Consider the following 57,671-nt stretch of genomic DNA (forward strand, 5'->3'; position numbering starts at 1 on the left):
TGTGTGTGGAGTTCGGCCCTCCTGCGCACCTCAACTCCACACGTGAGGTTGCGCGCGTTGCGTGTGGAGTTCGGCGCTCCTGCGCACCTCAACTCGACACGTGAGGTTGCGCGCGTTGTGTGTGGAGTTCGGCCCTCCTGCGCACCTCAACTCCACACGTGAGGTTGCGCGCGTTGCGTGTGGAGTTCGGCGCTCCTGCGCACCTCAACTCCACACGCAAGGGGTGGGGTTAGACGGCTCGGGAGGCGTCGGTGATGGGGACTACGCCGGCGTGGCGTTCTGGTAGCGGGGAGAGGTGGCCTGAGGCGCGTTCCAGGGCGGCTCGGAGGCGGGACTCCTCGCCCTCGCGGTCCCGGTACCAGGCGATGGCCCAGATGCGGTGGAGGTTCCAGCCCAGGCCCAGGAGGACCTGTTCGCTCAGGCGGTCGCGGTCCCGGGCCGCCGCGCACTCGCCGTAGGCCGCGCCGTCGCAGCGGATGCCGAGGGCGTAGCCGGCGGAGGGGTCGTTCGGGAGGCGGACGCCCAGGTCGACGCGGCCGCTCGCCCAGCCCAGGGCGGGGTAGGCGGGATAGCCCCAGGAACGGACCGTCGCCAGCACAGATTCTTGGAACGGGCCCTCCGGTTCGCCGGCCGCGCGCTCCGGGAGGGACGTCTCCAGGGCCGCCGGGCCGCGTTCGGCGTAGTCGAGGTAGGAGGCCAGGAGTCGTACGCCCTCGTTGTCGGTCTCGGGGACGTCGCGGGCGGTGATCGAGGTGACGATCTCGACGCGGTAGCGGGCGCGGGTGATCGCCACGTTGAGGCGGCGCCAGCCGTTGGGGCGGTTCAGGGCGCCGAAGTTGGAGCTGATCTTGCCGGTCTCGTCGAAGCCGTAGCCGATGGAGAAGATCATGACGTCGCGTTCGTCGCCCTGTACGGCCTCCAGGCTCTTCACGAAGAAGCCGTGGAGGCGGTCGTCGTCGAGGATCCGTTCGAGCTCCGGACGGCCGGCGGCGACGCGTTCGACGGCTCGCTCGATCGCCTCGGCCTGGACCATCGAGAACGTCACGACGCCCAGGGAGAGGCCGGGGCGGGAGGTGAAGTGGTGGACGATGCGCTCGGCCACCCGTTCCGCCTCGACCGGGTTGTCGCGGGAGCTGCTGCGACGGTAGACGCCACCCGCCGGGATCAGCGCCACGCCGGTGTCCGGGCCGCCCGCGTTCGCGCTCGGGAACACGCTCAGCCGCCCCTGGTAGAAGGAGTGGTTGGAGAACGCGATGAGCGCCTCGTGCCGGCTGCGGTAGTGCCAGTTCAGGCCGAGGCTGGCGAACGCCCCGCAGCCCTTGGCGAGCTCCAGCACCGACTCGAAGTCGAGGACCGGCAGCTCGTGCTCGGGTTCCTCGACGCCGCCGATCGCCCGGTCGAAGAACGACGTGGGCGGCAGCTGGCGGTCGTCGCCGGCGGTGATCAGCGCCGTGCCGCGGTAGATGCAGTTGATCGCGTCGGCCGGGGTGACCTGGGACGCCTCGTCGAAGATGACCACGTCGAAGCGGATGTCCGGCGGCAGCGACTGGCTCACCGTCAGCGGCGACATCAGAAAGCAGGGCCGCAGGCCGAGCACCAGGTCGCGGGCGCGACCGATCAGCTCGCGGACCGGCAGGTGCCGGCTCGCCTTCATGGCCTCGCGGCGCAGCAGGTCGGCGGCCCGGCCGTCGTCGGCGGGGCGCCGCTTGGCGACGGCCTCGGCGATGTCGCCGGCCGCGGTTCCGGCCAGTCTGCTGTCGAGGCCGCGGAACTCGGACACGAGCCGGTCCCGGTCGGCCGCCCGCCAGGGGCGCAGCCGCTGGTCGGACTGGATGACGGCGTCGGCCCAGGCGCGGTAGAGGGCCCGCTCGACGGCCGGGCGGACCTGCTCGGCGGTGAGCTTGCGGTCGGCGCAGAACTCGACGACGCCGTCCAGGCCGTAACCGCTGAGCACGGCGCGGGCGTCCTGAGCCGCGAACCACTCCTCCTGACCTCCGGCGTCGGAGCGGATCCGCTGCAGGAAGGCGCGGGCCTGGTCGGGGTCGCCGAGCTCCTTGGCGAGTTCGGCGCGGCGTGCGGGTGCGAACGCCTGCAGCACGGCCTGCCGGGCCGACGACCACTGGTCGGCGAGTTTGGCCAGCCCGGCCACGGGACGGAGGTCGCGCAACGCGGCGGCCTGCGGCTTGGTGAGGGGCGCATCCGCGCCAACGAGCAGCGTACGAGCCCCCGCCGCCCACTCCAGCGCGGACGTCAGCGCCGCCTCCTCGGTGTCCGCCCCCCGGTACCCGTCCCCGAACACCCCGGTGAACTCCGTCGCGTGCGCGCTCAGCGCCTCCTCCGCGTCCGCGACCTCCTGGCGCAGCCGCCCGAGCAGACTCACCTCCGCGAAGTCGAGGCTCCGCCCGGTGGCCACGTCGTACGCGTGCACCACCGCAGCCACCGCCGCGAGTGCCGTGGCGTGCGCCCGCAGCCAGGCGACCGCCGCGTCGATCGGCCCCGAGACCAGGTCAGCCCGGTCCGCCGTGTACGGGCCGGGCTTCCCGCCGAGGACAGCGTCCCGTGCGGCGGTGGCCAGGCGAACCGTCTCCGGGTCGGGTGTGGACGAGCAGACGTACGCGGCAACCGCCTGCACCGCCGCCGGAGGCGCCGACCGCAGTCCCTTCTCGACGACGTGCAGCGCCTCGTCGACCGACGTGAAGTCGGTGCCCGGTCCCTGCCAGTAGCGGCCGAGCGCGGGCCCGTACGTCTGCTCTGCCGCATTGAGGTCCTGCCGCGCACGCTGCCAGGCCACCGCGGTCTCCAGACGCGGCAGCGCGTCGCGCACCGCGGCCGTGGGAAGCACGAACGCCGCGACGATCCGCCGGTCCCGCCGGTAGGCACCGAGCAGTTTGCGCAGGCCGCGGTGCACCCGGGTGAAGCGGTCGGCGAGTTCCTCGACCGGCTGGGTGAGTATCGCCTCGGAGAAGAACGGCCGGGCGCGCACCTCGGCACCGACCAGGTTCTCCAGCGCGCGGCGCAGCGCCTGCGAGCCGGTGGAGACGGTCGCCGCGGCGCCCGGCCCGAACCAGAACGGCTCCGGCTTGTGCTTGCTCGTGCCGAGTTCTGCCAGTTCGGCCACCCGTCCGATGTCGGCGACGGTCACCGCCTTGGGCAGGCCGAGCTTCGTGGTGACCTTGTCCACCGCGGCCCGGTGCCGCTCCAGCTCGTCGGCGGCCTCGGTGCAGGCTTTCGCCTGGCGGTCCGCCTCGGCCGCGGTGAGCGGGCCGAGATCGACCGGTTCCGGCAGGAGGCCGGTCAGATCGGGTACGCCGGGCAGGTCCGCCGGTACCGGAAGCGCTGACCAGGACGCACCGGCGCGGCGGGTGGCCGACTCCCGAGCGGCGCGTACGGCGGTCAGCTCCCGGCCCAGCTTCTGCGCTGCCTTGCGGACCGGTTCCAGCGTGGGCGCCGTCAGCCAGTCGTCGCGGACGTGGTCGGGGCGGTGGCCGGCGTGTGCGGCGAGCCGGGCCAGGGTCGCGGCGTCGTCCGGGCTGCCCAGCCCGAACGCGGCGGCCGGCGCGCGGTCGCCGCGGACGGCCCGGGTGAGGCCGGCCAGCGCACGTTCGGCGCGGGACAGGACCGGGTCGAGCGGCTCACGTTTCACCACGTCGCGCCAGGGGACGTCGGGTTCGGCCGCGGTACGCCAGGCGGCCGCGAGCCGGTCGGCGGCCTCCCGGACGCGGCGGACGGACTCCGTCGTCATGGTGGCCGGCGGGATCACCGGCACGGGCGCGGCCGGTGCGCCGGCGAGCTGGGCGCAGAGGCCGAGGACGTCGTGCAGCGTACGGCCGAGGGGCTGGCGGATCTCGTTCATCGCCTCCGCGTAGACGGTCAATTGTTCGCGTCGTTCTCGCGTACCTCTGCGGTCTGCTCCTGCCGCGCCCCCGCGCGGAGCCGGACCGTCGTCCAAGGCCGCGGCCAATGCCGTCGCGACCTCCTTGCGCCCCGCCTTGTGCCCGTGCAGTTCCAGGACGTAGCGATCGAGGCCCGCTTCGACCAGCCGGTGATGCACGACGTCGAGGGCGGCTGCCTTCTCCGAGACGAACAGCACCCGCTTCCCGGCGTGCAGCAGGCAGCCGATCATGTTGGCGATGGTCTGCGACTTGCCGGTGCCGGGCGGGCCGTCCATGACGAAGCTGTGACCGGCCACCGCGGCGGCGATGCAGGCCCGCTGCGACGCGTCGGCGTCCAGAACCAGGGGTACGTGCTCGGGCGCGGCCACCCGGTCGATCTCCTCGGGCGGGATCGGGTGGAACCGGAACGCGTCGGTCTGCCGGCCGGTGCCGGTGGTCGCGAGCGCCTGGATCACCGGGTGCCCGAGGATGCGGTCCTCGTTGACCAGCAGGTCCCGGTAGATCGCCTCCTTGTGGAAGGTCAGGTTGGACAGGAACGTGGTGCGCTCGACGTGCCAGCCGCGCCGCCGGGCCACCGCGCTCTGCATCCCGGCCCACACCTTGGTCACGTCCAGGTCGGAGTCGGCCGTGGGCGGGTCCAGGCCCAGGCGGCGCAGCCGGAGCGAGAGTGCGGGGTTGAGCACCGCCTCGTCGTCGCGCAGGCGCAGCCGGGGCGGGTCGCCGGGGCCGCTCGTCACGAGGTCCACCGGCAGCAGGAGGACCGGGCTGGCGTACGGGTTGTCGTCCTCGTCGCGCCAGCGCAGCAGCCCGAGCACCAGGTGCAGCACCGAGACGCCCCGGTCCAGGTACTCCTGGCGGGCCTTGCGCAGCATCCGCCGCAGGGTGGCGTCCAGCGTGGTGTCCGGCAGCTCGGTACGCAGCACCTGGTCGGCGCCGCTGTGCCGCTCGGGGTCGGCGCCGGTGCCGACGAGGGCGCACTCGGTGCCCTGGTGCAGCGCGCCGACCACGGCCTCCGGGTCGGGCCCGACGATCTCGACGAGGTCGGGGTGGTCGGTCGGGAAGCTGATCAGGCGATTCGTGTCGCCGAGGTCGATGAGGCTGTCCCGCCAGGCGTGCAGCGCGGCGCGTACCTCGGAGCGGGCGGGTACCAGCGCGACGGGTGATTTACCTGAACGGTCTCTCATGTCCCGATTGCACCAAAGAGGCCGTCTTTTCGCTGGCGAATCGCTCGCGACGCCCGGAGTATCCACGGATGTCACGTCCTCGCCGTTCACGGCTGAGAATCTCTTCCCGTGGTGATGCCGCACTACGTCGATTCACTGGCGGCCGGCCGGTGGGTGCTGGTGATCGTGTTCACGGTTGCCCTGCTGGACGTGATCCTCCCGTTCATCCCGGCCGAGACCATCGTGGTGGCGGTGGGCGTCGTGGCCGCCGGAACCGGCCGTCCCGCTCCGGCCTGGGTGATCGTCGTGGCTGCCGCCGGAGTGTTCCTCGGCGATCAACTCGGGTATCTCATCGGCCACCGCAGCGGGCCCGCCGTGACCGCACGCCTGCGCCGCGGCCTCTGGGTCCTGGACATCGTCCGGCGGCACGGCGCGTTGCTGATCGTCTTCGGACGTTACGTGCCGGGCGTGCGCTCGGCGACCGCGTTCACCACCGGCGCCGTCGGGTATCCGCGCCGCCGGTTCGCGCTGTTCACCGTGATCGGGGCGGTGCTCTGGGCCGCCCAGGCCACGCTGCTCGGTTACCTGGGCGGCGCGGTCAGCGAGGATCCGCTGATCGGTTTCGCGCTCGGCTGGGGCGGCGCGATCGTGCTGACCGGCGCGGCGATGGGGGTGCAGCACGCCCTCAGGCGGCCGCGCCCCGCAGCACCGCGTCGACCAGTTTCTCGGCGAAGCCCTCGAGCGGAACGCCCGGACTCCACGGTAGGACCGAGCGCATCATCGAGGGGCCGTTGAGCATCAGCAGGGTCAGCTCGACGTCGAGGTCGGCGCGCAGCTCACCGGACTCGATGCCGCGCCGCAGCACCTGCCGCATCACGTCGCGGCGGGGCTCGATGACCGCCCGATACATCCGGCCGAGCTCCTCGTCGCGGGTGAGCTCCGGGAGCAGGCAGGCGGTGACCCGGCCGTACTTCTGCGCGCGCGGGCTGCGGTTGGCGGCCAGCAGGGTGATCAGATCCTCGCGTACCGACCGGCCGGCCAGCTCCGGCACCGGGCCCTTCATCGCGCCGATCGCCCCGGCCAGCAGGGCCTCCTTGCTCGGCCAGCGCCGGTAGATCGTCGCCTTGCCAACGCCGGCCTTGGCGGCCACAGCCTCCACCGAGATGGCGGCGGCGCTCTGGCCCTCGCTGAGCAGGGCCAGCACCGCCTCGAGGATGGCCTCGTCGGCCTGGGCGTTGCGGGGCCGGCCAGGAGCTTTGCGCTCCTGGCCGGTCTCGGTCGATGCGTCGGCCGTGGTCATGTCGTTCATTGTTACCGACAGGTTTACGCGTCGGCCAACGCGAGGTCTTGATCTTCAAACCTCGCCACCGCCGGCGCGGCCGTCCGGTTCTTTCCCGGCAGCCAGATCGCCGCGACCAGAGTGCCGAGCAGAGCGAACGCCACCGTGCCGACCGCCGCGTAGTGCATGCCGGTGATGAAGGCGCTGTTCGCCTGGTTCAGCAGCTCGGCACCGGCCGGGCCGGCCTGTGCGGCCACCGCGTAGGCGCCGGCCACCGACTCGCGAGCGGCCTCCTCGGCCGCCGGTGGCAGACCCGCGGCGGCGTCGCCGAGGTGCCCGCGGTACGCCGAGGACACGACCGCACCGAGAACCGCGACGCCGAGGGCACCGCCCAGCTGACGGATCGTGTTGCTGACCGCCGAGCCGACGCCCGCCTTCTCGCGGGGGAGTGCGGACATGATCGCCTCGGTGGCGGGCGGCATCACGTTGGCCATGCCGACGCCCATCACGAAGAACGCCACACCGACCACCCAGATCGGGGTCTCGGCGCCGATCAGCAGCCACGTGGAGAGGCCGGCCGAGACCAGCAGCAGGCCGGCCGTGCTGACCGCCTTCGGGCCGAACCGCTTGACCATGGAGGCGCTGAGCGGTGCGAAGACCATCTGGCCGACGGCGAACGGGACGAAGAGCGCGCCGGATGCCAGCGGGCCGTAGCCGCGGACCAGCTGCAGGTAGAACGCGCCGAAGAACATCGAGCCCATCGCCGCGAAGAAGATCAGGCCGAGGATGCCGATCGACGCGGAGAACTGGCGGATCTTGAAGAGGCGCACGTCCAGCGACGGGAACTCGATGCGGCTCTGGAAGATCACGAAGCCGACCAGGACCAGCAGGCCCACGGTGATCGTGCTCCACGCCGCGGTCTCGCCGAAGCCGTCCTCGCCACCCTTGATCACGCCGTAGGTGAGCAGGGTGAGACCGACGATCGAGAGCAGTACGCCGGGCACGTCGACGCGGTTCGGCTTCGGGTCCTTCGACTCCGGCACCAGCACCAGGACCAGCACGACGCCGGCCACCACGATCGGGACGTTGATCAGGAAGACCGAGCCCCACCAGAAGTTCTCCAGCAGCACGCCGCCGAGCACCGGGCCGACCGCGACGGCGAGACCCACGGCGCCGGCCCAGACGCCGATCGCGCGGGCGCGCTCACTCGGGTCGAAGACGTTGGCGATGATGGAGAGCGTGGCCGGCATGACGGCCGCGGCGCCGAGGCCCATTACGGCACGGGCCGCGATCAGCTGCTCCGGCGAGGAGGCGTAGGCGGAGAACAGCGACGCCGCTCCGAAGATCACCAGGCCGGTGATCAGCGTGTTCCGGCGGCCGAGACGGTCGGCCAGGATGCCGGCGGTGAAGAGCAGACCGGCAAAGACCAGGGTGTACGAGTTGATCGCCCACTCGAGCTCGCTCTGCGTGGCGCCGAGTCCGTGCTCCGGGTTCGCGATAGTGCTCATCGCGACGTTGAGAACGGTGTTGTCGAGCACCACGACGAGAAGGCTGACGACCAGGACTCCGAGAATCGCCCAGCGCCGGGGATGCCCGGTGCTCTGCGTGCTTTCCATGTGGGCCCCCATTTTTGATACGGAACCGTTCCGTATCCTTGAGAGACACTAGGCCCGCTCCCGAGAAAACGGAACGGTCTCGTATCGTATTGTGTCAGTCGTCACTTGACCTGGAGCGCGCTCCAGCTCATAGCGTCGAAAACATGGACACGACGGAACTCGGAAACACCGGAGTACGGGTCAGCGCGCTCGCGCTCGGCGCCATGCAGATGGGCAGCGCCACCGACGAGGCGGAGTCGGTGCGGATCCTGGACCGCTACCTCGAGGCCGGTGGCAGCTTCCTCGACACGGCGGACTGCTACGAGTGGTGGTCGCGGCCGGGCAGCCGCGGCGGCGAGAGCGAGGAACTGCTCGGCCGTTGGCTGCGCAACCGCCGGGACCAGGTCTTCCTGGCCACCAAGGGCAGCGCGCTGCCGCACCACTCGCCGGATCTCTGGGCCGCTGACGGGACCGCGAACTGGGACCTCGCCCGGCGCACCTTCGCCGGTGCCGGTGCGGACACCCTGCGGCACGCCCTCGACGGCAGCCTCCGCCGGCTCGGCACGGATCACGTGGATCTCTACTACGTGCACGTCGACGACCGGTCGACGCCGCTGGAGGAGACACTGGAGGCGCTGGCCGGGCTGGTTCAGGCGGGCAAGGTGCGCTATCTGGGCTGGTCCAACGTGCGGACGTGGCGCCTCGAACGGATCCGGCAGATCTGCGAGCGCAACGGCTGGCCGGCGCCGGTCGCGCTCCAGCAGCAGCACAGCTACCTGCACGCGCGCGGCGGCACGGACAGCACGTCGATCGTGGGCGACGAGCAGCTCGACTATCTCGCCACGCACCGGGACCTGACGCTGGTCGCGTACTCGCCGATCCTCAAGGGGATCTACGACGACCCGGGCAAGCGGTCCGGGCACTGGGCGATGGGACCGTACGCCGGTGCCGACGCGGACGGCCGCCTCGCGGTGCTCACGTCGGTCGCGGACGCCCTGCCCGCCCTCGACATAAAACTGACCCCCGACCTCCTGACCCGCCTAACCTGACCAGCGTGTGGATTTCGGGTTCGCAGGTGGGCCGAACTCCACACGTCGGGTTGGGGCGTTTGTTGTGTGTGGAGTTGGGGTGCGGGGGTGGGCCGAATTCCACACGTTGGGTTGGGGCGCGTGTTGTGTGGAGTTGGGGTGCGGAGGTGGGCCGAATTCCACACGTTGGGTTGGGGTGCGTTTGTGTGTGGAGTTGAGGTGTGGAGGAGGGCCGAACTTCACACGCGGGGGGTCATGGGACGGCGACCGGCAGGAGTTCGAGGATGCCGGTGGCGTCGACGGGGTGGGCCAGCAGGTAGCCCTGGGCGAACTCGCAGCCGAGCTCGCGCAGGGCCGCCAGGTCCGCCTCGTTGTCGACGCCCTCGGCGACCGACTCCATGCCGAGTGCGTGCGCCATGCCGATCATGGCGTTGGCGAGGGCGCGGCGGGCGGGATCGGCCGCGATGCCGTTGACGAACGTGTGATCGATCTTGACGATGTCCCAGCCGTGGTCGGCCACGCGGGCCATCGAGGAGTAGCCGGTGCCGAAGTCGTCGACGGCGAGCTGGACACCGGCGCGGCGCAGCGGCCCCAGGGCGGCCTCGACGGTCTCCGGCGTCGCCTGGCCGGTCTCGGTGAGCTCCAGGGTGAGCGCCGTCGCCGGGGTGCCCGCGCGCCCGAGGATCGCGAGGACGGTCTCGGCGGTCGTGCTGTCGAGCTGGCGCGGTGACAGGTTGACGGCGACCGGGATCCACCGGCCGGTGCGGTTGTACCAGGTGCGCTGCTCGTGCAGGGACTGCTCCAGGACCACCGCGAACAGCTGGGCGACGGTGCCGGTGGCCTCGGCGACCGGGACGAACGCGGCCGGCGGCAGGACGCCGTCGGCGGGGTGCTGCCAGCGGGCGAGCGCCTCGACCGAGCTGAGGCTGCCGTCGTCGACCCGGAAGACCGGCTGGTAGACGCAGAACAGCTCGCCGGGGTGGCCGAGCGCGCGGCGGAAGTCGGCGTCGCGGCGCAGGCGCCGGGCGGCCTCGGCGCGGCTCTCCAGGTCGAACCGGACCATCCGGCCGCGGCCGGTCGCCTTGGCCTGGTACATCGCGGTGTCGGCGTCCTGGAGCAGCTCGTCCGGGTCGGCGGCCTCGTCGCCGGTGGTGCGCAGCCCGACCGAGAGCGACGCGAAGAACTCGCTGCCGTCGGCGAGGTGCAGCGGGCGGCCCAGGTTCTGCGCCATCCGATCGGCGACCGTCTCGGCCTCGTCGTCGGTCACCGCTGGCATGAGTACGACGAACTCGTCACCGCCGAGCCGGCACACCACGTCGCCGGGGCGGACCGACGTTCGCAGCCGCTCGGCGATCGCCACCAGCAGCTGGTCGCCGGCGTCGTGGCCGAGGCTGTCGTTGACGGTCTTGAAGTGGTCCAGGTCGCAGAAGAGCAGGCCCACTCGCGTACGGCCGTCGGCGGGCAGGGAGCTGAGCGCGAGGGCGAGGCGGTCCATCAGCAGACTGCGGTTGACCAGGCCGGTGAGGGCGTCGTGGCCGGCGCGCTGGGCCAGTTCGTGGATCGGGGCGATCAGGCGTACGGCGACCAGGGCCATGGAGACCGAGGAGCCGACGATCAGGGCCAGGTCGAACTCCGGATTCCAGAACAGGTGCAGGGTGGGCAGGATCAGGGACGCGGCGAAGAGCGTCAGCGCCCGCTGCACGGTGAGCATCACCAGCATCGAGCGGCGGGGCGTGGTGGCCACCATCGACGGGTGCAGGCCGGCCGTGGCGATCAGGACGGGCATCGCCATCCAGCCGAGGTCGATCGCGCCGCCCTCGACGTACGTGCCGCTCAGGCCCTGGTGCGTGTAGAGCGCGTCGGAGACGAACCAGGCGATCAGGCCGATCAGCAGGGCGCGGACGCCGGGCGTACGCAGTTCCACGCCGAGCGCGAGGGCCAGCGCGCAGAAGACCACGAACAGCGTGCCGGCCGGAGCGGACACGGCCACGAACTGGGCGAGCGGGCTGCCGCCGACGGTCACGGTCGGCTGGACCACCAGGATCCAGGCGATGCTGGCCAGCGGCGCGAGGATCACCGCCGAGTCGATGAACGCGGTACGCCCGGCGCGTACGGCGAGCATGGCGGTGCCGGCCGCGATGCTGAGGTGGCCGAGCAGGTAGAGCGCGTCGGCGACGGACGGGAACGGCGGCTCCAGTCCCCGCGCGGTGTAGCTCGCGAAGATCACGTCACCGATGCCGGAGAGGGCGAGACCGGCCACGATGACCTGCCAGCCGGCGCGCTTCTGCGGTGCGTTGCGGACCAGGCCGTACCAGCACGCGAGCGGCGCGGTGCAGTTGACCAGTACGTACACCCAGCGGGTGGCCGGGGTCAGCGGCGCGATCACGTACGCCACCGCGGCCACGGAGGCGACTACCAGATAAACCCACCAGAGGTGGCGCATCAGCCCGGAGGGGCGGTCGGTCATGCAGGAGTTATCGGCGGCCGGGACCGCGGCCCAAGGAGTTGGGTGCTGTCACGCGTACACAAAATCGGTCTTAGGTCAGAGATTGCCATGCACCCACCAGGAACCGGCGGAACTCGGCTGCCTCGTCGGGGGTCAGCTTGCTGACCATGCGGGTCTCCAGGTCCCGCACCGGAGCCGCGACCGAGGCGAGCAGGTCGCGGCCCTCGTCGGTGAGGCGAATGAGCAGCTCGCGGCGGTTGCCGGTGTTGCGTTCGCGGCGGATCAGGCCACGCTTCTCAAGGGTCTGGACCATGTCGGCCATCGACTGGGCGGTCACGAAGGAGTCCCGAGCCAGCTGGGCGGCGGAGAGGCCGTCGTGACGTTCGAGAACGGTCAGGGCGGTGTACTGCAGTGCGGTGACGCCCGCCGCGCGGACCAGCTCGTCGAGGCGCGCGCGGACCGCGAGTTCGAGCTGTTTGACCAGGTAGAGCAGCGATGGCATGACGGAAGGCTACCCCATTGACAGGAATCCTGATCGTCAGGAAACCTGTGTTCAGACATCCATGAGAGGTTGACGTCTATGGATCTGAGCGGCAAGGTCGCCATCGTGACGGGGAGCGGGCGGGGGCTCGGGCTCGCCTATGCCGGTGCGCTCGCGGCGGCCGGCGCCTCGGTGGTGATCAACGACGTGGATCAGCCGGTGGTGGACGCGGCGGTCGGCGCGGTGCCCGGTTCGGTGGGTGTGGCGGCGGCGGTCGGCAGCGCGGAGACGGCCGATCGTCTCGTGGCGGCGGCGGTGGAGAACTTCGGGCGCCTGGACGTGCTGGTCACCAACGCGGGGATCCTGCGGGACCGGGTGCTGTGGAAGATGTCGGACGAGGACTTCGACGCGGTCGTCGACGTGCATCTGCGGGGGACGTTCACGTGTGCGCGGGCGGCGGCGATCCGGATGCGCGAGCAGGGTGACGGCGGGCGGCTGATTCTGATCTCGTCGCCGGCGGGGCAGCGGGGGAACTTCGGGCAGACCAACTACGCGGCGGCGAAGGCCGGGATCGCGGCCATGGCCCGGACCTGGGCGATGGAACTCGGGCGGGCCGGGATCACGGTCAACGCGGTGGTGCCGGTGGCGGCCACCGAGATGACGAAGACCATCCCGGCGTTCGCCCCGGTGATCGAGGAGGCGGAGCGGACCGGGCAGCCGTATCCGGCGTGGTTGCGGCGGGATGAGGGGTTCGGGACCGTCTCGGACGTCACCGGAGTGATCACCTTTCTGGCGTCGGACGCGTCGTCGGGGGTCACCGGGCAGGCCATCGGGATCGGCGGGGACCGGCTGGTCCTGTGGTCGCACCCGGCGGAGAAAGATGTTCTGCTTGCTGACGGTGGGTGGACTGCTGAGGCGGTCGCGGTGGCGTGGTCGTCGATCACTCCGGAGTCGTTCGGCATCCCGGCGCCCGGAGCTTCTTGATGGATATTTCCGGACTTGTCGCTATTGATGTGCATACGCATGCTGAGGTGAGCCGGGACGGGCATCCGTCGCTGGATCCGTCGCTGATGGACGCGTCCGCTGGCTACTTCAAGGCTCACGGCCGCCGCCAACCCACTATTTCCGAAATAGCGGCATATTATCGCTCGCGGTCGATGGCTGCCGTCGTCTTCACGGTCGACGCCGAGCACGCCACCGGACATCCGAGGATCTCCAACTTCGAGATCGCCGAGGACTGCCAGGCCTACCCGGACACGCTGATCCCGTTCGCGAGCATCGACCCGCACAAGGGGCGCGCCGGAGTCCGGGAGGCGCGGCGGCTCGTGTCCGAGTTCGGCATCCGGGGGTTCAAGTTCCACCCGAGCCTGCAGGGCTTCGCGCCGGACGACCGGATCGCGTACCCCCTCTATGCGGCCATCGAGGAGCTCGGCGCCGTCGCCCTCTTCCACACCGGGCAGACCGGGATCGGAGCCGGCGTGCGCGGTGGCGGCGGAATCCGCCTCAGGTACTCGAACCCGATGCTCGTCGACGACGTGGCCGTGGACTTCCCGGATCTGCGGATCATCCTGGCGCACCCGTCGTTCCCGTGGCAGGACGAGGCGCTCGCGGTCGCCACGCACAAGGAACACGTACACATAGATTTGTCTGGTTGGTCGCCGAAGTATTTCCCGCCGCAGCTGATCCGCTATGCGAACAGTCTGCTGCAGGACAAGGTGCTCTTCGGGTCGGACTATCCGGTGCTCACACCCGACCGGTGGCTCGCCGACTTCGCCGCTCTGGAGATCAAGGAGCCGGTCCGGCCCAAGATTCTGGTACGCAACGCCGCCCGTCTACTTTTTGGAGAACCGCAATGACCACAGTCGTGAACGGCCTCGACGGACTCAAGTCGCTCGTGGGCCAGGACCTGGGCTCGTCCGAGTGGCTGGAGATCACTCAGGAGCGGGTGAACACGTTCGCCGACGCCACCGGTGACCACCAGTGGATCCACGTCGACGTCGAGCGGGCCAAGGCCGGGCCGTTCGGTGGGCCGATCGCGCACGGATACCTGACGTTGTCGCTGGTCATCCCCCTCTTCTCGTCGCTGCTCAAGGTTGAGGGGATCAAGATGGGCGTCAATTACGGCCTGGAGAAGGTACGGTTCCCGAGCCCGGTTCGCGTCGGCGCGAAGATCCGCCTGAACGCGAAGGTGGTCAGCGTCGAGGACGTGGCCGGCAACGGCGTGCAGAGCACGTTCGACTTCACGATCGAGGTGGACGGGTCGTCGAAACCGGCGTGTGTGGCACGGCCGGTCTACCGGCACTATGCGTGACAACGGTCTCGGTTCGTGGCCGGCGCGCCGGGCGGCGATGTCGCCCGGCCGCACGGCTCTGATCTTCGAGGGGCGCCGGGTCTCGTACGGCACCCTCTACGAACGGATCTGCCGGCTCGCGTCCGCGCTCCGCGACGCCGGGGTCAAGCGTGGTGACCGGGTCGCCTATCTGGGCACCAATCACCCCGCGTTCGTGGAGACGATGTTCGCCACGTACGCGCTGGGCGCGGTGTTCGTGCCGCTCAACTTCCGGCTCACGGCGCCGGAGATCGAGTATCAGCTCCGGCACTCCGGGGCGGTGGCGCTGATCCACGCTCTGCCGGTGCCCGCCACGTCCACCCGGCTCGTCGTGCCGCTCGACTCCTATGAGGATCTGCTCTCGTCCGGGTCACCGGCGCCGTTCGACGAGCCGGTGGAACTGGACGACGTGGCGTGCGTCCTCTACACCTCGGGGACGACCGGGCATCCGAAAGGGGCGATGCTCACCCATGGAAATCTCGTCTGGAACGCCTACAACCTGCTGGTCTGCGTGGATGTGGCGTCGGATGAGGTGACGCTCGTCAGCGCGCCGCTGTTTCATGTGGCGGCGCTGAACCAGTGCCTGCTGCCGACGATCCTCAAGGGCGCCACCTCGGTGATCATGCCGGGGTGGGACGTGGACGCGTGCTTCGACATGATCGCCAAGTATCGGGTCACCTGGATGTTCGGTGTGTCGGCGATGTTCGCGGGGTTGGCGCAGTCGTCGCGGTGGGCGGGCGCTGATCTGTCGTCGGTGCGGTGCCTGATGACGGGCGGCGCGCCGGTCCCCGAGGGACTGATCCGGATTTATCAGGACAGAGGGTTGGCGTTCTGCCAGGGCTACGGGATGACGGAGACCGCTCCGGGCGCGACGTTCCTGGAGGCCCGGGAGAGCCGGTCGCATGTGGGGTCGGCCGGGTTGCCGGTCTTCTTCACCGACGTGCGGTGTGTCGGCCCGGACCTGAGCGACACGGCGCCGGGTGAGGTGGGCGAGATCCTGATCCGGGGGCCCAACGTCTCGCCCGGCTACTGGAACGACCCGGAGGCCACCGCCGCGGCCTTCGCGGACGGGTCGTGGTTCCGCTCCGGCGACCTGGCGGTGGTGGACGAGACCGGCCACTTCCGGATCGTCGACCGGACCAAGGACATGTACATCTCCGGCGGGGAGAACGTGTATCCGGCCGAGGTCGAGGCGGCGATGTTCGAGCATCCGGACATCGCGGAGGCGGCGGTGGTGGGCGTGCCGGACGAGAAGTGGGGCGAGGTCGGCCGGGCGTTCGTCGTGCCGGCCGGTGAGCGCGAGATCACACCGGCCGAGGTCGTCGGGTTCCTGACGGGGCGGTTGGCTCGCTACAAGATCCCGGTTTATGTGGACGTGGTGCCGGAGTTGCCGCGCACCGGGTCGGGCAAGGTGCGGAAAGGGCCGTTGAGGGGGCGGCCCTTGCCGGAGCGGCCCTCGTTTTAAGGGCCGGCCCGTCGCCCGGCGGCGTCCTCGGCGCCGGGCCCGTCGTCTGGGGCTTCAGCGCTGGGGCCGTCGTCTGGGGCTTCAGCGCTGGGGTCGTCGTCTGGCGGCTTTTCTCGCTGTCTCGCTTTTCTCAGTTTTTCTCAGCGCATGGTGGCTTTCTCAGTTTTTGACGGCTTTCTCAGGGCCAGGCGGCGGCGACCACGGCGGGCAGGACGGTCGCGGCGGCGCCGTGCAGGTTGACCCGGGCGATCGGGTCCAGTGGTGTCGGCTGCGGGTTCACCTGGATGACGGCGGCTCCGGAGCGGGCCGCCAGCCGTGGGATCTCGGCGGCCGGATAGACCAGGCCCGACGTGCCGACGGTCAGCAGCACATCGCAGCCCGCCGCGGCCCGGACGGCGTCCTCCAGGGCGGACTCGGGCAGGGCCTCGCCGAACCAGACCACGCCGGGGCGGACCGGGCCGGAGCATCGCGTGCAGGCCGGAGGGGGCAGGCGGCGGCCGTCGTCGGGCTCACCCTCGGAGGCGGGCAGGGGCGCCGGGAAACCGCAGAGGGAACAGCGAGGAGCAAAAAGGCTCCCATGCAAATGTACGGGCTGAGCCGAACCCGCACGCTCATGCAGGTCATCGACGTTCTGCGTGATGACGGCGGTGTGCGGGGCGTGCCGCTCGACGGCGGCGACAGCTTCGTGGCCGGGGTTCGGCCGGACGCTGGTGACCCGGTGACGGCGCCACTCGTACCACCCCCAGACCAGGTCGGGATCGTCCTGGAACGCCTGCGGTGTGGCCAGCGACTGGGCGTCGAAACGTTCCCACAAACCGGTGAGGGCGTCGCGGAACGTGGGCACGCCGCTCTCCGCCGAGATGCCGGCGCCGGTGAACACGACCACGCGCTGCGCCTGGGCCAGCAGTTTCGCGGCCTGCGCGAGGTGCTCCATGCGATTCCCCTCCGCTGTAGATCCGTACCCGGCACGCACGAGTGTGGCAGCGCCGTGGCCGGAACCGCATCACTGTTGCGCCCATGGGTCGTTGACCGGACGAGTGAGGCGGTGCGTGGAGGAGTCGTTGTATGTCCGGAGTGGACGGCAGGTGACGCGACCCTGGAAGGAACGGCTCCGTGAAGCCGGCGCGCGGATGCTCTCCGCGGTCGGCAATCTCGCCACGCCCGTCGAGCGCCCCGCGTGGTCGGAGTCGACCCTCAGCACACTTGTCGCCGGCGTGACCCTCGCGGCCGGCCTGATCTTCCTCCTGATCATGCTGGTCACCTGGCTCTCACGTTGACGCAATCAACCATGTTGACGTGTCGACGCCCGCCGCGCCTTGACGTGTGTTGACGTGTCGGCGGGCGGTCAAGTCTTGTCGTGGTTTGACCACGTGTTGACGCGTTGATGGGTGGTCAAGTCTTGTCATGGTTGACACGGGTTGACGTGTTGAGACGGGTTGACGTGTTGAACCGTGGGGCGTGGGGACTGGTCAGGTGTTGAGGAGCAGGAGTTCGGCGCAGCGGGTGGGGTTGTCGGCGAAGGGGAGGTGGCCGCAGCCGCGCAGTGGGATGTGCCGGGCGGTGGGCAGGACGGTTCGGGCTCGGCGGGCCTGGGTGCGGTAAGGCAGCACGGCGTCCCGCGTACCCCAGGCGATTGTCACCGGGATGCGGCTGAGTGCGCCGGTGTTCGTGTAGTTCCACGGTGCCAGCCGCCCGAACGCATTGCTCGCGGTCGTGAATCCACGGGCGCCGGCCAGGGCGCGGGCGGCGGCCAGGCAGTCACCGGCCGGCAGGTGGACCGGGTGGGCGTAGAAGAGCGAGCAGAACGCGGCCCGCCCCGCCCGGGTGTTCATGATCTGCGGCAGGGCCGGTGACAGCGTGACAGCGCCGGCGCGGGCGGCGCCGACGACGGCCTGGCACCAGCGGCGGCCCGCGGTGCGCCAGAAGCCGACCGGGGAGAACGCGGTGACGCCCCGAGCCAGCCCGCGACGGCCCAGTTCGAGCGCGATGCCGCCACCGAGCGAGCTGCCGGCCACCTCCGGGTTGCGGACATCGAGCTCGTCGAGGAACGCGGCGACCTGGTCGGCGAGGTGTGCCACCGAGCCCTCGGGTGCGGGGCCGGCGGGCTCCGGTCCGGCGCCGGGATAGGCCGGAGCGCTGTGCCGGGGCGGCGGGGCGGTGCCGGGGTCCGGCCAGTCCGGGGAGTCGCCGAATCCGGGCAGGTCCAGGGCTATGACGTCGCGGTGGCGGCTGACCGTGTCGAGGATCGGTGACCAGACCCGCCAGTGGCTGCCGAGGCCGTGGATCAGCACGAGCGGGGGACCGTACCCGCGCCGGGCGTAGGACAGCTCCGTCATCGCACCACCCTGCCATTCTCAACGGCCGATGACAGCCGATCGTACGGGCGAATCCGCGATCCGAGCCAAGACCGGAAACCCGTTGTTGACATGTTGCCAATAGCGGTGTGATGGTACGGCGATGTCGTACGACTACGACGTTCTCGTCATCGGCTCCGGCTTCGGCGGGAGCGTGTCAGCGTTGCGCCTGACCGAAAAGGGCTATCGGGTCGGCGTGTTGGAGGCCGGTCGCCGGTTCGCCGACGACCAGTTCGCGAAGACCTCCTGGCGCCTGCGCGACTACGTGTACGCACCCGCACTGGGCTGTTACGGCATCCTCCGGCTGACCCTGCTCAAGGACGTCCTGGTGCTGTCCGGTGCCGGGGTGGGCGGCGGCTCCCTGGGATACGCCAACACCCTGTACGAGCCACCTGACGCGTTCTTCGCCGACCCGCAGTGGTCCGCGATCACCGACTGGAAGTCCGAGCTGGCGCCCTACTACGACCAGGCGACCCGGATGCTCGGGGTCACCGTCAATCCCGTGGAGACCGCTGCCGACGAGGCGTTGCGCTCGGTCGCTGAGGACTTGGGGGTGACGGAGTCGTTTCGGCGTACACCTGTGGGGGTTTTGTTCGGGAACGAACCCGGCGCCGAAGTCCCGGACCCCTTTTTCGGCGGGGTTGGCCCCGCGCGGCGAAATTGCACGCTGTGCGGTTCCTGCATGACCGGATGCCGGTCGAATGCGAAGAACACGACGCTGAAAAATTACCTCTATCTCGCCGAACGGGCCGGCGCGGTGGTCCATCCGCTGACGACGGTACGCGATGTGACCCCGGTGCCGAACGGCGGTTATGCGGTGGACACCCGGCGCACCGGCGGTTTCCGCAGGCGCCGTTTCACCGCCGGCCAGGTCATCTTTTCCGCGGGCGCGCTAGGCACTCAGCGCCTGCTGCACCGTTTGCGCGACCGGGGTTCCCTGCCCCGCGTCTCACCGCGTCTCGGCGAGCTGAGCCGCACCAATTCCGAGTCGATTCTGGGTGCCCGAACACGGCGCCGCGACCGCGATTTCAGCCACGGCGTTGCGGTCACCTCATCGATCTACCCCGATCCGGTGACGCACGTCGAGCCGGTCCGGTACGGGCCGGGCAGCAACCTGCTCAGCCTGCTCGGCACCGTGCTGGTGGGCGAGACGAACGGCCGTTCCCGCTGGTCAGCGGCGGCTCGAACGCTGGTGCACGCGGGCCGCGACCTGCGCCTCTACCTCTCGCCACGGGACTGGTCCCGGCAGACGATCGTGCTGCTCGCGATGCAGCCCCTCGACAACTCGATCACCGTTTTCCGCAAACGCGGGCGCCTGACGAGCCGCCCCGGAATCGGCGAACCGAACCCCCTGTGGAATCCCGCCGCACACGACGTGGCGCGCCGCACGGCCGAGAAGATCGACGGCGTCCCACTGGGTTCCTACACCGAATTGGCGGGCCGCCCGATCACCGGCCACTTCATCGGCGGCTGCGCGATCGGCGCCGATTCCGACGGCGGCGTGGTCGACCCCTATCAACGGTTGTACGGCCATCCCGGCCTGCATGTGATCGACGGTTCCGTCGTCGCCGCCAATCTCGGCGTGAATCCGTCGCTGACCATCACCGCGCTGGCGGAACGCGCCATCGCACTGTGGCCGAACGCCGGAGAAACGGACCCGCGCCCGGCAGTCGGCGAGGGATATCGAGCCGTCGCCGCCGTTCCACCGCATCGGCCGGTGGTCCCGGCAACCGCTCCGGCCGCACTGCGCCTGACCCGGCAGGCCGTGCGAATCGAGGACCAGCCGTGACCCGCATCGCGATCATCGGCGCCGGCTTCGGTGGCGTCGCAGCCGCGGCGGAGCTGCTCAGACAGGGCTTCCGGGACATAGTTCTCCTGGAGAAGGCGGACCGTATCGGCGGCGTCTGGAGAGACAACATCTATCCGGGTTGCGCGTGTGACGTGCCGGCGCCGCTCTACTCGTACTCCTTCGCTCTGAACCCCGACTGGTCGCGCCGGTACCCGCCCCACCAGGAAATCCTGGCCTACCTGGACCGTTGCGCCCGCGACCTGGGCGTTCTCGACCTGATCCGCTTCGGCACCGAGGTGGCAGACGCCTCCTGGGACGGCACCGCCTGGACGATCACCACCACCGGCGGCGACGAACTGCACGCCGACGTCCTGATCCCCGCCGTAGGCCAGCTCTCCCGCCCGAGCATCCCCTCCCTCCCGGGAGCCGACACGTTCCAGGGACCGAAAATGCACACGGCCCAGTGGAACCCGTCGGTGCCGATCGAGAACCGGCGAATAGGCGTCATAGGCACCGGCGCCAGCGTCATCCAGCTAGTCCCCGAAATAGCCGACAAAGCCGCACATATAGCCGTCTTCCAGCGCACCGCCCCCTGGACGGTCCCGAAACCCGATCGCCGTTACGGCAGGTTCCGCCGAGCCGCCTACCGCCGCATGCCCGCACTGATGCGATTGTCCCGGGGCGCGACCTGGGCCCTGACCCTTGTCCAGGGCGCCGCTGTGGCAGGCAATCCCGTCGCCACCCGGGTGGTCCGCACGTACTCCAAAGCCCAGCGCCACATCCAGGTCCGCGACCCCCTCCTGCGTGCCAAGGTCACCCCCGACGAGCCCCTCGGCTGCAAACGTGTCCTCTTCACCAACGCCTGGCTCCCCGCGCTCACTCGCCCCGACGTAGACCTGATCACCGAGAAGATCGTCGAGATCACCCCCACCGGCGTCCGCACCGCAGACGGCCAGGACCACCCGTGCGACGTGCTGGTCTACGGCACAGGTTTCGCCGCCACAGAGTTCCTGGTCCCGATCAGAGTCACCGGCCGCAACGGCACCCCACTGAGCGAAGCCTGGAGCGAGGGCGCCCACGCCTACCTGGGAGTGACGGTCCCAGGCTTCCCGAACATGTTCCTGATCTACGGCCCCAACACCAACACGGGCAACACCTCGGTGATCTACTTTCACGAGTCCCAGGCTCGCTACATAGCCCAAGCCGTGCGTCTGATCGCCAAAGGCAACACCCCCTTGGAGGTACGCGAAGACCGCGCCACCACTTACGACACCGAAATCCAGAAGCGCCTGGCCCACACGGTCTGGACAGGCTGCCAGAGCTGGTACCGCACAGCCACCGGCCGCATCGTCACCAACTGGCCAGGCAAAGCCACCGAATACCGCCGCCGCACAGCACGACTGGACCCCACCGACTTCACCTCAGGCGCAACTTTGTCAGCGCTCGATCACCGGGAATGCTGAATGGTTTCAGGCGGCCCGGGAGAGCCGTGGCGAAGGGCGAATGAGTTCCGGTAAGGCGGCCGGGGGCTGGGGGCGGTTCAGGTGGAAGCCCTGGAGCAGGTCCACGCCGGCCTCGGCCAGATCGCGGGCCGTCGGTTCGTCCTCGACGCCCTCGGCTACGACGGTGAGGCCCAGTGAGCGGGCGATGGCGATCACCGAGTCGATGATGGTCGCGTGGACCGGGGAGTCGTGGACGCGGATGACGAAGGAGCGGTCGATCTTCAGTTCGTCGATGGGCAGGCGGGGGAGCAGGCCCAGGGACGTGTAGCCCGTGCCGAAGTCGTCGATGGCCACCCGGATGCCGGCCGCGCGCAGATCGGCCAGCTGGGCGGCGACCTGGTCGGGCTGTGTCAGCACCGCCGTCTCGGTGATCTCGACGGTGAGCAGGGACGCGGGCAGGCGTTCCAGCTCCAGCAGGGTCAGGATGGTGGTCACGGCGCGGTCCTGAGCCAGGTACGCCGCCGGCAGGTTGATCGAGACCGGCACGTCGTACCCCTTGGTGTGCCATGTCATGGCCTGATGCACCGCCTCAGCGATGACCCAGTCGGTGAGCTCGACGATGACGTCCGAGCGCTCCGCGTCCGGCAGGAAGATCCCCGGCGGCAGGAGGCCGCGTTGCGGATGCTGCCACCGCACCAGTGCCTCCACCCCGTGCACCAACCGGGTGTGCGCGTCGTGCAGAGGTTGATAGTGCAGCCGCAGGTGACCCGAGCGCAGGCCGGCCCGCAGCTCGGTGAGCTGGCGCAGGTCCACCCGCTGGTTGGTGTCCAGACCCGGCGCCCACTCCACGACGCCGGTCCGCTCGTGCTTGGCGCGGCGCATCGCGGACGCCGCCCGGCGCATCAGGACGGTGACGTCGTGGTGGTTGGCCTGGCTGATGCCGACGCTGGCCTCGACGCTGATCGGCAGCCCGTTCACGCGGTGCGGGCCGCGTAGCCCCGCCGCGAGCCGGCGGCCCACGTGCAGCGGTGACTGGCCCGGCCCCAGGTCCGAGACGAGCACCACGAACTGGTCGCCGTCGAGCCGCGCCGCCAGGTTGCCCGCGCCGCGAGCCTCGCCGAGCGCGGCGGCTACCAGGTGCAGCAGGGTGTCGGCGCCGTGGTGGCCGAGTACGTCGTTGGCGTCCTGGAAACGGTCCAGGCCCAGGTGGATCACGGCGACGAGGTCACCGGCGTCCAGGCGGCGCTGGCCCTCGGCCTGCACCATGGCGCGGTTGGGCAGCCCGGTGAGCGGGTCGGTACGCGACAACCGCGCGAACCGCCCCGCCATCGCGGCCAGCAACTCGATCATCGGCGCGATGCCGTACCGGCCGTCCGGCCAGTTGACCAGTACCGGCTCCTCCCGGTCCGCGCCCGGCCGCGCCAGGGCCGTCTCGGCCGCCACGTCGATCTCCGTGCCCGCCAGCAGTTCCAGGGCGTCCGCGCCGGGCAGGTCACCGGCCGTCGGCCCGTGCCCGCGGTGCATGCCACGCTCGATCGTCGACCGGCTGATCACGCGGTGCCCGGCACCGCACTCGATGATCACGCCCGGGGCGAGGCCGTCCTCCGCGAGGAATGCCTCGATCTCGCTGACCGGGGTGCTCGCCGGCAGCGGCGTCATCGGGATGGTGATCTCGCCCAGCTTGCGGGGCAGGCGCGGGCTGTTCCCGGGCGCCGTCACCGGGCACGCCCCAATGCGAAGCTGACGCGCGCCCTCACCGCGCCCGTCCCAGTGCGAAGCCGGCCACCCCGATCACCGTACGGCCGTTCTCGCGGCGGCAGCGCATCCGGATGTGCACCGGCCCGTCCGGCCCGGTACGCGCGGCGTCCACCCGCTCGCCCCGCACCGCCGCCTGCCACAGCTCGGCCAGCCCGGCGTGCTCGGACGGCACGACCAGCGCCTCCAGCGCCGCGACCGGGTCCGTCCCGCCGGCCGGTGCGATCGGGCCGTCCGGCCCGGGTACCGCGTCGAACGAGGCGACCGCCAGCCGGTCCACCAGGTTCTCCAGGTCGTCGCGGACCGAGGCCAGGTCCAGTTCGGTGTCGCGTTCCCGGGTGCGGTCCAGCAGCATGCCGTCCCAGACGATCGCGCCCCACGCGTCCAGGTGCGGCCGGGAGACGCCGTAGAGCCAGCGGCGGCTGCCGTCGGCCCGGATCGTGCTGCCGCGCCAGTCCCACGGTTCCATCGTCTGCGCGGACCGCACGACGCTGGCCACGAAGCTCTCCTGGTCCTCCGGTGCGATGGTGTCCAGCACGACCGCGGCGTCGGCGACGATCTGCTCCGGTTCGAGCTGGAAGATCTCCCGGCAGCCGTCGGAGACGAACGGGAACGTCGTCTCGCCGTTCGGCTCCATGCGGTACTGGTAGAGCATGCCGGGCGCGTTGTTGACCGTCGTCCAGAAGCGCTGCTCGCCCTCGGCGATCGTGGCCTCGTTGCGGCGGCGGGCGGTGTCGTCGATGGCGATCGTGCAGACGCCGTACACCGTGCCGTCCGGGTCGGTGAGCGGCACCCGGGTCACCACGTACTGGCGGATGTCGTCGCCGAACGGGATCTCCTCGAGGACGGTCTTGGCCGTTCCGGTCCCGGTGACCTCGACGTCGTGGGCCCGGCCGACCGCGGCCACCGAGGCGGCCAGTATCTCGGCCTCGTTGCGCCCGACCACGTCCGCGGCGGTGACCTGGAAGACCCGCTCGTACTCGCCGTTGACGAACAGGAAGCTGCCGTTCAGGTCCTTGGCGGAGATCATCGCGGTGGTGTGCTGCAGGATCGCGCTGATCAGCGTGTTGCTGCGCTGCAGTTCCTGCTGCGCCAGGTGGAAGTCGGTCTGGTCCGAGACGAACGCCGTGAACCCCTGGTCGCCGACCGCGTCGATCATCATGGAGATGCGCAGCTCGCGGCCGTCGCGGTGTGCGGCGGGCACCTCCACGCGGTGGCCCGTCCCGTCGCCCTCACCGGTCACCAGGCGCCGCGCGAACCCGGCGTTGTGCGCCGAGCGCAGGTACTGCGGGATGATCGTGTCGGCGACCGGGCGCCCGATCACCTCGGCACGGCTCCAGCCGAAGAGACGTTCCGCGGCCGGGTTCCAGTCCTGGATCAGCCCGGCCCGGTCGACGTGCAGGAAGGCCAGCGAGGTGACGTCCACCGCGCGGTCCCGTACCGGGGCCGCCGGCGGCAACGAGGAGCTCATCTGAGGGGCGGGGGCGGTGAACACCCCCGCTCTATCGTCGGCGCGGCGGCCCACCTGAGGAATGGGGGTCACGGCGGGGCGTGAGCGCGCCCCGCCGTGACCGGGTGGGTCAGCTGAGCCGGAACACCGAGGCCCGGTCGGAGACCGTGAGGCCGCCGGCCGTGTGCCGCAGGAACCTGCCCGGTGCGACCCGGATGGTCACCCCGTCGCGCGTGGCGACTCGCGTCACCGGGGTGCCGGTGGTGCTCAGGGAGACGGCCGAGCCGTTGACCGTGAGGAACTTCGTGGGCTGGTCCACCGACTGGACCGTCTCCGTGCCGTCGGCGGCCTTGATGAAGCGGAACTGGGTCTGCTCCAGCGCCCTCGGCTCCCGCTCCACCGCGAACGCGTCACCGGTGTGGCGCACGAAATAGTGCGACGAGGGGGAGAGGCGGACGATGGGGCCGCCGGTGCCGACCGGGATGCCGAACAGCGGTGTGCCGTCCTCGTGCCAGTACAGCTTCTGCACGCGGGTGTGCCGGTTCGGGTCGTACAGCGGGTCGCCGGTGATGTCGCGGTAGTCGCGGGCGTGGTAGACCAGCACGTCGGTCTTGCCGTCCTCGGCCACCGTGAACGAGTTGTGCCCGGGACCCCACCGGTTCGTCGCCTCGTTGGTGACGAAGATCGGATCCGGGGTCTTCACCCAGCTCTCCCGCTTGAGCAGGTCGTCGTGGGCGTCCGCGGTGAGCAGGCCCATGCAGTAGCGGGCGTCGGTGGCGCTAGCCGAGAAGGTCATGAAGACCTTCCCGTTGCGGATCAGCACCGCCGGGCCCTCGTTGACCCTGAAGCCCTGGATCTCCCAGCTCTTGGTGGGTGTGGTGATCCGGGTGGGCTTGCTCCCCAGCGTCCACGGGTTAGCCAGCTCGGCGATGTAGAGGCTGGTGTTGACCGCGATCTCCGGCTCGCTCTGCGCCCACGCCAGGTACTGCCGGCCGCGGTGGGCGAACGTGGTGGCGTCCAGCGTGAAGCCGTCCCACTCGGTGAGCAGCTGGCCCTTGAGCGTCCAGCCGGCCGGGTCGCGCGGGTCGTCGAGCGCGGACTCCATCACGTACCTGCGGATCCGGAACACGTTGCCGGCGTCACCGGCGGCGAAGTAGATGTACCACCTGCCGCCGATGCGGTGCAGCTCCGGTGCCCAGATGTGCCCGCCCATGGTGCCGCTCGTGGGGCGGCGCCAGATCACGGTCTCCTCGGCGTCGGCCAGCCCGGCGATGGTGCTCGCGCCGCGGACGACCAGGCGGTCGTACTCCGGCACCGAGCCGGTGAAGTAGTACGTGCCGCCGACCGGCTTGGTGATGAACGGGTCGGCGCGCTGGACGATCAGCGGATCCACGGTCGGCACGCCGTAGATCTCGGCGTCGTCGGGCAGGGTCGGCGCACCCTCGGCGCCACTGGCCGCCAGGATGCCGAGTGTTCCGGCCGCGGTCACCCCGAGGGAGCTCCGCAGAAGGGTTCGACGTCTCATGAGCTCCACCTATCGGGTCTTGATACGGAGGAAGGTGACCGAGTTCGCCGGGAACTCGCGGGTGAACGCCGAGTCGATACCGCTGACCGTCGAGGTGACCGGCAGGATCGGCTCGGCGGATCGGGTGTTCTGCTCACCCGGGTCGCCGGTGATCACGGTCATCCGCGCGCTGCGGGACACCTTGCGGCGGCCCAGGTCGACGCGGGTGACGGCCGCCTTGTCCTGGGCGTTGACCACCTTGACGATCAGCTCGCCGCTCCGCGCGTCCTCGGTGACGACCTGGGCGAACGGCTCGCTCACCTTGTTGTCGTCGAAGCCGCCCCACTCGACACCGTCGAGGAACAGCGTGACCTTCGTGCCGCGTACCTGGATCCTCAGGTCGTAGGTCTGCCCGGTCACGACCGAGTTCGGCTTGGTGAGCAGCTGCTCCTTGGCGGACGTGATGCCCTTCTCGATCGCGCCCTGGGTGTTGTTCCAGCCGCCCAGGTTCCACCAGTAGAACTGGCCGGTCTCCTGGATGCCGAACGCGACCAGGAAGCCCTCGTCGCCGGCGGTCTTGGTGGCCTTCAGCGTGTAGTCGTAGTCGGACTCGCCGATCGTGGCCGCCTTGACCATCGTGTCCTCGGTGTTCGTGGTGGTCTGGGCGTACGCGCCGTTGGTGACCGTCCACGTGCCGCGCGGCTGCACCGCGGTCCAGCCGTCGGCGTCGCCGTCGCTGAAGTCGTCGCTGAACAGCACCGTGCCGTCCGGGCGGGTCACCTTGACGTCGTCGTAGACCGCCGCGGTACGCCAGGTGGACAGGCCGATGGCGCCGGTGATCGGCTTCGGCTGGACCACGGCGCCGGTGACCGAGGTCGGCACCACCCGGTCGCCGACGTTGTTCATGAACAGCTTCTGCACCTGGTAGCTGGTCGAGCCCCACGACTCGTCGTTGTCGAACCAGATCATGTCCGGCCGCCACTGCACGTTGTCGATGTTGGCCAGCAGCGGCGCGTACGAGGCCATCTTCACGACATCCGCGTTGCGCTCCAGGCCGGTCATGTACGCCGCCTCGGCGAGCGAGTTGAACAGCTTGTTGTCCAGCGACGCGTACTCGCCGAGGAACACCTCCGGCCCGTTGCGGTCGTACGCGTCATAGCGAGCGTTGTTCTGCAGGAACCACGACGGGCTGTTGTAGTAGTGCTCGTCGACCATGTCGACGTTCGCGGCCCGGTTCTTGGCCCACAGGTTGTCGAACGTCGCACCGGTGTCGTCCGGCCCCGAGTTGCTGATCACCGTGATGTCCGGGTACTTCGCCTTGATGGCGTCCCGGAACTTCAGGAAGTTGGCGAAGAACTCGTTCGGCAGGTTCTCCTCGTTGCCGACGCCGACGTGGGTCAGCCCGAACGGCTTCGGGTGTCCCATGTCCGCGCGCAGCCTGCCCCACGTGGTGGTGACCGGCCCGTTCGCGAACTCGATCAGGTCCAGGGTGTCCTGGATGTGCTTCTGCAGCAGCGCCTCGTCGTTGGTGGCCCGGTTCTGCCCGCAGCCGGTCACCAGCGCCGGCACCACCGGCAGCGCCATGGCGCCGATGTCCTCGGAGAACTGGAAGTACTCGTAGTAGCCGAGCCCGTAGCTCTGGTTGTAGCCCCAGAAGTTCTTGTTGGTGGCCCGCGTCTCGACCGGCCCGACGGTGTCCTTCCACTGGTAGGCCCGGGCACGCGGGTAGTTGTTCGCCGCGTCGTACGGATACATGCTGCCGGTGTTGACCAGGCAGCCGCCGGGGAAGCGCACGAAGCCCGGCTCGAGCGCCGCGATCTTCTCGGCCAGATCCTTGCGCAGGCCGTTCTTGCGTCCCTTGTAGGTGTCGCGCGGGAACAGCGACACCTCGTCGAGGCGCAGCGTGGCGGTGCCGCCGCCGGACACGTTCAGCCGCGCGACGTCGGAGGTGGCGGTGGCGCGCAGCGTGCCGGTGTACTTCTTCCACGTGTCACCGGCGACCGGGACCGTGATCGGGTCGGCGAGCGCGGTGCCGTCCGAGGTCTGCAGAGCGACCTTCAGGGGTACGCCCGCGTCGGCGCGCGCCCAGACCGAGAAGTCGTACCGCGCCCCCTTCGCCACGGCGAGGCCGGTGTTGTATCCGGCGTTGGTCAGGCCGTACGACGGGCCGGTCAGGGAGAGCCGCAGGTAGTTGCGGTTGCGCTCGTTGAGCCGCTGGTCGTCGTTGACGACTGTGGCGGTCCCTCCGGTGCCGGTGGCCGTCCAGGCGGTGAGCCCGTTGTAGCCGCTCGCGTCGGTGCTGTTGAACTCGAAGGAGCGGTTGCGGACGAGTTCGGCGTACAGGCCGCCGTCGGCGGCGTAGTTGATGTCCTCGAAGAAGACGCCGTACATGGACTTCGGAATGGCGGCGCCGGTCGCGCCCGGGTTCACGGTGATCGTGTAGTCGGGCTCCACGGCGGACGCGGCCACCGGCGGCGAGACCGCGAGCGGCAGCGAGACCAGGACGGCGGCCGCGCCTGCCAGGCGGTACGGGATTCTGGGCATGAGGAGTCCTCCGGTGCGGGTGCAACGGGTTACGGGATTGTTTCCGGTGGACGAAGCTCAGCAATGTGTACGCAAACATCGATGCATCTGTCAAGAGCTAGGCGTCGATGTAGCAGCAGGAAAGAACCCTTTGTTAACGTTAACCAGCCACGTCGCCTGCAGCGCTGCAATTCTCGGCAGCTATTGTTGTGGAGAGGTCTCCGCAAACGAGGAGGGGCATGGTCCGCTCGGATGCCCGCGAGAATCGGGCACGCATCCTGGCCGCCGCGCGCCAGGCGTTCGCCACCGACGACGACATATCGATGAACCGGATCGCGCAGCTGGCCGGTGTCGGCCCCGGCACGCTGTACCGCAACTACCCCTCGCGCGAGGCGCTCATCCTGGACATCTACCAGGAGGAGATCGGCCGGCTGGGCGGCGCGGTGACCGGGCTGCTCGCCGGGATGTCCCCGGTGGAGGCGCTGCGGAGCTGGACGACCGCTCTGGTGGAGGCGATGCGCCAGAAGCACGCCCTCGGTGCCGCCCTCAGCCCGGACGCGCACCGGACGATCGCGGAGCGGAGTTACCAGCCGGTGATCGCCGCGATCACCGAGCTGCTCGACGCCGGCAAGCGTGACGGCAGCATCCGCGCCGATGCCGAGCCCGTCGACTTCCTGCAGCTCACCGGTGCTCTCTGGCGCGCCGCCCCGGATCGGACGCAGCCCATGCTGGCGCTGATCCTCGACGGTCTCGGTGTGCGGCCGGCCACTTAAGCGGAGACTTCTCCATTTCCCGTTGACCAAGTGGAGACCTCTCCGTTAACGTCGAGTCATGACTGACGTACTGGTGACCGGCGGATCGGGATACATCGCCGGATGGTGCACGCTGGCGCTGCTCGGCGCCGGGCACACGGTCCGCACCACCGTGCGCGACCTGGCCAAGGAGCCGAGGGTCCGCGCGATGCTGCGCAGCGGCGGCGCCGACCCCGGCGCGAGCCTGCGCGTGATGCGCGCCGACCTCGGCAGCGACCAGGGCTGGCACGAGGCGGCGGCCGACTGTGACTACGTGCTGCACGTCGCGTCGCCCACCCTGACCCGGCCGCCGCGCGACGACGACGAGATGGTCCGCCCGGCGGTCGACGGCACGCTGCGGGTGCTGCGCGCGGCTCGCGACGCGGGCGTGCGGCGTGTCGTCATGACCTCCGCGATCGGGGCGATCGCGTACGGGCACCCGCCGCGCGACACCCCCTTCACCGAGCGGGACTGGACGAATGTGGACGCGGGCGTCCAGCCGTACCAGAGGTCCAAGACCCTGGCCGAGCGGGCCGCGTGGGACTTCGTGGCCGGCGAGGGCCGCGGGCTCGAACTGGCCACGGTCAACCCGACCGGTGTGCTCGGCCCGGTCCTCGGCCCCGACTACTCGCCGTCGCTCACCGCCATCGCCCGCATGCTCGACGGGTCGATGCCGGCGATGCTGAAGTTCGCCTCCGGCTACGTCGACGTGCGGGACGTGGCGTCGCTGCACCTGCTCGCGATGACCGAGCCGGCCGCCGCGGGGGAGCGATTCATCGCCACCGCCGGCCGCAGTCTGTGGCTGCGCGACATCGCCGCGGTCCTGCGCGAGCGGCTCGGCGAGCGGGCCGCCGAAGTGCCGCGCCGGGAGATGCCGCTGTGGGTCGCGCGTGGACTGGCCCGGGTCGATCCGCGGATCGGTGCCCTGCGCCTGCTGCTGGGCCGCGACCTCGCCGCGACGTCCGCGAAGGCCGAGCGGCTGCTCGGCTGGACGGCCCGCCCGATCGAGGACACCATCGCCGAGACGGCCGAGAGCCTGCTCGGGCTTGCGCATCGCCGGACGTTCATGTCTCGTTAAGGGGTGCGACACCTTCGGCGGGGGGTCGCCGTACACCTGGGCTTTTAGCGTCCGGTCAGCCCGTCATCGAGTGCGGTGACGTGAGACCGAGGAGATTTGATGTCCGACAAGATTCGCCGTCTGCTTCCGCTGCTGGGGCACAGTGGCGGCAGCCGTGACGCGATGACCTGTCTTTACCGCTGTGGCAACGCCTGCGACCACCCCGTGCCGAACGAGTCGGAGAACCCGTACCTGGGTGACGTCGTCAACGCCGAGATGAGCCGCCGCGGCGTCGTGCGCGCGGGTGCCGTCGGCGCGATGGTGCTCGGCTTCGGCGGTGCCGCGGCAGCGGCCGCGGGGCCCGCTGCCGCCGCGCCGGTCGCGACCGGCCTGCCGAGCCACGGCGGCCACCACCACCCGGACCCGCACCACGCGAAGGCCGGCAAGCTGACCTTCGAGAAGGTCGCCCCGAACACTCTGGACCAGGTCACCATCCCGGCCGGTTACCAGACCTCCGTCGTGCTGCGCTGGGGCGACGCGGTGGAGGCCGGCGCGCCGGCGTTCGACCTCGCCAACCAGACCGCCGCCTCCCAGTCGAAGCAGTTCGGGTACAACAACGACTTCGTCGGCGTGCTGCCGATCCCGGGCCGCAGCGACCGGGCGCTGCTCGTGGTCAACCACGAGTACACCAACGAGGAGCTCATGTTCCCGGGCTTCACCAGCCTGGACAACCTGACCGTGGAGCAGGTCAAGGTCGCCATCGCGGCGCACGGCCTCTCCGTCGTGGAGCTCGAGCGGGTCGGGCGCACCGGGCAGTGGAAGCCGGTCAAGAGCCGCCGCCTGCAGTACAACCGGCGGATCACCGCGCTGGAGACCGAGTTCAAGGTGACCGGCCCGGCGGCCGGTTCCGTGTACCTGCGCACCGCGGCGGACCCGTCCGGGCGCAAGGTCATCGGCACCCTGAACAACTGCGCCGGCGGCGTCACCCCGTGGGGCACGGTGCTCTCCGGCGAGGAGAACTTCAACCAGTACTTCGTCGGCGGCGACGGCGCTCCGGAGGAGCTCAAGCCGAAGCTGGCCCGGTACGGCATCTCCACCACCGCCCGTTACCCGAGCGGCTCGCGCAAGTGGGACCGGGCGCAGGAGCGCTTCGACCTGGCCAAGAACCCGAACGAGGCGCACCGCTTCGGCTGGATCGTCGAGGTCGACCCGTTCGACCCGGAGGCGCCGCCGCGCAAGCACACCGCGATGGGCCGCTTCAAGCACGAGGGCGCGAACGTCATCGTCGCGGACAACGGCCGGGTCGTCGCGTACATGGGCGACGACGAGCGGTTCGACTACCTGTACAAGTTCGTCTCCGACAAGAAGTTCATGAAGGGCGACTCGTACGCCGCCCGCCGGCACAACCTGACCCTGCTCGAGTCCGGCACGCTGTACGTCGCCAAGGTGACCGGCGACAGCCCGGCCACCGAGATCGACGGCACCGGCAAGCTCCCGGCCGACGGCAAGTTCGACGGCAAGGGCGTCTGGATCAAGCTGGTCTCGGGCAACAAGTCCTACGTGCCCGGCATGACCGCGGCGGACGTGCTGACCTTCACCCGGCTCGCCGGTGACGCGGTCGGCGCGACCAAGATGGACCGCCCGGAGGACGTGCAGCCGAGCCTGCGCACCGGCAAGATCTACGCGGCGATGACCAACAACACCAACCGCGGTGTCGGCACGAACGCCCCGGCGGACGAGGCCAACCCGCGCAACGCCAACAGGCACGGCCACATCTTCGAGCTGGTCGAGGACTGCGGCGACCACACCGGCACCGCGTTCAGGTGGTCGCTCCCGATCGTCTGCGGCGACCCGAACGACGCGTCGACCTACTTCGCGGGGTACGACAAGTCGGCCGTCTCGCCGATCTCCTGCCCGGACAACGTCGCGTTCGACAGCGCCGGCAACCTCTGGATCTCGACCGACGGCAACGCGCTGGGCAGCAACGACGGCCTGTTCGCCACCGCGATCGAGGGTAAGGAGCGCGGCCACCTCAAGCAGTTCCTCACCGTGCCGCGCGGCGCCGAGACCTGCGGCCCGTTCGTCACCGGCGACGACCGCTCGGTCTTCGTCGCGGTCCAGCACCCGGGCGAGATCAGCGGCGCGACCGTGGACAAGCCCGCGTCGACCTGGCCGGACGGCGACTACGCCAAGCCGGCGGTCATCGTGACCTGGCGCACCGACGGCGGCCCGGTCGGCAGCTGACCGTCAGCAGTCCCAGGAGGCGGCCGCGGCGATCTCGCCGCGGCCGCCTCGTGACATCCTGGCGCGATGAAGGTCCTGCTGCCCGACACCGTGGAACTCGACCCGGAACTGCCGCCCGGCGCGGTGGCGGTGGTCTACGACGTGCACCGGCCGGTGCCCGACGAGCACACCGACGCCGACGTCCTGGTGGTCTGGGGCAACCCGGCCGACGTGCTCGCGCAGACCGCGCGGCGCCTCGGCAAGGTGCGCTGGGTGCAGACGCTCGCGGCCGGCCCCGACGTCGTGCTGCAGGCCGGCTTCGCGCCCGGCGTGCTGATCACGGCCGGGCTGGGCCTGCACGACCGGACCGTCGCCGAGCACACTCTCGCTCTGGTGCTGGCCGCCGCCAGGCGGCTGAACCTGCTGGTCCGCGCGCAGATGGAGCACCGGTGGGCGCAGGAGCTCGGCGGGCTGCAGCCGGTGCGGGAGACCGGCTCGTTCCGCACGCTGCGCGAGGCGAACGTGGTCATCTGGGGCTTCGGCGGCATCGCCGCGACGCTCGCGCCGCTGCTGCACGCGCTCGGCGCGCACGTCACCGGTGTGGCTCGCAGCCACGGGACCCGGCAGGGCTTCCCGGTGGTCACCGAGGAGGCGTTCCCCGAGCTGCTTCCCCGGACCGACGTCCTGATCTCGATCCTGCCCGCCACCGATGCCACGGCCCGGGTGCTCAACGACGACGTGCTGTCCCACCTGCCCCGGCACGCGTGGGTGGTGAACGTCGGCCGGGGGACCACCGTCGACGAGACCGCGCTGCTCGGGGCGCTGCGCGACGGCCGGATCGCGGGCGCCGCCCTGGACGTGTTCGAGACCGAGCCGCTTCCCGCCGACTCCGGGTTCTGGGAACTGGAGAACGTCATGATCACCCCGCATGCGGCCGGCGGCCGCCCGGTGGGCGCGTCGGACCTGCTCACCGAGAACCTCGCGGCCTTCGTGGACGGCCGGCCCCTGCGGAACGTGATCGAGCGCTGAAAAGCTGAGTCAGCGCGGGGTGGAGCGGGCACGCACGTGCAGGCGCTCGCCCTGCGGGCCGAAGATGTTGATGATCTCGGCGGGCTCCGGGCCGGGGTTGAGGATGAGGTGCGGCAGCCGGGTGTCGAACTCGGCGGCCTCGCCCGGCGTCAGGATCATGTCGTGCTCGCCGAGGACCAGGCGGACCCGGCCGGAGAGCACGTAGAGCCACTCGTACCCCTCATGGGCCTTCTGTTCCAGGTCACAGCCGGCCGGATCGGGCGGCAGGATCTGCTTGAACGCCTGCGGGCCGCCCGGCCGGCGGGTGAGCGGGATCCAGGTGCGGCCGCCGCGCTCGATCGGGCGGGCCCGCACGCGCGGGTCGCCGGTCTCCGGAGCGTCGACGAGCTCGTCGAGCGAGACCTGGTAGGCGCGGGCGAGCGGCAGCAGCAGCTCCAGCGTCGGCTTGCGCGTGCCGGACTCCAGCCGGGACAGCGTGCTGACCGAGATGCCGGTGGTCTCGCTCAGCTGGGCGAGGGTGATCTCCCGTCGCTGCCGCAACTCGCGCAACCTCGGCCCCACGGCGTCCAGCACGGTCTCCGATTCGTTTGCCATAACAGCAACAATAGTTGCCACTTCTCCGGGTCGGGGCGCACGGTGGGCGAGCAAGCGGCGGCATGGGAAGGGGAGACCGGTGGAGCAGAAGACGTACGACGTGGTGGTGGTCGGTGGCGGCGCGGCCGGACTGAGCGGGGCGCTGGCCCTCGCCCGGTCACGGCGGTCGGTGCTCGTGGTCGACAACGGTGAGCCGCGCAACGCTCCGGCGGCGCACATGCAGAACGTGCTGGGTCACGACGGGAAGCCGCCGTCGGAACTGCTCGCTGCGGGACGCGCGGAGATCGCCGGCTACGGGGCGGAGTTCCTCAGCGGGCGGGCGGAGTCGGCCGAGCGCGACGGCGAGTCGTTCCGGGTGCGGCTGGACGGCGGGCGCGAGGTCCGCGGGCGGCGGCTGCTGGTGACCACGGGGCTGGTGGACGAGCTGCCGGAGATCGAGGGGCTGCGGGAGCGGTGGGGGCGCGACGTGGCGCACTGCCCGTACTGCCACGGCTGGGAACTGCGTGACCAGCGCATCGCTGTGGTGGCCGCCGGGCCCCTGAGCCGGTTGCAGGCGCTGATGTGGCGGCAGCTGAGCCCGCATGTGCTCCTGCTGCTCAACGGCCTCCCGGAACCCGAGCCGGAGCACGCCGAGGAACTCGCGGCCAGGGGTATCGCGCTCGTCCCGGGGCGGATCGCCTCGGTGCGTGTCAGCGACGACAGGCTGACCGGGGTACGCCTGGAGAACGGCGACGTGGTGGCCGCCGACGCCCTGGTCGCCGGCCCGCGGTTCGTGGCGCGCTCGGCGCTGCTGGAGTCGCTCGGCCTCAAGCTCGCGGACGTGGAGATGCACGGGCACGTGATGGGCAGCCGGATCGTCGCGGACGAGCAGGGCGCCACCGCGGTGCCGGGCGTCTGGGTGGCCGGCAACGTCACCAACCTGTCGGCCACGGTGGCGGTCGCGGCGGCCGGCGGGCAGACGGCGGCCGCGGCGGTCAACCTGGACCTGATCGCCGAGGACACCCGGCTGGCGGTCGCGGCGTACCGGGAGCGGATCGCCACGATGTTCGAGGAACAGGCGTGGGAGGAGCGGTACCGCAGCAGGCCCGCGATCTGGAGCGGCCGCCCCAACCCGCAGCTCGTGGCGGAGGCCGAACCGCTGGCGGCCGGCCGGGCGCTCGACGTCGGCTCCGGTGAGGGCGCGGACGCGGTGTGGCTGGCGAAGCGGGGCTGGCACGTCACGGCGGTGGACATCTCGACCGTCGCGTTGAGCCGGGCGGCCGGGCACGCGGCCGACGAGGGTGTGGCGGACCGGATCACGTTCAGCCACGCTGATCTGCGCTCGCAAGCGCCGGCTGAGCACTCGTACGATCTGGTTTCCGCGCATTTCATGCATCTCGTGCCGAAGGCGCGGCAGGAGCTGTATGCCCGCCTGGCCGGCGCTGTCGCACCCGGCGGGACCCTGCTGATCGTCGGGCACCACCCGAAGGACCTGGCCACCACGGTCGGCCGGATGCACTTCCCGGAGATGCTGTTCACGGCGGAGGAGATCGCCGCGACGCTGGACGCGGAGAGGTGGGAGATCGTGGCGGCCGACGCCCGCCCGCGGCCGTTCACCGACCCGGAGGGCCGCGCGATCACGATCCACGACGCGGTTTTGGTCGCCCGCCGCCGCTTCTGAGGCCCGGAAGCGACCTTAACCGGGCGAATCGCCACCATAACAGCGGGCTCCTTGCTGGAATGGGCACATGCGGCCGGATGATGCTGACGGAGAGGACGCCCGGGCGGCGCTCGCGGCCTGGCGGAACGAAATCGCCGGGCCGGGTGCGGCGAACCGGCTCGTCAACCTTCCTCGTGGTGGCGCCGACCTGGTCGAGATCGTCGCTCCCGGCCCGGCCGGCGTCGTGGAGGCACTGCGGCACGGCCGGGACTGCGCCCTGGACGGCACCGGCAAGGGCAGCCTGCGCACCGAGCTGCCCGGCGCCGTCCTGCATCCGCTGCTGCGCCTGCTGCGCCGGCACACCGCCCAGGAGCAGGCCGACCGCGGTGTCGACGTGCTGCACCTGGCGATCGGCCTGCTGCACTGGCAGGACGGGGACGGCACCGGGTACGCCAGCCCGCTGCTGCTGCTCCCCGTCGACCTGGTCGCCCTCGGCCCGGGTGAGGTGCCGAAACTGCGCGCCGGCGGCGGCGACCTGATCGTCAACCCGGCCCTGACCACCCGGCTCCGGCCGCTGGGCGTCACGCTGCCGCAGGCCGTGGCCGACCCGGGCGCGTACCGGCAGCAGGTCGACGCCGTGATCGCGGGCCGGGCCGGCTGGCGCACCGCCGACATCGTGGTGCTGGCCCACCTGGACCCGTCCGCCGAGGAGATCAGCCGGCACCTGCTGGAGCACGAGGAGCGGATCGCCGCGCACCCGGTGGTCCGGGCGCTCGCCGACGGCACCGAGGGCGCCTTCGCCTTCGAGCCGATCGGTCCGGACGAGATCGACGTGCTCGCCCCGCCGGACGACGTCCCGCTCGTGCTCGACGCCGACGCCGGCCAGCGGGCCTGCGTCTCGGCGGCCCTCGAGGGGCACAGTTTCGTCGTGGACGGCCCGCCCGGAACCGGCAAGTCGCAGACGATCGCCACCATGATCGGCGCGCTCGCCCACGCCGGGAAGCGGGTGCTGTTCGTCTCCGAGAAGGCGGCCGCCCTGGAGGCCGTCCAGCAGCGGCTGGCCGCGGTGGGACTGGGCAACTACCTGCTCGGGCTGCACGGGCCGAGGGCCGCACGCAAGCAGGTCGCGAGCGCGCTGGCGGCGGCACTGGAGGCGGTCCCGCTGCCGGACGCGCGGATGGACGAGACCGACCGGGAGACGTTGCGGGAGCGGCGCGAGCAGCTCAACGCGTACGCCCGAAATGTCAACGCCAAGCGTGAGCCCCTCGGCCGCAGCATCCACGACGTGATCGGGGAACACGCCCGGCTGGCCGGCGTGCCGCAGGCACCCGTGCCCGCCTTCCAGCCCGCCGCCCTGACCGACGCCGCGCTGGACCGGATCCGTGAGGCCGCCGCCCGCCTGGCCTCCGCCTGGCGCCCGGCGCTGGAGCGCGGTGGTTTCCGCTGGCGGGAGGTGGTCGAACGGGAGTCGCTCGACGACGCCCTGTTCCTGGCCCAGCTGACCCTGGAGGACCTGGCCGAGGCCGCCGCGCCGGACACCGCCCTGGCCGCCGCGTTCCACGTGCGGCTGCCCGCCGACGCCAACGCCCTCTCCGAGATCGCCGCGCACGCCGCCGCCCGCCCCGGCGACGTGCCGGAACCGTGGCTGACCGCGCCCACGCTGCGGCCCGCCCGGCAGGCAGCGGACGACCTGGCCGAGCACGTGAAGGCGCTGCGCCAGGCCACCGAGCAGGTCGAGTCCCGGCTCGGCATCGCGTGGGAGACCCTCGCCGCGCCGCTCGCCGCCGAGGACTTCGGCGAACCGCCCAGGCTGGACCCGCCCGCGGTACGCCTGGAGCCGCTCACCGCCGCCGAGGCCAAGTCGCTGGCCGGCCGGTTCGCCGCGGACGCCGACGAACTGGAGCACCAGCAGCGCAACCTGGACCGGGTGACGGGCCGCCTCGGCCTGCCCGAGGTGATCACCTTCTCCGACGTGGAGCTGGTGAACCTGATCGCCGAGCTGGCCGCCCGCCCCGACAGGCCGGAGCGGGCCTGGTTCGCGCCGGGCGCGCAGAGCGCTGTGCACAGCGCCGCCGCGGCCCTGCGCCGGCACGTCGACGCCGTCGCCGCCGCCCGCGACGAGGCGGGCGAACTGTTCACCGACGACGTGCTCACCGCGCCGGTCGAGGAGCTGGCCGAGCGGTTCGCCACCGTGCACCGGGGCGCCCGCAAGCTGCTCGCCCCGCACCGGCGGGACAAGGAGACGGTGGCCGGGCTCGCGGCGCCGGACGTCACGGTGGAGGACGCGATCGCGGGTCTCGGGCTGGCGGTGGCGTGGCGCCGGGCGTACGAGGGGATGCTGGCCGCGGAACGGCAGCACGCGGAACTGCTCGGCAGCTACTGGCGGCGCCTCGACACCGACTTCCGGGCGATCGGGCGGGCGCTGCAGACGGCCGACGAGGCGCTGCGGGTGACCCCGCCGGAGGCGCTGGGCAACGTGTCCGCGCTGGTCTCGTCCCCGCGCTCTGATGACACGCTGGTGCGGGTGGTCGCCGAGGCGCGGGACGTTTTCCGGCACTGGCGGGCCACGCTGCGGCCCGAGCCGGAACCGGCCGCGCGGCCCGCTCTGGGCCAGGGCAGCGTGCACGACGCCGTCGCGTGGATGCGTGCCCAGGTCGGGCCGCTCCGCGACACGGCCGCCCTGCTGCAGCAGCTGGGCGACGCGATCGGCCGGGACCTGAACGTCGCCGAGGCGGCCACGGTGCTCGCGGCGCGCCGCCGGGTCCTCGACGCCGAGGCCGCCTTCGCCACCGCGAACCACGGGATCGAGACGGCGCTCGGCAGCGCGTACCGGGGGAGAGCCACGGATCTGCGCCGGACCGGCGAGATGCTCGACTGGGCGGCCAGGGCCCGGACGCTGCGCACCGGTGTCGACGCCGCCCTCAACAACGACCAGGTGCAGGCGCTGGCCGGGGTCACCGCGGCCACCGACCTGACGCCGCACTTCGAGGCCTGGCAGGACGCCCGGCAGCGGATCATCGAGGCCTTCGGCCCGGCCCGGCAGGTGCGGCTGGCCACCGCGCTGGACCGCTACGAGACCGCCCGGGACCTGCTGCGGGACCTGCGCGACGACGCGGACGGGCAGCGCGAGTGGTTCGACTACCTGGCCGCGCGGGAGGTGCTCGCCGAGTTCGGCCTGGACTCGGTGGCCGACTTCTGCGCCGACCGCGCGATCGAGGCGGGCCGGCTCGGCGACGTGATCGAGAAGGCGGTCTACCGCGCCTGGATCGACGAGATGAGCGGGGACCTGGAAACGCCCGCCGGCCTCGTCGACGAGTTCCGGCGCCTCGACGCCGACCTGCTGCAGGACGCGGCCGCCGCGGTGATCGAGGCGGTCAACGCCCGCCGACCGGCCGTGACCTCCGGGGGCCAGGCCGCCATGCTGCGTGCCGAGGGCGCCAAGCAGAGCGGTCACCGGCCGGTCCGCGACCTGCTCGCCGAGACCTGGGACACGGTTGCCGCCCTCAAGCCGTGCCTGGTCATGCCGCCCGCCGCGGCCGTCCGGCTGCTGCCCGACCAGGCCCGCTTCGACGTCGTGATCATCGACGAGGCGTCCCGGATGACCCCGGCCGCCGCGGTGGCCTGCGCGTACCGGGCGACCTCCCTGATCGTGGTCGGCGACGACGCGCAGATGCCGCCTGCCGGGGACCGTTCGTCGGTGCTGGTCGCGGCGAACGACTGCGGCGCGTTCACCCGGCTACCGCTGACCTGGCACTACCGCAGCCGGCACGAGAGCCTGATCCGGTTCGCGAACGACGCGTTCTACCAGGGGCGGCTCGTCACGTTCCCGGGCGCGCACCCGGCGGGCCCGGACATCGGGGTCGCGTCGTTCACCGGCGACGTCGCGGAGCGGGTGATCCACCACTTCAGCACGCGGCCCACCCTGTCGCTCGGGGTCGTCACGCTCACGGCCGCGCAGGCCGACGAGGTCGCCGGTGCGGTCGAGAGCGCGCTCGCCGGCCGTCCCGACCTCTTGGACAGCGACTTCTTCGTCAAGGACTTCTTCGTCAAATGCGCGGAGGCGGTCCAGGGCGACGAGCGTGACGTCATCATTCTCTGCACCGGCACCGATCTGAGCGCGGCCGGTGGGCCGACCGGTGCCCGCCGCCTCAATGTGGCGATCACGCGGGCCCGCCAGCGCGTCGAGGTGGTCACCGCCATCCCGGCCGGCCGGCGGGAGGAGCCCGGTGGTGAGGGGGAGCGGCGGCTGGCGGCGTATCTCGAGTACGCCGAGGGCGCTTCTTCGCACACCGCTTCTGCTCTTTCCCGCACGGCTTTCGAGGACTGCGTCCTCGAGACGGTCGCGGGCTGGGGCTATGCGGTTACGGCCCAGGTGGGCGTGGGTTCATGCCGCGTCGAGATGGGGGTACGCGCCGACGACTCCGACTCCGGGCGGTTCGCGCTCGGCGTACGCTGCGACGGCCCCGGCTACCAGCTGTCCCCGGTGGCCCGTGACCGCGACCGGGTCCACGACCAGGTGCTGCACGGCCTCGGCTGGCACCTGCACCGCGTGTGGAGCACCGCCTGGTACGCGAACCGCGCCGACGAGGAGGCCCGCCTGCGCGTGGCCGTCGAGAACGCCCTTGCCACGCCGGACGTCTTCGCCGCGCCCGACACCGAACTGCTCTCCGCCCGGCCCGCCCAGCCGCCCGAGTGGGCCCTGCCCTACGAGCGCGCCGAGGTGGAACCGCTGCCGGTGGCCGCCCGGGTCAACGACGACGTGGCCCGCGACCTGCTGATACGCACCGTCGAGCGGATCGCCGCGGTGGAGGGCCCGGTGCACGTGTCGACGCTGATCCAGCGGATCCGGGAGGGCTGGGCGATCAGCCGGGTCACGCAGCCGATCCGCAACGCCGTCGAGGCGGCCATCCGGTCGTCGAGTGCGAGCTTCGACGGCTCGTTCATCACGCCCGCCGGTACGCCGCTCCCGGCCGTCCGGGTGCCCGGCGACGGTGTGACCCGCAAACCGGAGCAGGTCGCCGACGCGGAACTGCAACTGGCCCTCGAATACCTGGTGCTCGACGCCGGGCTCGTCGAGGGCGAGGACCTGATCGCCGCGGCGGGGCGGCTCTTCGGCTGGGGCGGTAGCAAGACGGCCCCGTCCCGGCTGGCCGGTATGCTCGACGAGCTGGTCTCGGCCGGCCGGCTGATCGCGCACCCGAACGGGCTGATCGCGGCACCGGCGGACGATCTGCTCGACCTGCCGGACGTGGCGACGCTGCCGCACCGGGACCGGCCGGCCGTCAGGACGCTCACAGTGTGACGTAGACGGCGTGCGGGACCGCGGAGCGCCAGAGGCCGTCGCGGATCCGCACGCAGTTCGCCACGATCGCCGGGTCCAGCGTCTCCGCGCCACCGGCGAACGACCCGTCCGGCGCGAACAGCGTGAACACCACCCGGTCGTCGTCGAAGAGCCAGAAGTCGTCGGTGGTCGACGGCAGTCCGTTCACCAGGTGCCGGGGCAGCCAGCGGATCTCCTCGCCGGCGTCCACGTTGAGACTCGAGATGCTCAGCAGCCAGCGGGTGTAGTCCACGTGCGGCACGGTCACGACGCGCAGCCGCCGTACGGTCCGCCCGGCCGTGGTGGCGTCGCGGATCACCTCGAGCCAGGGTTTCTGCCAGGCGAAGTCGTCGGGCTCACCGGCGAGGAACCGGCGGATCGGCTCGGACTCCTCCGGACTGTGATACTCGTCCGCCACCTCCAGGTGGAATGCCGACTCGTCGAACGTACGAAAAAGATCGTCGAAATCGCCCTTCAGCAACAGCCGCATGCCGGGCCCTCCCCAAAACCTGGATGGCACACCGCGTATCACAATGGTCACTGAGGGTGCGCAAGGTCCAGTCCGAGCCCCGAAACATGCAATTTGCAGAAAATCTTCGATCAGCCGTTGCGCGGCAACTCCCGGGCCAGCACCTTGCCGGTCGCGTTGCGCGGAAGGGCGTCCAGGAACACCACGTCGCGCGGCACGCAGAACCGGGCCCGGTGCCGCCGCACGTGCTCGCGGACCGCCTCCGCGTCGAGGCGCTCGCCGGGACGCAGCACCAGATAGGCGGCCAGGCGCTGGCCGAACTCGTCGTCCTCGACGCCGATCACCGCGACGTCCAGGACCTGCGGCAGGTCCGCGAGCAGGTCGGCGACCTCGCCCGGATAGACGTTCTCCCCACCGGAGACGATCATGTCGTCCTCGCGGCCGTCCACGTAGACCCGGCCCTGCTCGTCGACGTGCCCCAGGTCACCGGTGCCGAGCAGGCCGTCGGACATGCGGGTGGCGGCGTCGTTGGTGTAGCCCTCGAACAGCATCTCGTTGACCACGAACAGCCGTCCGACCTGGTTCGCCGGCACCGGCTTGCCGTCGTCGCCGAGCACGGCGACACGCGTGCCGTAGGGAGGTCTCCCCGCGGTGTTCGGGGCGGCGCGCAGGTCGGCCGGGGTGGCGATGGAGACCCAGGACGCCTCGGTGGAGCCGTAGAGGTTGTAGAGGACGTCGCCGTACCGGTCCATGAAGCGGGTGGCCAGGCCACCCGGCAGGGCCGAGCCGCTCACCGCGGCCACGCGCAGGCCGGGTGCCTTCTCTCGCGGTGGGAGTTCCATCAGCTGCTGGAGCATCACGGGTACGGCGATGAGCGCGGCGCACTGGCGCCCGGCGAGTGTGGCGTGGGTGGCGGCGGCGTCGAATCTCCTGGTCAGGACTACGGTGGCGCGCAGTGCCAGGGCGATCTGCAGGCCGGCGAATCCCCAGGTGTGGAAGAGGGGTGCCGAGATCATGATGCGGTCGCCGGCCCGCAGCGGGATCCGGTCGATCACCGAGCACAGTGGGCGGAAGCCGCCGGGTGTCGGTCTACGGGCGCCCTTGGGTATTCCGGTGGTGCCCGAGGTGAGGACGATGGTGCGGCCCGGTCGTTCCGGCGGTTCCGCTGGTTGCGGCGGGGTGGCCGCGATCAGGTCGGCGACTCGGCGTTCGTTGAGCTTTTCGGACTTTTCACCTATCAGTCCGATTTGTTGCTCGAATTCGTCATCGTGGATCAGAGCCTTGAGGTCCTGGTCCTCGGCGACGGTCCTCAGCTGCTCGGCGGAGAGGCCGGTGTTGATCAGAACGGGATCGGCGCCGAGCGTGGCGACGCCCACCAGGGCCTCGATCATCCGGGCCGAGTTGCGGCAGAGCAGACCCACCCGATCACCGGGGGACACCGTCGCCCGCAGGGCGTGGGCCAGGCGCTCCGAGCGGGAGAGCAATTGGGCGTACGTCACCCGGCGCTCGTCGTCGACCACGGCAACCCGCTCCGGGCTGCGGGCGGCGGCCTGCCGCAACTCGCCGGCCAGGCCGAAACCCCAGGTGCCGAGCGCGCCGAACTGCCGCACCACCCGAACCGGGTTGCCCGGCACGAGCAGGCCGCGCTTGGCCATGGTGGCCGCGATGAAGGTCAGGTCCACGCTGCTCTCCTACCTGATCTGCACTCCCGAAATCGCCCGCGCGATCACCAGCCGCTGGATCTCCGAGGTGCCCTCGAAAATGGTGTAGATCTTGGCGTCCCGGAACATCCGCTCCACCGGGTGCTCCCGCAGATAACCGGCGCCGCCGAGGATCTGCACGGCCTTCTCGGTCACCGTCACGGCCACCTCGCCGGCCTTCAACTTCGACATCGAACCCTCACCGGCGCCGAACGGGCGGTCGTTGCGTCCCATCCACGCGGCTCGCCACACCAGCAGCCGGGCGGCGTCGATCTCCGTACGCATGTCGGCCAGCGCGAACGCCACCGCCTGGTTCTCGATGATCGGGCGGCCGAACTGCACTCGTGTCTTCGCGTACTCCAGCGCGTACTCGTACGCCGCCCGCGCGATACCGAGCGCCTGCGCGCCCACCGCCGGTCGTGACAACTCGAACGTCCGCATCGCGGCCTGCTTCGCCGCGCGCTGCCCCTCCCGGGCGCGCGCGAGACGGCGGTCCAGGGCCTCCTTGCCGCCCAGGAGGCAGCTGCCCGGTACGCGTACGTCGTCAAGAAAGACGTCCGCGGTGTGCGAGGCCCGCAGACCCAGCTTCTTCAGCTTCTTCGTCCCGACCAGTCCCGCGGTGCCCGGCGGTACGACGAACGCCGCCTGCCCGCGCGACCCCAGCGACGGATCGACACTCGCCGTGACCACGTGCACGTTGGCTATGCCGCCGTTTGTCGCGTACGCCTTCTGGCCGGTGATCACCCACTCGTCAGTGGCCTCCTGGTAGACCGCCCGCGACCTCATCGACGCGACATCCGAGCCCGCCTCCGGCTCGGTGCTGCAGAACGCGGCCACCTTGGGATCGGCCTCGTCACCGAAACACTGCGGCACCCACTCGACGAGCTGCTCCGGGGTGCCCGAACCGTAGATCGCGGCGACCGCCAGCGACGTGCCGGAGATCGCCATGCCGATGCCACCGTCACCCCAGAAGAGCTCCTCGTTGGCGACCGGCAGGCTGAGGCCGGACGTGTCCGACCAGGTGTTGACCAGGAACTCGAAGCCGTACAGGCCGACTTTCGCGGCCTCCTGCAGAATGGGCCAGGGGGTTTCCTCACGCTCGTCCCACTCAGCGGCGGCGGGACGGATCACCGACTCGGCGAAACCGTGCACCCACGCACGCAGATCCTGTTGCTCCTCGTTCAGGTCGAGCCAGAACTCCACGTCGGATCAGCCCTTCCGGCGGCCGGGGTTAACTCGTCGGTAACTTTAGGAGTGCCCCACGTCACTGACAAGGGGTTGTCGACGATCGTGGATGGGTCCCAGACTTATCCACATTCACGCACCATCCACAGCCCCACCCCCCAAGATCCCCCACCCAAGCCACACTGTCCGAGGGGGCTGCCCCCTGGGAGGGCGGGAACTGTGGCGGGGCAGATTCGGTGGTTGGGCCGCTGGTCGTCGTCCAGCGAGGTGATCAGTGCAGGCAAGGCGCCTCCAGGACGGCCGAGTGAGGCGAGCCGCAGCTCAGCGCCCTGATCATGAGCTCGGAAGGCGTCCTGACGACGGCCGGGCCGTCGCGATTCGTGGCCGGCTGGCATTGGTCCACCCAACGCACTATCGCATCGGTGAATGAGCGCCAGCCGAGCGAACCTGGCTGGCAGGTATCCACCCTTCGCCGCCCAGATCAGGTGCGCCAGTGCCAGCGGACGTGACCGCCAGCCGAGGACCACGCTCCGAGACGCCCGGCGCGCTTCAGCCGTCTCGATCCGCGTGATGCCAGGGCGGCCGGGAGCTGGCATCTACTCCTGTTGTGCCGCCCTGACCCGAAGCTGAGCTGCGCCGGCTGACAGTGAATCAGAGTTCGCAGCCGAGCTGCCTGACTGTGTGCCGGCCGAACGATCTGGGGTGCGCGATCGGGCGTTGTCCGGACGGCGCCTGCCCGCAGAAACGCAGGTCACACTCCGGATGGCTGGCACGGGTTCTGCGCGACACCCTCGTCAGCGGTTGTCCACATCAGTGGGTTGTCCACAGGGCGGCCGACGCAGCGCAGAAAATTCCTCCACACTGTCCGCGGGGGCTGCCCCCTTGGGAGGGCGGGAACTGCGGTGGCGGGAACTGCGGTGGCGGGGAGCTAGGGTCGGGGACTGCGGTGGGGCCTCGCGCGGATCGCCATGATCCATCGGGCTGGCGAGATCTTGGAGACTTTCGCCCGTATTCGGACCGCAACTCTCCATGATCTCGACGACTCCGCAGCTCCGGCCAGCACCCGGCCGCATCGATCAACAGCCAGGGCTTCGTCGAGGGCGGCAACGCCTCAAACCATGACACCGGCGTATGCGAGCCTCACCGGCAACGTGCCCACGCCGCGGTCCAGGCCCTGCACCTCGAACGTGACGCAGCAACGGACACGGGAAGTTGATCGAATCGAAGGTGAAGCAGGAGTTGTCGGCGATCCCGCAGCACAGCGGGCTCAGGCCGTCGGCGGGCCACAGTAACGATCGGCGAAGCCACGTGGTGACCTGCCGAACGGGAGGAACACCGAACAATCAACAGGTGATGGAGCCCGTGAGGTGGGGGCGCTTTGAGGTGAGGGCGAACGTCGCGCCCGTGGGAGACAGCGCGGTGCTGAACAGGGCCCGCGCCGGCAGCAGGACGGGCTGTTTGAAGGCGACCTCAACGGTGTAACTGTCCGGGAGACGGCCCTCAAGGGCGGCGATCGCGTGCGCCTTGGTCCACATCCCGTGGGCGATGGGGCGGGGGAAGCCGAACAAGCGGGCACCCAGACGGGACGTGTGGATGGGATTGCGGTCTCCGGAGACCGCGGCGTAGTCGGTGCCCACCCGCGCGGGAACGTGCCACACCGCACCACCCGATAAATCAGAAAAATCCGAAATGGGCGACGACGCGGAGGAAGGCCGCGAGGCGGGAGGAGGCGACGCGGCGGGAGGAGGCGACGCGGCGGGGGGAGGCGACGCGGCGGGGGGACGCGACGCGGCGGAGGGAGACGACGAGGCGGGGGAGGGTGACGAAGCCGCCGCAGGAGACGACGTGAGACGCAGATACGTAGACACCTCCCGCCAAACCACCTCACCATCGATCGCCGCGGTCGTGAGCACGTCGAACTGCCGGCCCCGGGGATGGTCGCGCAGGTCGGCCGCCCGCACCGACAGGTCGAATACGGCCCCCGCCGGCAACGGCCGCAAGACACTGATCCGGTTCGACACGTGGACCAGGCCGATCAGCGGCACCGGGAAATCGCCCGCCGTCATCAGCTTCATGGCGAGCGGAAACGCCAGCACATGCGGATACGTAGCGGGCAGCGTGTCGCTCAGCCGGAACCCGCACACCCGGTCATACGCCGCGAGGTGATCCCGGGACACCGCCACACCCCGGTCGGACAGCTCCACAGAGGGCAGCACGGAGGCCCGCCGCCGACCCGGCAGACTTCCCAGCGCGGCACGAACGTAGACCGTCACCTCACGCCCCCAGCAGGCTCTGGCCGCAGACCCGCACCACGTTCCCGGTTATCGCCGACGATCCGGGTGAGGCGAACCAGGCGATCGCCTCCGCCACGTCGATCGGCAGGCCGCCCTGGGACATGCTGTTCAGGCGCCGGCCGGCCTCGCGCAGGCCGAGCGGCATCTTCGCCGTCATCGCCGTCTCGATGAAGCCGGGTGCCACCGCGTTGATCGTGACGCCGCGGCCGGCGAGCAGGGGCGCCCACGACTGGACCAGCCCGATCACGCCGGCCTTGCTGGTCGCGTAGTTGGTCTGCCCCCGGTTGCCGGCGATTCCCGCGATCGACGCCACCCCGATGATCCGGCCGCCGGACGGGATGAGGTCGCGCGAGAGCAACTCCTGATTGACCCGTTCCGGCGCCGTCAGGTTCACGCCGAGCACCGCGTCCCACAGCGACGGATCCATCCGCGCGATCGTCTTGTCCCGGGTGATGCCCGCGTTGTGCACCACGATGTCGACGCCGGCGCGCGGGCCCGCCGCCAGATAGCCGGCCAGGCGCGCCGGTGCGTCGGCGGCCGTCAGGTCCAGCTGCAGCGCGCGCCCGCGAGTGGAGTTCGCGACGTCGGCGAGGGCGTCGCCGGCGGCGGGGACGTCGAGGGCGATCACGTCGGCGCCGTCGCGGGCCAGGGTGCGGGCGATGGCGGCGCCGATGCCGCGGGCCGCGCCGGTGACCAGGGCGAGTTTGCCGTCGAGAGGGCGGTCCCAGTCGGCCGGGACCTCGGCGACGCCGGCGCCGACGCGGATCACCTGGCCGGAGACGTAGGCGGAGCGGCCGCTGAGCAGGAACCGCAGGGTGGACTCGACGGCACCCTCACCGCCGGGCGCGACGTAGACGAGCTGCGCGGTGGTCCCCCGCCCGAATTCCTTGCCGATGCTGCGGGTCAGGCCTTCCAGGCTCCGCTGCGCGGTCGCCTCCGAGGGCGAGGAGGTGGCTTCCGGCGGGGTGCCCAGCACGATCACGCGGCCGGAGACCTTCAGGCTTCTTGCGTACGGGTGAAAGAAGTCGTAAAGCGACCTGAGCTCTGCCGAGCCGGTGATGCCGGTCGCGTCGAGGACGAGCGCGGCGGCGCGTACCTCCGTGGTGTCGACGACCTCGGCGCCGGCGGCCTCCAGCAGTTTGCGGATCGGCTCGGAGAGCCGGCCGCCTGGGGCCGCACCCAGCAGAATCGGGCCGTCGATGGCCGCGTCGCGGCGCAGGCGGGGCGGATCAGGCAGCCCGAGGCGCTTGACCACGGTCCGGCCCAGACCGGAGTTGGCGAAGTTCGCGTACCTGTCAGCCATGCGAGTAGCCTACCGGTGAGTAGCCTTGGTGATATCGATGTGGAGGACAGTCGTGCCGAACGTGCGCCGCGTCGCCGTGCTGGGCGGGAACCGGATTCCGTTCGCCCGGTCCAACAGCCGATACGCCCAGGCGTCGAACCAGGACATGCTGACCGCCGCGCTGGACGGGCTGATCGCCCGGTTCGGACTGGCCGGTGAGCAGCTCGGCGAGGTGGTGGCGGGTGCGGTGCTCAAGCACTCCCGCGACTTCAACCTGACCCGTGAGGTGGTTCTGGGTTCACGGCTCGACCCGCGCACCCCGGCCTACGACATCCAGCAGGCGTGCGGCACCGGCCTGGAGGCGGCGATCCTGGTCGCCAACAAGATCGCGCTCGGGCAGATCGACGCGGGTGTCGCCGGTGGCGTGGACACGACGTCGGACGCGCCGCTGCAGCTCAACGAGGACATGCGCCGGGCGCTGCTGGAGCTCAACCGGGCCCGGTCGCTGAGTGCGCGGCTCCGGGCGGTGGCGAAGTTCCGGCCGCAGCAGGCGTTCATGCCGGAGCTGCCGCGCAACGCCGAGCCGCGGACCGGCCTGTCGATGGGTGAGCACGCGGCGGTGACGGCCCTGCGGTGGGGCGTCGACCGGGCCGCTCAGGACGAACTCGCGCTGACGTCACATCAGCGGCTCGCTGCCGCGTACGATAAAGGCTTTTTTGATGATCTTCTGACGCCCTATCTGGGACTGACCCGGGACCAGAACCTGCGGCCGGACTCCAGTCTGGAGAAGCTGGCGGCGCTGAAGCCGGTCTACGGCAAGGAGGGCGCCACGATGACGGCGGGCAACTCCACGCCGCTGACCGACGGCGCCTCCACCGTGCTGCTGGCCTCCGAGGAGTGGGCGGCGGAACACTCGCTGCCGGTCCAGGCGTATTTCGTGGACTCCGAGGCGGCGGCGGTCGACTACGTGCACGGCGACGAGGGCCTGCTGATGGCGCCGGCCTACGCGGTGCCGCGGATGCTTGCTCGCAACGGGCTGAGCCTGCAGGACTTCGACTACTACGAGATCCATGAGGCGTTCGCCTCGCAGGTGCTGTCCACTCTGGCGGCCTGGGAGTCGCCGGAGTTCGGCAAGGAGAAGCTGGGCCTGGACGCGCCGCTCGGCTCGATCGACCGGGCCAAACTCAACGTGAACGGCTCGTCCCTGGCGGCCGGCCACCCGTTCGCCGCAACGGGCGGCCGGATCGTCGCCACGCTGGCGAAGCTGCTCGCGCAGAGGGGTTCCGGCCGCGGCCTGATCTCCATCTGCGCAGCCGGCGGCCAGGGAGTCGTCGCCATCCTCGAGCGCTGACGACCCGACCTTGCCGCGTGTGGATTTCGGCCTCGCTCCGAACCCGAAATCCACACGCAAGGGGTTTAGCGGGAGGTGCAGGTGGGTGTGGTGGTGGGGGCGCTGCCGGTGCCCTGGAAGCCGAACTCGGTGCTGGCTCCCGCGTTGACGCCGCCGTTGTAGCTGACGTTGGTGAAGGAGACCGCGCCGCTCGTGCCGGACGCCGTCGCGTTCCACGTGTTGGTGACCGACGAGCCGGACGGCAGGGTCAGGCCGGCGGTCCAGCCGTTGATGCGCGCCGAGCCGGCGGTGATCTTCACGGTGAGGACGAAGCCGCCGTTCCAGGCGTTCACGCTGGTCGTGGCGGTGCAGCCGGAGCCGCCCGGGTTCGGGTTGGACGGCGAGGTGCTCGGTGAGATCGAGGTGCTGGGGGAGCTGGTCGGCGAGCTGGACGGGTTGGTGCCGCCGCCGAGGGCGGAGAGCGTGGAGTTGTAGGCCGCCTTCGGGTTGCCGTTGCCGTCGAAGAGCAGCGGGGTGCCGCTGGCCCGCCACGAGTCGCTGTCGCGGATGCCCCACACGGTGATGCCGTTGCAGCGGGTCACCGCGAGGCAGGCGCGCACGACCGAGGCGAACGAGTTGGCCTGCGTGGTGCCGGAGCCCTCGATGTCCAGCTCGGTGATCTGCACGTCGACGCCGAGGTTCGCGAACCGCTGCAGGTTGGCCTGGTAGTCGCTGGGCAGCGGCGACTGCGCGTTGAAGTGCGACTGGAAGCCCACGCAGTCGATCGGCACGCCGCGGGACTTGAAGTCCTGCACCATGGCGTAGACCGCGTTGCTCTTCGCGTTCTGCCCGTCGGTGTTGTAGTCGTTGTAGCAGAGCTTGGCGGCCGGGTCGGCGGCCCGCGCGGCCCGGAACGCGGCCTCGATCCAGTCGTTGCCGGTGCGCTGCAGGTTGGAGTCGCGGCGGGCGCCGGTGGAGCCGTCGGCGAACGCCTCGTTCACCACGTCCCAGGAGTCGATCTTCCCGCGGTAGTAGGTGGCGACACGGGTGACGTGGTTGAGCATGGCGTTGCGCAGCGTGGTGCCGCTCATGTTCTGCGCCCAGCTCGGCTGCTGCGAGTGCCAGGCCAGCGCGTGCCCGCGTACCTTCGCTCCGTTGGCGACGGCCCGGTTCACGATGGTGTCGGCGGAGGAGAAGCTGAACGAGTTCTGGGACGGCTCGGTGGCGTCCCACTTCATCTCGTTCTCCGGGGTGACCGAGTTGAACTCCCGGTTGAGGATTCCGGAGTAGACCGAGTCGGAGAGCTTGTAGGCGGCCACCGCGGTGCCGAAGTAGCGGCCCTTCTCGGCGGCGGCCGCGCCGAGCGTGGCGGCGGCGTTCGCGGACGGGGAGAGGACGACGAACGCGCCGGCCGCGGCGAGGAGGCCGGCGGCCAGCGCGACGACGGTGGTACGGGGACGGGTCATGGGGAATCTGCCTTCGGTCCAGTCGATGCGGGGAACATCGACAGGTGGCTCTGGATGGACCGAAACTTTAGCTCCGCAATCGACAGACTTCAACTGGTGACAGGTCCGTTTTGGCCTTGAATGAGCAGGATGGGAGCGTGCCCATTTCAGAAATTGTCTCCGAAAGTTTCGGAATCAGGTCGCGGTGCGCAGCGCCTCGGCCACCGCTTCGGCCGCGGCGGCCGCGTCGTCGCCGTCAGCGTGGACGATCACTGTGGTGCCCGCGTCGGCGCCGAGTGACATCAGCCGCAGTGCGCTGCGGGCACCCGCGGCCTTCTCCCCGTGGCGGATCTCGACGGTCGCGGTGAAGGCCGAGGCGGCACGCACCACGGCTCCAGCCGGCCGGGCGTGCAGGGCGGCCGGCAGGACGACCGGGACCTCGGAGCTTGGGGACATCGCGGGCCTCCCGGGCGGCGTCGACGGCGGGATCTCAGAGCTTGGGGACATCGCGGGCCTCCCGGGCGGCCTCGGCGACGGTCTGCAGGTCGGCGCCGGCCGAGGCCAGCACGGCGGCGGCCACCGCGCCCTCCACGAACGGGGCGTCCACCAGCACCGGCCCGGCCGGCAGGTCCTCCAGCACGGTGCGCGCGGTCAGCACGGCGCTGCCCAGGTCGGCCAGCACGACCACGCCGGCACCGGTGTCGGCCCGGTGCACGGCGGCCTCGATGCGGGCGGCACTGGTGCCGAGCTCGCCCTCCTCGGTGCCGGCGGCCGGCTCGATGCGTACCTCCTCGGTGGCCACCTGCCGCAGCAGGTCGCTCAGCCCGAGCGCCAATCTTTCGCTGTGCGACACCAGCACGATCCCCACGAGCGCCATGCCCGTGGATGTTAGTCACTGAAAGTCTTGGCCGAATCGCCCAGCGCGACAATGCTGGGGGTCGAAGGGCATCGTCGCCCCTGGAAGGAGCCGGCCGTGAAGAAATTTCTCAACGATCCCGCCGACGTGGTGGCCGAGGCGCTCGCCGGACTCGCCGCCGCACATCCCGAGGACCTGCGTGTCGACACCACCGACCAGTACGTGGCGAGGGCCGGCGCGCCCCGCCCCGGCAAGGTCGCGCTGGTGTCCGGCGGTGGCTCCGGGCACGAACCGCTGCACGGCGGCTTCGTCGGGCCCGGCATGCTCGACGCCGCCTGTCCCGGTGAGGTCTTCACCTCGCCCGTGCCGGACCAGATCCTCGCCGCCACGAAGGCGGTCGACGGTGGAGCCGGTGTGGTGCACGTGGTCAAGAACTACACCGGCGATGTGATGAACTTCCAGATGGCCGCCGAGCTCGCCGCCGACGAGGGGATCACCGTGGAGACGGTGCTCGTCGACGACGACGTCGCGGTGGAGAACTCGACCTGGACCGCCGGGCGGCGAGGTACCGGCGCCACCCTGCTGGTGGAGAAGATCGCCGGGGCGCGCGCCGAGGAGGGCGGAAAGCTCGGCGAGGTGGCCGCGATCGGCCGGGAGGTCAACGCCGCGTCGGCCTCGTTCGCGTACGCGCTGACGGCCGGCACCACGCCCGCCGCCGGGCGTCCCGGATTCGACCTGCCAGACGACGAGATCGAGGTCGGCGTCGGCATCCACGGTGAGCCCGGGCGCCGCCGGGAGAAGTTGCGCCCGGCCAAGGCACTGGTCGGCTCGGCCCTCGACGCGATCCTGGCGGCCAAGCCGATCGACTCCGGCGAGCAGGTGATCGTGCTGGTCAACGGCCTCGGCGGCACCCCGCTGCTGGAGCTGTACCTGGTGTACGGCGAGGTCGCCGCGGTGCTCGAACAGCGCGGGCTGCGGATCGCCCGGCGGCTGGTCGGCAACTACGTGACCAGCCTCGACATGGCCGGCCTGTCGCTGACCCTCACCCGCGCCACCGACGAGATGCTCCGGCTCTGGGACGCGCCGGTGCGCACCCCCGGCCTGCGCTGGGGAGCGTGAGGCGTGGACGTTGCTCTCGCCCTCGCCTGGCTGCGTGCCGCCGCGGGTGCCGTCGCCGCCGAGTCCGACCTGCTCACCAGATTGGACTCGGCGATCGGCGACGGTGACCACGGGGTGAACCTGAACCGGGGGTTCGCCGCCGTCGTGGCCGGGCTCGACGGGACCGCCCCGGCGGCCGTGGGTGCCGTGTTCGTCAAGGCCGGCACCACGCTGATCTCCAAGGTGGGCGGTGCCTCCGGCCCGCTGTACGGCAGTGCCCTGCGCGCCCTCGGCAAGGCGCTGCCGGACGGCGCGGAGGTGGACCTGCCCGCCGTGGTCGCCGGGCTCAACGCCGGGCTGGAGGCGGTACGCAAACTGGGCGGGGCGGAGCCCGGCGACAAGACGATGGTGGACGCCTTCCGGCCGGCGCTGGACGCCTTCGAGGAGACCGTCTCCTCCGGTGGTGACCTGGCCTCGGCCGCCGAGGCGGCGGCCCGGGCCGCGGACGAGGGCGCCCGCGCGACCACACCCATGCAGGCGCGCAAGGGCCGGGCCTCCTACCTGGGCGAACGAAGTGTCGGCCATCAGGACCCGGGCGCCACTTCCACCGCACTGATCTTCAGAGCCCTCGCTGATGTGACCGCTTAGGTCAGACCGTTTCCCGGATTTCGCCGACTTCGGCACGCCGGAGTCGGCGCCAACCCACAATTTCGCTGAGGCGCTCTGCGTCCGGCATGCGGTGGTTCCTCAAGCTCGTGAGAGCGTTGCCGATCCTGCGGCCGTAGCGAGTGATCGGGTGAGGAGGGGCACGGCATGGGCTTCGGTGGGTTGTTCGACAACCGCTCTCTGCGGACGAAGATCGGTGCGGCGGCGATGACCGCGACGGTCAGCGGTCTTCTGGTCGGCGGTCTGGCCGTGAAGACGGTGTACGACCTGAACCGGGACGCCGCGGCGGCACACCGGCAGTCCATCGACATCACCTCGGCGGTCGGCAAGTTCAGCACGAACATCGAGGCGTTCAGCGGCAACGTCTCCGCGCTGCAGCTGTACCCGGCCCTCGCTGACCGGATCAAGCAGGGTATGGCGGCCAACCAGACCGCGATCGGCGAGTCGTTCACGTCGCTGCGGGCGAGCCTGCCCGGTGAGGGCGTGGTGGCCAAGGCCGAGCAGGACTGGAACGCCTACCTCGAGTTCATCAACGCCGACCGTACGCAGGCCACCCCGGCCGACCTGGCGGACGCGGTCAAGCAGTACGACCAGCTGCGCAGCGCGCTGTCGGAGGACCAGACGACCCTGCAGGCGCGGGCCGTGGCGCTCGCCGAGGACAGCATCAACAACGCCGAGTCGGCCGGTAACACCGCGACCTGGACGATCGGGATCGTGCTGGCCGCCGGTGTGCTGCTCAGCCTGCTGATCGGATTCCGGGTCGCGTCGCGGGTACGGGAGACCGTCAGCAGCGTCGCGCACCTCGCCGAGGGCCTCGCCGAGGGCGACCTCACCCGTACCTCCGGTGTCCGCAGCCAGGACGAGATCGGCCGGATGGCCGCCGCCCTGGACCGCGGCATCGCCCGGCTCCGCGACGACGTCGTGCAGCTGTCCGGCAGCGTGACCACCCTGCAGACGGCCGCCGGCCAGCTCAGCTCGGTCTCGGTCGCCGTCGACGACGCCGCCAACCAGGCGTCCGCGCAGGCCGGCACGGTCTCCGCGGCCGCCGAGACGGTCTCCAACAACCTGCAGTTCGTCTCGGCCGGAGCCCAGGAGATGGGCTCGGCCATCCGCGACATCAGCGTCTCCACCTCGGAGGCCACCGAGGTCGCCGCGCAGGCCGTGCAGGTCGCCGAGGCCACCAACGCGATCGTGGGCCGGCTCGGCGCGTCGTCCGAGGAGATCGCCACCGTGGTCAAGGTGATCACCAGCATCGCCGAGCAGACCAACCTGCTCGCGCTCAACGCCACCATCGAGGCGGCCCGGGCTGGCGAGGTGGGCAAGGGCTTCGCGGTCGTCGCCGGCGAGGTCAAGGACCTGGCACAGGAGACCGCCAAGGCCACCGAGGACATCTCCCAGCGTGTCCAGGCGATCCAGGCCGACACCAGCGGCGCGGTTGCCGCGATCGGCGAGATCTCCTCGATCATCGAGCGGATCAACGGCCTGCAGCTGACCATCGCGTCCGCGGTCGAGGAGCAGACGGCCACCACGCAGGAGATGAACCGTACGCTCACCGAGGCGGCCAGCGGCGCCGGCGACATCGCCGCGACCATCACCTCGGTCTCCGACGCGACCCGGCGGACCACCGACACCGTCGGCGACACCCGGCACGCCGCCGACGACCTCTCCGCCACGGCCAACCAGCTCCAGGCGGTGGTCTCCCGCTTCCGCTACTGAGCGAGCTTCCGCTACTGAGCGAGCTTCCGCTGTTGAGCGAGCTTCCGCTACTGAGCGACAGGTGCCAATGTGTAGGGCATGTACCCGCCCGAACCCTGGCACCTGCGCGGTCAGATGTTCCTGTCGGTCTTTCTGATCCCCCGGGGGCGGCTCCCGCAGCTGCCCCCGGTCCTGTCCGCGGCGGTCCGCCCGATCACGATCGGCGGCCGGGCCGCGGTCGGCGCCGCCTGGGTCCGCTACGAGCCCGGCGGCGTCCTGCATTACCAGGAGCTGCTCAGCGCGGTCCTGGTGCACGAGCGGGGACGGCCCCGGGTGAGCATCACCGACATCTGGGTGGACAGCATGGCCTCGCGCGAGGGCGGCCGGCGGCTCTGGGGCATCCCCAAGGAGATGGCCGAGTTCACCATCGACACCGACTCCGATCCGCTGGTGGACGCGACGGCCACGGTGCCGGGCGAGGCGGCGCCGATCGGCTCGGCGCTGGTCCGGCTCAAGGGGCGGCTGCCGGGCCGTCTGCCCATCGCCTTCACGGTGGCCCAGGCTCTGGGTGATCACGTCCGGCGCACACCGGTGCGAGGAAGAGCCGGATTGCGTACGGCGAACGCGGCCTGGCGGCCGGAACCCGGCGGCCCACTCGGATACCTCGCCGGGCGCCGTCCCGTGCTGAGCCTGGCCGTCACCGACTTCTGGCTCGTGTTCGGCCGCTCCGCCACCGACCGGGCTCGCTCCGCCCGTTCATAGACGAACGCCGCGCGGGTACGGTTCGGCAGGCACCACGCACCGCCGAACCGTTGAGGAGCGCGATGAACCCGGCCGGTCACGACCACCATCACCCCGCCCCCGGTGAGGCGCACCCGGTCCTGCCCGGTGGCCGCCGGCTCACGCTGATCCTGCTGATCCCGGCGCTGCTGCTCACCGCGATCGGGATGGCGCTGCTCTGGCCGAGCGGCACCCCGCGGGCGGCCGAGGGCGGCGAGGGCCCGGCCCGGGTCAACGGGCAGATCACCTCCGTCGCCCGGACGCCGTGCCCGGAGGTGCCGGAGGGCGAGGTGCCGCTCGCCGACTGCGGCACCGTGACGGTCAGGCTGACCAGCGGCAGCGCGGCGGGCACCGAGATCACCACGGACCTGCCGTCGGGCCCGGGCGCGCCGGAGGTCGAGACCGGCGACGAGGTGGTGCTGATCGCGCTCAACGCCGACGACGGCACGACCAGCTACTCGGTGATGGACCACCAGCGATCCACCCAGCTGTGGATGCTGGGCGCCGTTTTCGCCCTGGCGGTGATCGCGTTCGGCCGGTGGCGGGGTGTGACCGCTCTGGCCGGGCTCGCGGTCACGTTCGGCATCCTGCTCTGGTTCATCGTCCCGGCCATCCTGGACGGCCGGTCCCCGGTCGCGGTGGCCGTCGTCGGCGCGGCGGCGATCATGCTGATCGTCCTGTACCTGACGCACGGGTTCTCGCTCACCACGACGATCGCGGTGGCCGGGACGCTGGCCAGCCTCGCGATCACCGCGGTGCTGGCGGCCGTGTCGACGGCGGTGGTGCACCTGACCGGCGTCGCCGACGACACGTCGAACTTCCTCACCATCACGCAGGGCGAGGTCAACATGCGCGGCCTGCTGCTGGCCGGCATCGTGATCGGCTCGCTGGGCGTGCTCGACGACGTCACGGTCACCCAGTCGGCCACGGTGACCGAGCTGGCGGTGGCCAATCCGGCGTACGGGTTCCGGCGGCTCTACGGCGCGGCCACCAGGATCGGCCGCGCGCACATCGCCTCGGTGATCAACACGATCGTCCTGGCGTACGCGGGCGCCTCCCTGCCCCTGATGCTGCTCTTCGCGGCCGGCGACACCCCGGTCAGCGAGCTGCTCACCTCCCAGCTCATCGCCCAGGAGCTGGTGCGCAGCGCGGTGGGCACGATCGGGCTGGTCGCCGCGGTGCCGATCACCACGGCGCTCGCGGCCTACCTGGCCGCCCGCTCGTCGCGCCCGGCCGCCCCGGTCGCCCCGGCGGCGCCCACCGGACCTGCCGGCGGACCGCCGCCGAGCCGCCCGCAGGGTGACCCGTGGGCGGCTTTCGTGGAGCGTCAGTAGCACTTCTTCCAGACGACCCGGTAAACGGTCTCGATCGAGCCGTCGGTGGAGTCCATCGAGATCAGGTTGGTGTGTTTCGAGGAGTCCGACGAACCGCGATTGACGCGCAGATCCGTGTTGATGTTCAGGAACCGGCGGTCACCGCAGCGCAGGAAGTTGAGCGACGCGATTCCGACTTTGTCGGTGCGCTGCCACTCGTCCTCCATCGGGCCCTTGAAAGTGTGCTTGGTACGAGCTGTCTGCGTATATCCCTGGAAGTAGTAACCGGCGTTCTGCTCGGCCCACGCGCCCTTGCGCAGACTCGCGAATCCGCGGTAGTCGGCGGTGGCGATCGCGAAGGTGAATCCGGACGGCACGTCGATGTCGACGGCCAGCTGGCAGTTCTTGC

Annotated in this window: 42 protein-coding genes (1 of these 42 cut by a window edge); 21 read left to right on the forward strand and 21 right to left on the reverse strand. The window is 71.0% G+C overall.

The genetic code is table 11. The annotated features are described in order from the left end of the window. Positions 1–229: 229 nt before the first annotated feature. Entirely contained in the window at positions 230–5,077 is a 4,848-nt protein-coding gene (locus AB0M02_RS11820; RefSeq protein WP_364224894.1) for a DUF4011 domain-containing protein, read from the reverse strand. A 114-nt stretch (positions 5,078–5,191) separates the two neighbouring features. On the opposite strand from AB0M02_RS11820, the gene AB0M02_RS11825 reads away from it, so the two are divergent. Beyond that, entirely contained in the window at positions 5,192–5,851 is a 660-nt protein-coding gene (locus AB0M02_RS11825) for a DedA family protein (RefSeq protein ID WP_364226047.1), read from the forward strand. Here the strand turns inward: AB0M02_RS11825 and AB0M02_RS11830 are convergent. Next, positions 5,742–6,356 (reverse strand): TetR/AcrR family transcriptional regulator, encoded by a 615-nt coding sequence (locus AB0M02_RS11830; protein ID WP_364224896.1) that lies wholly within the window; start codon positions 6,354–6,356, stop codon positions 5,742–5,744. The genes AB0M02_RS11825 and AB0M02_RS11830 overlap by 110 nt on opposite strands. A 23-nt stretch (positions 6,357–6,379) precedes the next feature. Beyond that, the gene (locus AB0M02_RS11835) at positions 6,380–7,951 is read right to left on the reverse strand and encodes an MFS transporter (protein WP_364224898.1); all 1,572 of its coding nucleotides are present in this window, start codon (positions 7,949–7,951) and stop codon (positions 6,380–6,382) included. A gap of 143 nt (positions 7,952–8,094) precedes the next feature. On the opposite strand from AB0M02_RS11835, the gene AB0M02_RS11840 reads away from it, so the two are divergent. Next, positions 8,095–8,979, forward strand: coding sequence for an aldo/keto reductase (locus AB0M02_RS11840; protein ID WP_364224900.1), 885 nt, complete (start codon positions 8,095–8,097; stop codon positions 8,977–8,979). Between the two features lie 232 nt (positions 8,980–9,211). Here the strand turns inward: AB0M02_RS11840 and AB0M02_RS11845 are convergent, their stop codons facing one another. After that, positions 9,212–11,425, reverse strand: coding sequence for a bifunctional diguanylate cyclase/phosphodiesterase (locus AB0M02_RS11845; protein WP_364224902.1), 2,214 nt, complete (start codon positions 11,423–11,425; stop codon positions 9,212–9,214). A gap of 70 nt (positions 11,426–11,495) precedes the next feature. Continuing rightward, a complete protein-coding gene (locus AB0M02_RS11850; protein WP_364224904.1) occupies positions 11,496–11,906 on the reverse strand; it encodes a MarR family transcriptional regulator in 411 nt (136 codons plus the stop codon). 78 nt (positions 11,907–11,984) lie between these two features. Between AB0M02_RS11850 and AB0M02_RS11855 the strand changes: the two genes are divergently transcribed. Genes AB0M02_RS11855 through AB0M02_RS11870 form a run of 4 tightly spaced genes read left to right on the forward strand, consistent with a single transcriptional unit; the run spans position 11,985 to position 15,679 of the window. Further along, positions 11,985–12,869, forward strand: coding sequence for an SDR family oxidoreductase (locus AB0M02_RS11855; RefSeq protein ID WP_364224906.1), 885 nt, complete (start codon positions 11,985–11,987; stop codon positions 12,867–12,869). Then, positions 12,869–13,741, forward strand: coding sequence for an amidohydrolase family protein (locus AB0M02_RS11860; RefSeq protein ID WP_364224908.1), 873 nt, complete (start codon positions 12,869–12,871; stop codon positions 13,739–13,741). The genes AB0M02_RS11855 and AB0M02_RS11860 overlap by 1 nt, the downstream gene beginning before the upstream one ends. Further along, positions 13,738–14,196 (forward strand): MaoC family dehydratase, encoded by a 459-nt coding sequence (locus tag AB0M02_RS11865; RefSeq protein WP_364224910.1) that lies wholly within the window; start codon positions 13,738–13,740, stop codon positions 14,194–14,196. The genes AB0M02_RS11860 and AB0M02_RS11865 overlap by 4 nt, the downstream gene beginning before the upstream one ends. Next, positions 14,189–15,679, forward strand: coding sequence for a long-chain fatty acid--CoA ligase (locus tag AB0M02_RS11870; protein WP_364224912.1), 1,491 nt, complete (start codon positions 14,189–14,191; stop codon positions 15,677–15,679). The genes AB0M02_RS11865 and AB0M02_RS11870 overlap by 8 nt, the downstream gene beginning before the upstream one ends. A gap of 178 nt (positions 15,680–15,857) precedes the next feature. Here AB0M02_RS11870 and AB0M02_RS11875 read toward each other — a convergent pair whose 3' ends face one another. Then, positions 15,858–16,613, reverse strand: coding sequence for an NAD-dependent deacylase (locus tag AB0M02_RS11875; RefSeq protein ID WP_364224914.1), 756 nt, complete (start codon positions 16,611–16,613; stop codon positions 15,858–15,860). Between the two features lie 151 nt (positions 16,614–16,764). Here AB0M02_RS11875 and AB0M02_RS11880 point away from each other — a divergent pair, with 151 nt between their 5' ends. After that, positions 16,765–16,956, forward strand: coding sequence for a hypothetical protein (locus tag AB0M02_RS11880; RefSeq protein ID WP_364224916.1), 192 nt, complete (start codon positions 16,765–16,767; stop codon positions 16,954–16,956). A gap of 192 nt (positions 16,957–17,148) precedes the next feature. Here the strand turns inward: AB0M02_RS11880 and AB0M02_RS11885 are convergent, their stop codons facing one another. Next, positions 17,149–18,015 carry an alpha/beta hydrolase gene (locus AB0M02_RS11885; protein WP_364224917.1) on the reverse strand — a complete coding sequence of 289 codons (867 nt, stop codon included), beginning with the start codon at positions 18,013–18,015 and terminating at the stop codon, positions 17,149–17,151. 121 nt (positions 18,016–18,136) lie between these two features. Here AB0M02_RS11885 and AB0M02_RS11890 point away from each other — a divergent pair, with 121 nt between their 5' ends. Continuing rightward, positions 18,137–19,822 carry a GMC family oxidoreductase gene (locus AB0M02_RS11890; protein ID WP_364224919.1) on the forward strand — a complete coding sequence of 562 codons (1,686 nt, stop codon included), beginning with the start codon at positions 18,137–18,139 and terminating at the stop codon, positions 19,820–19,822. Next, a complete protein-coding gene (locus tag AB0M02_RS11895; protein WP_364224921.1) occupies positions 19,819–21,285 on the forward strand; it encodes an NAD(P)/FAD-dependent oxidoreductase in 1,467 nt (488 codons plus the stop codon). The genes AB0M02_RS11890 and AB0M02_RS11895 overlap by 4 nt, the downstream gene beginning before the upstream one ends. A 6-nt stretch (positions 21,286–21,291) precedes the next feature. Here AB0M02_RS11895 and AB0M02_RS11900 read toward each other — a convergent pair whose 3' ends face one another. The 4 genes from AB0M02_RS11900 to AB0M02_RS11915 all read right to left on the reverse strand — a co-directional run bounded on the left by AB0M02_RS11900 (position 21,292) and on the right by AB0M02_RS11915 (position 28,517). Further along, on the reverse strand, positions 21,292–22,983 hold the full coding sequence (locus AB0M02_RS11900) for a bifunctional diguanylate cyclase/phosphodiesterase (RefSeq protein WP_364224923.1): 1,692 nt from the start codon (positions 22,981–22,983) through the stop codon (positions 21,292–21,294). A gap of 34 nt (positions 22,984–23,017) precedes the next feature. Continuing rightward, on the reverse strand, positions 23,018–24,514 hold the full coding sequence (locus AB0M02_RS11905) for a PAS domain S-box protein (protein WP_364224925.1): 1,497 nt from the start codon (positions 24,512–24,514) through the stop codon (positions 23,018–23,020). A gap of 85 nt (positions 24,515–24,599) precedes the next feature. Continuing rightward, positions 24,600–25,994: a family 43 glycosylhydrolase gene (locus tag AB0M02_RS11910; protein ID WP_364224927.1), complete on the reverse strand. Its 1,395-nt coding sequence runs from the start codon at positions 25,992–25,994 to the stop codon at positions 24,600–24,602. 9 nt (positions 25,995–26,003) lie between these two features. After that, positions 26,004–28,517: an alpha-L-arabinofuranosidase C-terminal domain-containing protein gene (locus tag AB0M02_RS11915; protein ID WP_364224929.1), complete on the reverse strand. Its 2,514-nt coding sequence runs from the start codon at positions 28,515–28,517 to the stop codon at positions 26,004–26,006. Between the two features lie 218 nt (positions 28,518–28,735). Between AB0M02_RS11915 and AB0M02_RS11920 the strand changes: the two genes are divergently transcribed. The 4 genes from AB0M02_RS11920 (at position 28,736) to AB0M02_RS11935 (ending at position 33,596) form a co-directional block, all read left to right on the forward strand. Then, positions 28,736–29,269, forward strand: coding sequence for a TetR/AcrR family transcriptional regulator (locus AB0M02_RS11920; protein ID WP_364224931.1), 534 nt, complete (start codon positions 28,736–28,738; stop codon positions 29,267–29,269). A gap of 58 nt (positions 29,270–29,327) precedes the next feature. Next, the gene (locus AB0M02_RS11925) at positions 29,328–30,365 is read left to right on the forward strand and encodes an aldehyde reductase (protein ID WP_364224933.1); all 1,038 of its coding nucleotides are present in this window, start codon (positions 29,328–29,330) and stop codon (positions 30,363–30,365) included. Positions 30,366–30,464: 99 nt separating this feature from the next. Continuing rightward, entirely contained in the window at positions 30,465–32,588 is a 2,124-nt protein-coding gene (locus AB0M02_RS11930; protein WP_364224935.1) for a PhoX family phosphatase, read from the forward strand. A gap of 66 nt (positions 32,589–32,654) precedes the next feature. Next, entirely contained in the window at positions 32,655–33,596 is a 942-nt protein-coding gene (locus AB0M02_RS11935; RefSeq protein ID WP_364224937.1) for a phosphoglycerate dehydrogenase, read from the forward strand. Between the two features lie 9 nt (positions 33,597–33,605). Here AB0M02_RS11935 and AB0M02_RS11940 read toward each other — a convergent pair whose 3' ends face one another. Continuing rightward, positions 33,606–34,190, reverse strand: coding sequence for an XRE family transcriptional regulator (locus AB0M02_RS11940; RefSeq protein WP_364224939.1), 585 nt, complete (start codon positions 34,188–34,190; stop codon positions 33,606–33,608). Between the two features lie 79 nt (positions 34,191–34,269). Between AB0M02_RS11940 and AB0M02_RS11945 the strand changes: the two genes are divergently transcribed. Both AB0M02_RS11945 and AB0M02_RS11950 read left to right on the forward strand, forming a co-directional pair. Beyond that, positions 34,270–35,850: a bifunctional NAD(P)/FAD-dependent oxidoreductase/class I SAM-dependent methyltransferase gene (locus AB0M02_RS11945; RefSeq protein WP_364224941.1), complete on the forward strand. Its 1,581-nt coding sequence runs from the start codon at positions 34,270–34,272 to the stop codon at positions 35,848–35,850. A 67-nt stretch (positions 35,851–35,917) separates the two neighbouring features. Continuing rightward, on the forward strand, positions 35,918–41,131 hold the full coding sequence (locus AB0M02_RS11950) for a DUF3320 domain-containing protein (protein WP_364224943.1): 5,214 nt from the start codon (positions 35,918–35,920) through the stop codon (positions 41,129–41,131). Here the strand turns inward: AB0M02_RS11950 and AB0M02_RS11955 are convergent. The 5 genes from AB0M02_RS11955 to AB0M02_RS11975 all read right to left on the reverse strand — a co-directional run bounded on the left by AB0M02_RS11955 (position 41,121) and on the right by AB0M02_RS11975 (position 48,100). Next, positions 41,121–41,639: a DUF6879 family protein gene (locus AB0M02_RS11955; RefSeq protein WP_364224945.1), complete on the reverse strand. Its 519-nt coding sequence runs from the start codon at positions 41,637–41,639 to the stop codon at positions 41,121–41,123. The two genes, AB0M02_RS11950 and AB0M02_RS11955, sit on opposite strands and share 11 nt — an antisense overlap. A 110-nt stretch (positions 41,640–41,749) precedes the next feature. Further along, entirely contained in the window at positions 41,750–43,300 is a 1,551-nt protein-coding gene (locus AB0M02_RS11960) for an AMP-binding protein (RefSeq protein WP_364224947.1), read from the reverse strand. A gap of 9 nt (positions 43,301–43,309) precedes the next feature. Further along, positions 43,310–44,521 (reverse strand): acyl-CoA dehydrogenase family protein, encoded by a 1,212-nt coding sequence (locus tag AB0M02_RS11965; protein WP_364224949.1) that lies wholly within the window; start codon positions 44,519–44,521, stop codon positions 43,310–43,312. A gap of 1,325 nt (positions 44,522–45,846) precedes the next feature. After that, the gene (locus AB0M02_RS11970; RefSeq protein ID WP_364224951.1) at positions 45,847–46,776 is read right to left on the reverse strand and encodes a MaoC/PaaZ C-terminal domain-containing protein; all 930 of its coding nucleotides are present in this window, start codon (positions 46,774–46,776) and stop codon (positions 45,847–45,849) included. Between the two features lies 1 nt (position 46,777). Then, positions 46,778–48,100 (reverse strand): 3-oxoacyl-ACP reductase, encoded by a 1,323-nt coding sequence (locus AB0M02_RS11975; RefSeq protein ID WP_364224953.1) that lies wholly within the window; start codon positions 48,098–48,100, stop codon positions 46,778–46,780. 52 nt (positions 48,101–48,152) lie between these two features. Between AB0M02_RS11975 and AB0M02_RS11980 the strand changes: the two genes are divergently transcribed. Continuing rightward, positions 48,153–49,430: an acetyl-CoA C-acetyltransferase gene (locus AB0M02_RS11980; protein ID WP_364226050.1), complete on the forward strand. Its 1,278-nt coding sequence runs from the start codon at positions 48,153–48,155 to the stop codon at positions 49,428–49,430. 65 nt (positions 49,431–49,495) lie between these two features. Here AB0M02_RS11980 and AB0M02_RS11985 read toward each other — a convergent pair whose 3' ends face one another. The 3 genes from AB0M02_RS11985 to dhaM all read right to left on the reverse strand — a co-directional run bounded on the left by AB0M02_RS11985 (position 49,496) and on the right by dhaM (position 51,731). Further along, the gene (locus AB0M02_RS11985) at positions 49,496–50,875 is read right to left on the reverse strand and encodes an endo-1,4-beta-xylanase (protein WP_364224955.1); all 1,380 of its coding nucleotides are present in this window, start codon (positions 50,873–50,875) and stop codon (positions 49,496–49,498) included. A gap of 174 nt (positions 50,876–51,049) precedes the next feature. Beyond that, complete coding sequence (locus tag AB0M02_RS11990) at positions 51,050–51,310, reverse strand: HPr family phosphocarrier protein (protein WP_364224957.1); 261 nt, start codon at positions 51,308–51,310, stop codon at positions 51,050–51,052. A 34-nt stretch (positions 51,311–51,344) separates the two neighbouring features. Beyond that, entirely contained in the window at positions 51,345–51,731 is a 387-nt protein-coding gene (gene dhaM, locus AB0M02_RS11995) for a dihydroxyacetone kinase phosphoryl donor subunit DhaM (RefSeq protein ID WP_364224959.1), read from the reverse strand. Positions 51,732–51,827: 96 nt separating this feature from the next. Between dhaM and dhaK the strand changes: the two genes are divergently transcribed. From dhaK to AB0M02_RS12020, 5 genes are all read left to right on the forward strand, one after another. Further along, entirely contained in the window at positions 51,828–52,829 is a 1,002-nt protein-coding gene (dhaK, locus tag AB0M02_RS12000; protein WP_364224961.1) for a dihydroxyacetone kinase subunit DhaK, read from the forward strand. A gap of 3 nt (positions 52,830–52,832) precedes the next feature. Beyond that, positions 52,833–53,456 carry a dihydroxyacetone kinase subunit DhaL gene (gene dhaL, locus AB0M02_RS12005; protein ID WP_364224963.1) on the forward strand — a complete coding sequence of 208 codons (624 nt, stop codon included), beginning with the start codon at positions 52,833–52,835 and terminating at the stop codon, positions 53,454–53,456. 165 nt (positions 53,457–53,621) lie between these two features. Then, complete coding sequence (locus AB0M02_RS12010) at positions 53,622–55,190, forward strand: methyl-accepting chemotaxis protein (protein ID WP_364224965.1); 1,569 nt, start codon at positions 53,622–53,624, stop codon at positions 55,188–55,190. A gap of 78 nt (positions 55,191–55,268) precedes the next feature. Next, complete coding sequence (locus tag AB0M02_RS12015; RefSeq protein ID WP_364224967.1) at positions 55,269–55,931, forward strand: acetoacetate decarboxylase family protein; 663 nt, start codon at positions 55,269–55,271, stop codon at positions 55,929–55,931. 62 nt (positions 55,932–55,993) lie between these two features. Then, positions 55,994–57,283 carry a YibE/F family protein gene (locus tag AB0M02_RS12020; RefSeq protein ID WP_364224969.1) on the forward strand — a complete coding sequence of 430 codons (1,290 nt, stop codon included), beginning with the start codon at positions 55,994–55,996 and terminating at the stop codon, positions 57,281–57,283. On the opposite strand, the gene AB0M02_RS12025 is transcribed toward AB0M02_RS12020, so the two are convergent. Next, positions 57,277–57,671: the 3' portion of a DUF4360 domain-containing protein gene (locus AB0M02_RS12025; RefSeq protein WP_364224971.1), read on the reverse strand. 244 nt of this gene lie beyond the right edge of the window; only the last 395 of its 639 coding nucleotides appear in the window; the start codon falls outside the window, past its right edge; it ends in the stop codon at positions 57,277–57,279. The two genes, AB0M02_RS12020 and AB0M02_RS12025, sit on opposite strands and share 7 nt — an antisense overlap.

The sequence above is a fragment of the Actinoplanes sp. NPDC051861 genome, from assembly GCF_040681145.1.
Lineage (GTDB): Bacteria > Actinomycetota > Actinomycetes > Mycobacteriales > Micromonosporaceae > Actinoplanes.

Excerpts from the sequence above, each read along its gene's own strand:
- AB0M02_RS11820 (WP_364224894.1), bottom strand. The coding sequence starts at position 5,077 with ATGAGAGACCGTTCAGGTAAATCACCCGTCGCGCTGGTACCCGCCCGC.
- AB0M02_RS11825 (WP_364226047.1), top strand. The coding sequence starts at position 5,192 with ATGCCGCACTACGTCGATTCACTGGCGGCCGGCCGGTGGGTGCTGGTG.
- AB0M02_RS11830 (WP_364224896.1), bottom strand. The coding sequence starts at position 6,356 with ATGACCACGGCCGACGCATCGACCGAGACCGGCCAGGAGCGCAAAGCT.
- AB0M02_RS11835 (WP_364224898.1), bottom strand. The coding sequence starts at position 7,951 with ATGGAAAGCACGCAGAGCACCGGGCATCCCCGGCGCTGGGCGATTCTC.
- AB0M02_RS11840 (WP_364224900.1), top strand. The coding sequence starts at position 8,095 with ATGGACACGACGGAACTCGGAAACACCGGAGTACGGGTCAGCGCGCTC.
- AB0M02_RS11845 (WP_364224902.1), bottom strand. The coding sequence starts at position 11,425 with ATGACCGACCGCCCCTCCGGGCTGATGCGCCACCTCTGGTGGGTTTAT.
- AB0M02_RS11850 (WP_364224904.1), bottom strand. The coding sequence starts at position 11,906 with ATGCCATCGCTGCTCTACCTGGTCAAACAGCTCGAACTCGCGGTCCGC.
- AB0M02_RS11855 (WP_364224906.1), top strand. The coding sequence starts at position 11,985 with ATGGATCTGAGCGGCAAGGTCGCCATCGTGACGGGGAGCGGGCGGGGG.
- AB0M02_RS11860 (WP_364224908.1), top strand. The coding sequence starts at position 12,869 with ATGGATATTTCCGGACTTGTCGCTATTGATGTGCATACGCATGCTGAG.
- AB0M02_RS11865 (WP_364224910.1), top strand. The coding sequence starts at position 13,738 with ATGACCACAGTCGTGAACGGCCTCGACGGACTCAAGTCGCTCGTGGGC.
- AB0M02_RS11870 (WP_364224912.1), top strand. The coding sequence starts at position 14,189 with ATGCGTGACAACGGTCTCGGTTCGTGGCCGGCGCGCCGGGCGGCGATG.
- AB0M02_RS11875 (WP_364224914.1), bottom strand. The coding sequence starts at position 16,613 with ATGGAGCACCTCGCGCAGGCCGCGAAACTGCTGGCCCAGGCGCAGCGC.
- AB0M02_RS11885 (WP_364224917.1), bottom strand. The coding sequence starts at position 18,015 with ATGACGGAGCTGTCCTACGCCCGGCGCGGGTACGGTCCCCCGCTCGTG.
- AB0M02_RS11890 (WP_364224919.1), top strand. The coding sequence starts at position 18,137 with ATGTCGTACGACTACGACGTTCTCGTCATCGGCTCCGGCTTCGGCGGG.
- AB0M02_RS11910 (WP_364224927.1), bottom strand. The coding sequence starts at position 25,994 with ATGAGACGTCGAACCCTTCTGCGGAGCTCCCTCGGGGTGACCGCGGCC.
- AB0M02_RS11915 (WP_364224929.1), bottom strand. The coding sequence starts at position 28,517 with ATGCCCAGAATCCCGTACCGCCTGGCAGGCGCGGCCGCCGTCCTGGTC.
- AB0M02_RS11920 (WP_364224931.1), top strand. The coding sequence starts at position 28,736 with ATGGTCCGCTCGGATGCCCGCGAGAATCGGGCACGCATCCTGGCCGCC.
- AB0M02_RS11925 (WP_364224933.1), top strand. The coding sequence starts at position 29,328 with ATGACTGACGTACTGGTGACCGGCGGATCGGGATACATCGCCGGATGG.
- AB0M02_RS11930 (WP_364224935.1), top strand. The coding sequence starts at position 30,465 with ATGTCCGACAAGATTCGCCGTCTGCTTCCGCTGCTGGGGCACAGTGGC.
- AB0M02_RS11935 (WP_364224937.1), top strand. The coding sequence starts at position 32,655 with ATGAAGGTCCTGCTGCCCGACACCGTGGAACTCGACCCGGAACTGCCG.
- AB0M02_RS11940 (WP_364224939.1), bottom strand. The coding sequence starts at position 34,190 with ATGGCAAACGAATCGGAGACCGTGCTGGACGCCGTGGGGCCGAGGTTG.
- AB0M02_RS11950 (WP_364224943.1), top strand. The coding sequence starts at position 35,918 with ATGCGGCCGGATGATGCTGACGGAGAGGACGCCCGGGCGGCGCTCGCG.
- AB0M02_RS11955 (WP_364224945.1), bottom strand. The coding sequence starts at position 41,639 with ATGCGGCTGTTGCTGAAGGGCGATTTCGACGATCTTTTTCGTACGTTC.
- AB0M02_RS11975 (WP_364224953.1), bottom strand. The coding sequence starts at position 48,100 with ATGGCTGACAGGTACGCGAACTTCGCCAACTCCGGTCTGGGCCGGACC.
- AB0M02_RS11985 (WP_364224955.1), bottom strand. The coding sequence starts at position 50,875 with ATGACCCGTCCCCGTACCACCGTCGTCGCGCTGGCCGCCGGCCTCCTC.
- AB0M02_RS11990 (WP_364224957.1), bottom strand. The coding sequence starts at position 51,310 with ATGTCCCCAAGCTCCGAGGTCCCGGTCGTCCTGCCGGCCGCCCTGCAC.
- dhaM (WP_364224959.1), bottom strand. The coding sequence starts at position 51,731 with ATGGCGCTCGTGGGGATCGTGCTGGTGTCGCACAGCGAAAGATTGGCG.
- AB0M02_RS12010 (WP_364224965.1), top strand. The coding sequence starts at position 53,622 with ATGGGCTTCGGTGGGTTGTTCGACAACCGCTCTCTGCGGACGAAGATC.
- AB0M02_RS12015 (WP_364224967.1), top strand. The coding sequence starts at position 55,269 with ATGTACCCGCCCGAACCCTGGCACCTGCGCGGTCAGATGTTCCTGTCG.
- AB0M02_RS12020 (WP_364224969.1), top strand. The coding sequence starts at position 55,994 with ATGAACCCGGCCGGTCACGACCACCATCACCCCGCCCCCGGTGAGGCG.